This is a genomic window from Pseudomonas sp. XS1P51 (assembly GCF_054897845.1).
On record NZ_CM142707.1, the window covers coordinates 1,477,919 to 1,535,589 of the forward strand.

The 57,671-nt window shown below is 59.5% G+C and carries 46 protein-coding genes and 1 tRNA gene (2 of these 47 running past the window's edge); 21 read left to right on the top strand and 26 right to left on the bottom strand.

All coding sequences use genetic code 11. From position 1 onward, the window contains the following. Window positions 1–402, bottom strand: partial view of a PAS domain-containing sensor histidine kinase gene (locus ACYZUD_RS06800; RefSeq protein ID WP_462023228.1) — the 5' portion only. Its footprint begins 1,875 nt before the window's first position; 402 of the gene's 2,277 nt are visible here — the first part of the coding sequence; it begins with the start codon at window positions 400–402; its stop codon lies beyond the left edge, outside the window. Between the two features lie 230 nt (window positions 403–632). Here ACYZUD_RS06800 and ACYZUD_RS06805 point away from each other — a divergent pair, with 230 nt between their 5' ends. The 6 genes from ACYZUD_RS06805 (at window position 633) to phaR (ending at window position 8,377) form a co-directional block, all read left to right on the top strand. After that, window positions 633–2,255: an acyl-CoA synthetase gene (locus tag ACYZUD_RS06805; protein WP_462023229.1), complete on the top strand. Its 1,623-nt coding sequence runs from the start codon at window positions 633–635 to the stop codon at window positions 2,253–2,255. Between the two features lie 123 nt (window positions 2,256–2,378). Further along, window positions 2,379–2,705 (top strand): DUF485 domain-containing protein, encoded by a 327-nt coding sequence (locus tag ACYZUD_RS06810; protein ID WP_462023230.1) that lies wholly within the window; start codon window positions 2,379–2,381, stop codon window positions 2,703–2,705. Next, window positions 2,705–4,375: a cation acetate symporter gene (locus ACYZUD_RS06815; RefSeq protein WP_462023231.1), complete on the top strand. Its 1,671-nt coding sequence runs from the start codon at window positions 2,705–2,707 to the stop codon at window positions 4,373–4,375. The genes ACYZUD_RS06810 and ACYZUD_RS06815 overlap by 1 nt, the downstream gene beginning before the upstream one ends. Before the next feature lie 68 nt (window positions 4,376–4,443). Beyond that, window positions 4,444–6,216 carry an acyl-CoA dehydrogenase C-terminal domain-containing protein gene (locus ACYZUD_RS06820; protein WP_462023232.1) on the top strand — a complete coding sequence of 591 codons (1,773 nt, stop codon included), beginning with the start codon at window positions 4,444–4,446 and terminating at the stop codon, window positions 6,214–6,216. Window positions 6,217–6,344: 128 nt separating this feature from the next. Then, window positions 6,345–7,613 (top strand): OprD family porin, encoded by a 1,269-nt coding sequence (locus ACYZUD_RS06825; RefSeq protein WP_462023233.1) that lies wholly within the window; start codon window positions 6,345–6,347, stop codon window positions 7,611–7,613. 242 nt (window positions 7,614–7,855) lie between these two features. Then, window positions 7,856–8,377, top strand: a complete 522-nt coding sequence (gene phaR, locus ACYZUD_RS06830) for a polyhydroxyalkanoate synthesis repressor PhaR (RefSeq protein WP_462023234.1) — start codon at window positions 7,856–7,858, stop codon at window positions 8,375–8,377. Between the two features lie 35 nt (window positions 8,378–8,412). On the opposite strand, the gene phaP is transcribed toward phaR, so the two are convergent. Next, complete coding sequence (phaP, locus tag ACYZUD_RS06835) at window positions 8,413–8,982, bottom strand: TIGR01841 family phasin (protein ID WP_462023235.1); 570 nt, start codon at window positions 8,980–8,982, stop codon at window positions 8,413–8,415. A gap of 254 nt (window positions 8,983–9,236) precedes the next feature. On the opposite strand from phaP, the gene ACYZUD_RS06840 reads away from it, so the two are divergent. After that, entirely contained in the window at window positions 9,237–11,807 is a 2,571-nt protein-coding gene (locus ACYZUD_RS06840) for a DUF3141 domain-containing protein (protein WP_462023236.1), read from the top strand. A gap of 25 nt (window positions 11,808–11,832) precedes the next feature. On the opposite strand, the gene ACYZUD_RS06845 is transcribed toward ACYZUD_RS06840, so the two are convergent. Continuing rightward, window positions 11,833–12,870, bottom strand: coding sequence for an AraC family transcriptional regulator (locus ACYZUD_RS06845; protein ID WP_462023237.1), 1,038 nt, complete (start codon window positions 12,868–12,870; stop codon window positions 11,833–11,835). A 327-nt stretch (window positions 12,871–13,197) separates the two neighbouring features. Between ACYZUD_RS06845 and phbB the strand changes: the two genes are divergently transcribed. The 5 genes from phbB to ACYZUD_RS06870 all read left to right on the top strand — a co-directional run bounded on the left by phbB (window position 13,198) and on the right by ACYZUD_RS06870 (window position 19,190). After that, window positions 13,198–13,944, top strand: a complete 747-nt coding sequence (phbB, locus tag ACYZUD_RS06850; protein ID WP_462023238.1) for an acetoacetyl-CoA reductase — start codon at window positions 13,198–13,200, stop codon at window positions 13,942–13,944. 57 nt (window positions 13,945–14,001) lie between these two features. Then, on the top strand, window positions 14,002–15,180 hold the full coding sequence (locus tag ACYZUD_RS06855; RefSeq protein WP_462023239.1) for an acetyl-CoA C-acetyltransferase: 1,179 nt from the start codon (window positions 14,002–14,004) through the stop codon (window positions 15,178–15,180). 99 nt (window positions 15,181–15,279) lie between these two features. After that, a complete protein-coding gene (gene phaC / locus ACYZUD_RS06860; protein WP_462023240.1) occupies window positions 15,280–16,983 on the top strand; it encodes a class I poly(R)-hydroxyalkanoic acid synthase in 1,704 nt (567 codons plus the stop codon). A 149-nt stretch (window positions 16,984–17,132) separates the two neighbouring features. Continuing rightward, entirely contained in the window at window positions 17,133–17,786 is a 654-nt protein-coding gene (locus tag ACYZUD_RS06865; protein ID WP_462023241.1) for a hydrolase, read from the top strand. A 63-nt stretch (window positions 17,787–17,849) separates the two neighbouring features. Continuing rightward, window positions 17,850–19,190, top strand: coding sequence for an OprD family porin (locus tag ACYZUD_RS06870; protein ID WP_462023242.1), 1,341 nt, complete (start codon window positions 17,850–17,852; stop codon window positions 19,188–19,190). A 9-nt stretch (window positions 19,191–19,199) separates the two neighbouring features. Here ACYZUD_RS06870 and ACYZUD_RS06875 read toward each other — a convergent pair. The 7 genes from ACYZUD_RS06875 to fdnG all read right to left on the bottom strand — a co-directional run bounded on the left by ACYZUD_RS06875 (window position 19,200) and on the right by fdnG (window position 28,277). Next, a tRNA-Sec gene (locus ACYZUD_RS06875) sits at window positions 19,200–19,295 on the bottom strand. Between the two features lie 6 nt (window positions 19,296–19,301). Further along, window positions 19,302–21,209 (bottom strand): selenocysteine-specific translation elongation factor, encoded by a 1,908-nt coding sequence (gene selB, locus ACYZUD_RS06880; protein ID WP_462023243.1) that lies wholly within the window; start codon window positions 21,207–21,209, stop codon window positions 19,302–19,304. A 1-nt stretch (window position 21,210) separates the two neighbouring features. Beyond that, window positions 21,211–22,629, bottom strand: coding sequence for an L-seryl-tRNA(Sec) selenium transferase (gene selA, locus ACYZUD_RS06885; protein ID WP_462023244.1), 1,419 nt, complete (start codon window positions 22,627–22,629; stop codon window positions 21,211–21,213). A 64-nt stretch (window positions 22,630–22,693) separates the two neighbouring features. Then, window positions 22,694–23,620, bottom strand: a complete 927-nt coding sequence (fdhE, locus tag ACYZUD_RS06890; protein ID WP_462023245.1) for a formate dehydrogenase accessory protein FdhE — start codon at window positions 23,618–23,620, stop codon at window positions 22,694–22,696. A gap of 5 nt (window positions 23,621–23,625) precedes the next feature. After that, the gene (locus tag ACYZUD_RS06895; protein ID WP_462023246.1) at window positions 23,626–24,279 is read right to left on the bottom strand and encodes a formate dehydrogenase subunit gamma; all 654 of its coding nucleotides are present in this window, start codon (window positions 24,277–24,279) and stop codon (window positions 23,626–23,628) included. Continuing rightward, on the bottom strand, window positions 24,276–25,211 hold the full coding sequence (gene fdxH / locus ACYZUD_RS06900) for a formate dehydrogenase subunit beta (protein ID WP_462023247.1): 936 nt from the start codon (window positions 25,209–25,211) through the stop codon (window positions 24,276–24,278). The genes ACYZUD_RS06895 and fdxH overlap by 4 nt, the downstream gene beginning before the upstream one ends. Then, on the bottom strand, window positions 25,212–28,277 hold the full coding sequence (gene fdnG / locus ACYZUD_RS06905) for a formate dehydrogenase-N subunit alpha (protein WP_462023248.1): 3,066 nt from the start codon (window positions 28,275–28,277) through the stop codon (window positions 25,212–25,214). It abuts the gene before it with no gap. 311 nt (window positions 28,278–28,588) lie between these two features. On the opposite strand from fdnG, the gene ACYZUD_RS06910 reads away from it, so the two are divergent. The 6 genes from ACYZUD_RS06910 to ACYZUD_RS06935 all read left to right on the top strand — a co-directional run bounded on the left by ACYZUD_RS06910 (window position 28,589) and on the right by ACYZUD_RS06935 (window position 33,839). Next, on the top strand, window positions 28,589–29,743 hold the full coding sequence (locus tag ACYZUD_RS06910) for a MalY/PatB family protein (RefSeq protein WP_462023249.1): 1,155 nt from the start codon (window positions 28,589–28,591) through the stop codon (window positions 29,741–29,743). Window positions 29,744–29,921: 178 nt separating this feature from the next. Beyond that, a complete protein-coding gene (locus ACYZUD_RS06915; protein WP_462023250.1) occupies window positions 29,922–30,779 on the top strand; it encodes an SDR family oxidoreductase in 858 nt (285 codons plus the stop codon). A gap of 164 nt (window positions 30,780–30,943) precedes the next feature. Continuing rightward, complete coding sequence (locus ACYZUD_RS06920) at window positions 30,944–32,287, top strand: cation:proton antiporter (protein ID WP_462023251.1); 1,344 nt, start codon at window positions 30,944–30,946, stop codon at window positions 32,285–32,287. Between the two features lie 256 nt (window positions 32,288–32,543). Continuing rightward, window positions 32,544–32,771 carry a hypothetical protein gene (locus tag ACYZUD_RS06925; protein WP_462023252.1) on the top strand — a complete coding sequence of 76 codons (228 nt, stop codon included), beginning with the start codon at window positions 32,544–32,546 and terminating at the stop codon, window positions 32,769–32,771. A gap of 253 nt (window positions 32,772–33,024) precedes the next feature. Further along, window positions 33,025–33,501, top strand: a complete 477-nt coding sequence (locus tag ACYZUD_RS06930) for a hemerythrin domain-containing protein (RefSeq protein ID WP_462023253.1) — start codon at window positions 33,025–33,027, stop codon at window positions 33,499–33,501. Between the two features lie 92 nt (window positions 33,502–33,593). Then, window positions 33,594–33,839 (top strand): hypothetical protein, encoded by a 246-nt coding sequence (locus ACYZUD_RS06935; RefSeq protein ID WP_462023254.1) that lies wholly within the window; start codon window positions 33,594–33,596, stop codon window positions 33,837–33,839. Between the two features lie 9 nt (window positions 33,840–33,848). Here the strand turns inward: ACYZUD_RS06935 and ACYZUD_RS06940 are convergent, their stop codons facing one another. From ACYZUD_RS06940 to ACYZUD_RS06955, 4 genes are all read right to left on the bottom strand, one after another. After that, window positions 33,849–35,771, bottom strand: a complete 1,923-nt coding sequence (locus tag ACYZUD_RS06940; RefSeq protein WP_462023255.1) for a hybrid sensor histidine kinase/response regulator — start codon at window positions 35,769–35,771, stop codon at window positions 33,849–33,851. A gap of 86 nt (window positions 35,772–35,857) precedes the next feature. Further along, complete coding sequence (locus tag ACYZUD_RS06945) at window positions 35,858–36,766, bottom strand: zeta toxin family protein (protein ID WP_462023256.1); 909 nt, start codon at window positions 36,764–36,766, stop codon at window positions 35,858–35,860. Window positions 36,767–36,893: 127 nt separating this feature from the next. Then, window positions 36,894–39,173, bottom strand: a complete 2,280-nt coding sequence (locus tag ACYZUD_RS06950) for an ATP-dependent DNA helicase (RefSeq protein ID WP_462023257.1) — start codon at window positions 39,171–39,173, stop codon at window positions 36,894–36,896. Beyond that, entirely contained in the window at window positions 39,170–40,774 is a 1,605-nt protein-coding gene (locus ACYZUD_RS06955; RefSeq protein ID WP_462025195.1) for a VRR-NUC domain-containing protein, read from the bottom strand. Before ACYZUD_RS06955 ends, ACYZUD_RS06950 begins: the two co-directional genes overlap by 4 nt. A 272-nt stretch (window positions 40,775–41,046) precedes the next feature. Here ACYZUD_RS06955 and ACYZUD_RS06960 point away from each other — a divergent pair, with 272 nt between their 5' ends. Then, window positions 41,047–41,271 carry a YgdI/YgdR family lipoprotein gene (locus tag ACYZUD_RS06960; RefSeq protein WP_462023258.1) on the top strand — a complete coding sequence of 75 codons (225 nt, stop codon included), beginning with the start codon at window positions 41,047–41,049 and terminating at the stop codon, window positions 41,269–41,271. Between the two features lie 118 nt (window positions 41,272–41,389). Here the strand turns inward: ACYZUD_RS06960 and ACYZUD_RS06965 are convergent, their stop codons facing one another. The 11 genes from ACYZUD_RS06965 to ACYZUD_RS07015 form a co-directional block, all read right to left on the bottom strand. Then, window positions 41,390–43,243 (bottom strand): polyurethane esterase, encoded by a 1,854-nt coding sequence (locus tag ACYZUD_RS06965; RefSeq protein WP_462023259.1) that lies wholly within the window; start codon window positions 43,241–43,243, stop codon window positions 41,390–41,392. Between the two features lie 69 nt (window positions 43,244–43,312). Beyond that, the gene (locus ACYZUD_RS06970; RefSeq protein WP_462023261.1) at window positions 43,313–44,677 is read right to left on the bottom strand and encodes a TolC family outer membrane protein; all 1,365 of its coding nucleotides are present in this window, start codon (window positions 44,675–44,677) and stop codon (window positions 43,313–43,315) included. A 2-nt stretch (window positions 44,678–44,679) separates the two neighbouring features. Continuing rightward, window positions 44,680–46,014 (bottom strand): HlyD family type I secretion periplasmic adaptor subunit, encoded by a 1,335-nt coding sequence (locus ACYZUD_RS06975; protein ID WP_462025196.1) that lies wholly within the window; start codon window positions 46,012–46,014, stop codon window positions 44,680–44,682. Window positions 46,015–46,025: 11 nt separating this feature from the next. After that, window positions 46,026–47,780 (bottom strand): type I secretion system permease/ATPase, encoded by a 1,755-nt coding sequence (locus ACYZUD_RS06980; protein ID WP_462023262.1) that lies wholly within the window; start codon window positions 47,778–47,780, stop codon window positions 46,026–46,028. Between the two features lie 206 nt (window positions 47,781–47,986). Beyond that, the gene (locus ACYZUD_RS06985) at window positions 47,987–48,382 is read right to left on the bottom strand and encodes an AprI/Inh family metalloprotease inhibitor (RefSeq protein WP_462023263.1); all 396 of its coding nucleotides are present in this window, start codon (window positions 48,380–48,382) and stop codon (window positions 47,987–47,989) included. Between the two features lie 94 nt (window positions 48,383–48,476). After that, the gene (locus tag ACYZUD_RS06990; RefSeq protein ID WP_462023264.1) at window positions 48,477–49,934 is read right to left on the bottom strand and encodes a serralysin family metalloprotease; all 1,458 of its coding nucleotides are present in this window, start codon (window positions 49,932–49,934) and stop codon (window positions 48,477–48,479) included. Between the two features lie 480 nt (window positions 49,935–50,414). Next, complete coding sequence (locus ACYZUD_RS06995; protein ID WP_462023265.1) at window positions 50,415–50,879, bottom strand: REP-associated tyrosine transposase; 465 nt, start codon at window positions 50,877–50,879, stop codon at window positions 50,415–50,417. Between the two features lie 92 nt (window positions 50,880–50,971). Next, window positions 50,972–52,057: a polyamine ABC transporter substrate-binding protein gene (locus ACYZUD_RS07000; protein WP_462023266.1), complete on the bottom strand. Its 1,086-nt coding sequence runs from the start codon at window positions 52,055–52,057 to the stop codon at window positions 50,972–50,974. 47 nt (window positions 52,058–52,104) lie between these two features. Next, entirely contained in the window at window positions 52,105–52,446 is a 342-nt protein-coding gene (locus ACYZUD_RS07005) for a cupin domain-containing protein (protein WP_462023267.1), read from the bottom strand. 43 nt (window positions 52,447–52,489) lie between these two features. Continuing rightward, window positions 52,490–53,896 (bottom strand): NAD(P)/FAD-dependent oxidoreductase, encoded by a 1,407-nt coding sequence (locus ACYZUD_RS07010; protein WP_462023268.1) that lies wholly within the window; start codon window positions 53,894–53,896, stop codon window positions 52,490–52,492. 50 nt (window positions 53,897–53,946) lie between these two features. Beyond that, window positions 53,947–54,762 (bottom strand): helix-turn-helix domain-containing protein, encoded by an 816-nt coding sequence (locus ACYZUD_RS07015; protein ID WP_462023269.1) that lies wholly within the window; start codon window positions 54,760–54,762, stop codon window positions 53,947–53,949. Between ACYZUD_RS07015 and ACYZUD_RS07020 the strand changes: the two genes are divergently transcribed. Beyond that, window positions 54,733–54,993: a hypothetical protein gene (locus ACYZUD_RS07020; RefSeq protein WP_462023270.1), complete on the top strand. Its 261-nt coding sequence runs from the start codon at window positions 54,733–54,735 to the stop codon at window positions 54,991–54,993. The two genes, ACYZUD_RS07015 and ACYZUD_RS07020, sit on opposite strands and share 30 nt — an antisense overlap. A gap of 42 nt (window positions 54,994–55,035) precedes the next feature. Beyond that, entirely contained in the window at window positions 55,036–55,308 is a 273-nt protein-coding gene (locus ACYZUD_RS07025; protein WP_462023271.1) for a DUF1652 domain-containing protein, read from the top strand. A gap of 168 nt (window positions 55,309–55,476) precedes the next feature. Here ACYZUD_RS07025 and ACYZUD_RS07030 read toward each other — a convergent pair whose 3' ends face one another. Continuing rightward, window positions 55,477–57,671: the 3' portion of a UvrD-helicase domain-containing protein gene (locus ACYZUD_RS07030; protein WP_462023272.1), read on the bottom strand. Its footprint extends 280 nt past the window's final position; the window shows 2,195 of its 2,475 coding nt (coding positions 281–2,475); its start codon lies beyond the right edge, outside the window — the gene reads right to left on this strand; the stop codon is at window positions 55,477–55,479.

The window sequence follows — 57,671 nt, forward strand, 5'->3', positions numbered from 1 at the left end:
CACGCCGTCGCACACTTCCACCAGCAGCAGCCCTGCCTGCCCCGGCGTCAACTCCAGATCGAACACCTGGCCATGGCTGATGGCGGCCCGGCGCAGCCGGCCGGCCAACCAGCAGTCGAGTTGCCGCAGTTGTGCCAGATCCAGGCGCCCCGCCTCCGCCAGTTGGTCAAACAGCAACTGATCGCTGGCCAGTGAAGGGTCGCCCAGGCCCGGTGGAAAATGCTGGGCGGCGCCCTCGTGGCTGTAAATCCGTGCAGTGGGTTGCCAGCTCAGGTAAACCGCCCGGCGCACCTCGGGGCAATCCTGCAACGCACGACACAAGGCATCGGCCCGAGCGGCCAGGCAGACACCCTCGCGCTGCAGGCGCAGCCAGCTGTGCAATCGAACGGGAGTCAGGGTCATCACGGGTCCGCTTCGTTGGGGAAACCAAGGATATACCGGCCTCAGTGGTATGGCTGTATTCATTTGGATCAGTAAGAATCAACTATAGTAGTTATACTATATGACGTAGGTTGTACTTCCATATATGTAGCTGAATGTTATATAAAGCAGACCGGACATAAAAGGTGACCTCAGCGGCTACGCTGAAAGGCCACCTATAGAGCTAACAATCAGCCACCGAGTACCCGTACATGTCGATCTATGAACAAGGGCTAGGCCCTGCGGCTGTCAATCATATTGCCTTGTCGCCACTCAGCTTCATCGAGCGTACCGCCAGCGTTTATCCAAACTACCCCGCCGTCATCCATGGCTCCATTCGCCGTACCTGGGCGCAGACCTACACCCGTTGCCGACGACTGGCCTCGGCGCTGGCCGGTCGCGGCATCGGCAAGAACGACACCGTTGCAGTGATGCTGCCCAACATTCCCGAGATGCTTGAAGTGCACTTCGGCGTGCCGATGATTGGCGCCGTGCTCAACCCGCTCAACGTGCGTCTGGATGCCGAAGCCATTGCGTTCATGCTTCAGCATGGCGAGGCCAAGGTGCTGATCACCGATCGCGAGTTTCATGACGTGATTCACGCGGCGATCGGCATGCTGGACCACCCACCGCTGGTCATCGACGTCAATGATCCCGAGTACGGTGAAGGCCAGGCTGTCAGCGATCTGGACTATGAAGCGCTGTTGGCCGAAGGCGATCCGGCGTTCGCCTGGCAATGGCCGGTCAACGAATGGCAAGCCATCTCGCTGAACTACACCTCCGGCACCACCGGTAACCCGAAAGGCGTGGTGTATCACCATCGTGGCGCTTACCTGAACTCACTCGGCAACCAGATGACCTGGGCCATGGGCAACCATCCTGTGTACCTCTGGACGCTGCCGATGTTCCACTGCAACGGCTGGTGTTACCCGTGGATCATCACCTCCCTGGCCGGTGTGCATGTGTTCCTGCGTCGGGTCGATCCACAGAAAATCCTCACCCTGATTCGTGAACATCAGATCACTCACCTGTGCGCTGCGCCGATCGTGCTCAATGCCCTGGTCAACATGCCGGAGTCGGCGAAAGCGGCCATCGACCACCCGGTCAATGCCATGGTCGCCGGTGCCGCGCCGCCGGCCAAAGTGATCGGTGCCGTGGAAGAAATGGGTATCAAGGTCACGCACGTCTATGGCCTGACCGAAACCTATGGCCCGGTGACCCTCTGCGCCTGGCATGCCGAATGGGATGAGCTGCCACTGGAAGAACGGGCGCAAATCAAATCCCGTCAGGGTGTGCGTTACCCGACGCTCGAAGGCGTGATGGTCGCTGACTCGAAGACGCTGGAGCCAACCCCGCGAGATGGTCAGACCATCGGCGAGATCTTCATGCGCGGCAACACCGTCATGAAGGGCTACCTGAAGAACCCGACCGCCACCGCCGAAGCGTTTGAGGGCGGCTGGTTCCACACCGGCGACCTGGCGGTCTGTCATGCCGACGGTTATGTCGAGATCAAGGACCGGCTCAAGGACATCATCATCTCCGGCGGCGAGAACATTTCCACCATCGAACTCGAAGGTGTGCTCTATCGCCATCCGGGTGTGATGGAAGCCGCCGTGGTTGCCCGTCCCGACGAGAAGTGGGGCGAAACCCCCTGCGCCTTTGTCACGTTGAAGGCTGATCACCAGGATGTGCGCGAGGCCGACATCATCAGTTTCTGTCGCGAACACTTGGCCGGATTCAAAGTCCCGCGCACGGTGATTTTCACCCTGTTGCCGAAGACGTCCACCGGCAAGATCCAGAAGTACGTGCTGCGCGACAGGGCCAAGGCACTCTAACCGAACCAACGTCGTCCCCATCAAGCGGCAGGTGCTCTCGCCTGCCGCTTCGGGCTCGTGCAGGCTGAATTCGGCCCCGCCCTGCCCCCACACACCGATAACAAAAACAACGTGGAGCCACCCATGATCGACATCCATTCAACCGATACCCAACGCTGTGAACGTATTCGGACCAACCCGAAATTCCTTCAATTGGTGAGCAGCCGTTCGCGCCTGGCCTGGTCGCTGAGTGCTGCGGTGCTGGGCACTTACTACGCGTTCATGCTGGTGGTGGCGTTTGCCCCGCAGTGGTTGCATGCACCGCTCGCCGAACATCGGATGTTGACCCTGGGCATGCCGGTTGGCGCGGCGATCATCGTGTTTTCCTGGTTACTCACCGGGTGGTATGTCTACCGCGCCAACACGCGCTTCGACGCACTGGGTGCCGCCATTCTCGAGGAGAGCAAGTGATGACCCTGCTCCGTAAACTCGTCCTCGTGGCTGCAGGCCTGTTACCGGCCTCCATTGTGCTGGCCGCGCCCGCAGTGGGCGCAGTGGAAAAACAACCGCTCAACCTGCACGCCATCGGCATGTTCTTTGTGTTCGTGCTCGGCACGCTGGCAATCACCTGGTGGGCCGCGCGCCAGACCAAATCCACGTCAGACTTTTATACCGCTGGCGGTGGCATCACCGGGTTCCAGAATGGCCTGGCGATTGCTGGCGACTACATGTCCGCGGCCACACTGCTGGGGCTGTCCAGCCTGGTGTTCGCCAAGGGCTACGATGGCTTCATCTATACCATCGGCTTCTTCGTCGGCTGGCCGATCATCACCTTCCTGATGGCCGAGCGCCTGCGTAACCTGGGGCGCTACACCTTCGCCGACATCGTCTCCTATCGACTGGACCAGAACAAAGTGCGGATCTTCGCCGCGTTCGGCTCGTTGACGGTGGTGTGTTGCTACCTGATCGTGCAGATGGTCGGCGCCGGCCAGTTGATCAAGCTGCTGTTCGGTCTCGATTACCCAGTAGCCGTCGTGATCGTCGGCGCGTTGATGCTGGTGTATGTGATTTTCGGCGGCATGATCGCCACCACTTGGGTACAGATCATCAAGGCTGTGCTGCTGCTCGCCGGTGGCACGACCCTGGCATTCATGGCCATGTCGCAGTTCGGTTTCAGCTACGAAACCCTGGCCACCAAAGCCGTCGAGGCCCATGCCAGTGGCTGGAACATCATGGGCCCGGGCTCAATGCTCGCCGACCCGATCAACACCGCGTCGATGTCCCTCGGGCTGGTGTTCGGGATTGCCGGTCTGCCGCACATCCTGATGCGTTTCTTCACCGTGCCTAACGCCAAGGAAGCCCGTAAATCGGTGTTCTACGCCACCGGTTTCATCGGTTTCTTCTTCCTGGTGGTCTGCACCCTGGGCTTCGCCGCGATGGTGATCATCGGCACCGATCCGCAGTACTACGTCAATGGCGAGGTCGGCGGTGCCTTGATCGGCGGCGGCAACATGGTTGCGATGCACCTGGCAAAAGCGGTGGGCGGCAACCTGTTCTTCGGTTTCCTCTCGGCCGTGGCCTTCGCCACCATCCTCGCGGTGGTCTCCGGGCTGGCCCTGGCCGGTGCGTCGGCGATTTCCCACGACCTCTACGCCACCGTATTCAAGAAAGGCAAAGCCAGCCAGAAACAGGAAATGCGCGTGACCCGCATGGCCACCGTCGGCCTGGGCATCATCGCGATTCTGCTGGGCATTCTGTTCGAGAAGATGAACGTCGCATTCCTGGTGGGCCTGACTTTCGGCATCGCCGCGTCGACCAACTTCCCCGTGCTGATCATGGCCATGTACTGGAAAGGCCTGACCACTAAAGGCGCGATCATCGGCGGTTTCGCCGGCCTGATTTGTGCGCTGATGCTGGTGATCCTGTCGCCGGCCGTCTGGGTCACCGTGCTCGGCCACGCCCAGGCGATCTTCCCGTACGACCACCCGGCGCTGTTCTCCATGCCGCTGGCGTTCCTGGTGATCGTGGTGGTGTCCCGTCTCGATCGCAGCGTACGGGCCGACAAGGAACGTGACGCTTACGCCGACCAGTTCGTTCGCGCCCAGACCGGCCTCGGTGCTGCCAGCGCTTCCGCTCATTGATTGAAAGGGCACGGCCCGCCGTTGCGGCGCCGTGCCCACCGTACAACCGTCACTTTGAGGTTCACGTTATGCCCGAATTCAACGCCCCGCTGCGCGACATGCGCTTTGTCCTGCACGAAGTGTTCGACGCCCCGGCCCTGTGGGCGCGTCTGCCGGCCCTGGCCGACAGCGTCGACGCCGCCACCGCTGATGCCATTCTCGAGGAGGCGGCCAAAGTCACCTCGCACCTGATTGCGCCGTTGAATCGCAGCGGCGACGAGGAAGGCGCCCAGTGGGCCGACGGTCAGGTCAGCACGCCGATCGGTTTCAAACAGGCTTATGCCACCTACACCGAAGGTGGCTGGGTAGGCCTGTCCGGTAACGCCGATTTCGGCGGCATGGGCATGCCGAAGATGCTCGCCGTGCAGTTCGAAGAAATGCTCTACGGCGCCAATTCAAGCTTTGCCTTGTATTCGGCGTTGAGCTCCGGTGCCTGCCTGGCGCTGGATGCCCACGCCAGCGACACCCTGAAAAGCCTCTACCTGCCGCCCATGTATGAAGGCCGCTGGGCCGGGTCCATGTGCCTGACCGAAGCCCACGCCGGCACCGATCTGGGGATTATCCGCACCCGCGCCGAGCCTCAGGCCGACGGCAGCTACAGCATCACCGGCAGCAAGATTTTCATCACCGGTGGTGATCAAGACCTGACCGAAAACATCGTTCATCTGGTGCTGGCCAAATTGCCGGACGCGCCGGCGGGTCCAAAAGGTATCTCGCTGTTTGTGGTCCCCAAGGTGCTGGTCAATGCCGACGGTTCCCTCGGCAACGCCAACGCCGTGAGTTGCGGTTCGATCGAACACAAGATGGGCATCAAGGCCTCAGCCACCTGCGTGATGAATTTCGACGGTGCCAGCGGTTGGCTGGTTGGCGAAGCCAACAAGGGTTTGGCGGCGATGTTCACCATGATGAATTACGAACGCCTGTCCATCGGTATTCAGGGCATCGGCTGCGCCGAGGCGTCCTATCAGAGCGCCGTCGCCTATGCGCGCGAACGCGTTCAAAGCCGCGCACCGACCGGCGCCATCGCCCCGGACAAAGTGGCTGACCCGATCATCGTCCACCCCGATGTGCGACGCATGCTGCTCAGCATGAAAGCCATGACTGAAGGCGGCCGCGCGTTCGCCAGCTACGTCGGGCAACAACTGGACCTGGCGAAGTTTTCCGACGACGTCAAGGAACGGGACAACGCGCAAACCCTGGTCGCGCTGCTGACGCCGGTGGCCAAGGCCTTCTTTACCGACACCGGTCTGGAAAGCTGCATCAACGGCCAGCAAGTGTTCGGCGGCCATGGCTACATCCGCGAATGGGGCCAGGAGCAATTGGTCCGCGACGTGCGCATCGCACAGATCTACGAAGGCACCAACGGCATTCAGGCGCTGGACCTGCTCGGGCGCAAGGTGCTGGCCGATAACGGCGTCGCGCTGCGCCAGTTCACCGGTGAGATCCGCCATTTCGCCCATCAGCCTGACGCTCCGTACGCCGCACAACTGTTCGATGCCGTCCAGCGTCTGGAAGACCTGAGCGACTGGTTGCAGGATCGGGCCGCGACCGATCGCAACGAAGTCGGCGCCGCGTCGGTGGAGTATTTGCACCTGTTCGGTTACGTCGCCTACGCCTGGCTCTGGGCACGCATGGCCCGGGTTGCCCAGCAAAAGCTCGGTGACGATGAAGGGTTTTATGGCACGAAGATCGCCACCGCCGATTTCTACATCCACCGCTTGCTGCCACGCATTTTGAGTCTGGAGCAATCCATTCGCGCGGGCAGCGCCTCGTTGTTTGGCCTGCGCGCCGAACAGTTCTAACGATTGAACCGCACGCGGCGCCACGCTCCTCTCTATTCGGCGCTCGCGTTTTTTTATCGACAAGCCCTCGCCCACCTGGCGAGGGCGCGTGAACCGCTATTCCAAAATAATAACAAAGGGGCTTCACCATGGATCGCAACACCCGCACTCTCGCCACCCGACTGCTGCTGGCCGGCGGCGTCATCAGCCTCTCGGCCCCCGCCGCTGCTGACTTCATCAAGGACAGCAAGGCCAGCCTCGAGCTGCGTAACTTCTACTTCAACCGTGATTATCGCCAGGACAACGCCGCGCAATCCAAACAAGAGGAATGGGCCCAGGGTTTCCTGCTGCGTTATGAGTCGGGCTACACCGAGGGCTTGATCGGTGTCGGTTTCGATGCCATCGGCCTGGTCGGCGTCAAACTCGACTCCAGCCCCGATCGTGCGGGCTCCGGCCTGCTCCAGCGCCATCGCGACACCCGCAAAGGTGCCCAGGACGAGTACGGCGAACTGGGCCTGACCGCCAAAGTACGCGCCTCCAAAAGCACGCTGAAACTCGGCACGCTGCTGCCGAAACTGCCGACTTTGCTGGCCAACGATTCGCGGCTGTTGCCACAAACCTTCAAGGGCGGTCAGTTGACGTCGCTGGAAATCGAAGGCCTGACGGTGGATGCCGGGCGCCTGACGCAGGTCAACCAGCGCGACTCCTCGGACTACGAGGACATGGGCATTACCCGAACCGGCTCCAAGAACATCACGAGCCGCCATCTCGATAGCGACAGCTTCGACTTCGCCAGCCTGAACTACAAATGGACCAGCAACCTCGCCACCGGCTACAGCTACGGTCACCTCGACAATTTCTACAGCCAGCACCTGGTCAACCTGACCTACGTGTTGCCGGTCACAGCGGGGCAGTCGCTCAAGACGGACCTGCGCTTCGCCCGTTCCACGGACGATGGCGGCAGCAACGTCGACAACAATGCAATTGGCGCGATGTTCACCTACAACCTCGGCGGGCATGCGTTCGGCCTGGGTTATCAAGGCATGAGCGGCGACACCGGCTACGCCTACGTCAACGGTACCGATGCGTTCCTGGTGAACTTCGTGCAGATCGGCGACTTCGCCAACACCGACGAAAAATCCTGGCAGGCTCGCTACGACTACAACTTTGCTGCGATAGGTGTGCCTGGCCTGACCTTCATGACCCGCTACATCAGCGGTTCCGATATCGATCTGGGCAACAACCGCCCCGAAGGCAAGGAATGGGAGCGCGATACCGACATCGGTTATGTCGTGCAGAGCGGTCCGCTGAAGAATGTCGGGGTGAAATGGCGCAACGCGACCGTGCGCTCGACTCACTTTGGCAGCGACCTGGATGAAAACCGTTTGATCGTCAGCTACACCTTGCCGATCTGGTAAGTAGAGTCAGGTTTCACAAGGGGGACTCGCTTGGCGGCGCAGTCCCTCTTTTTTTGCTGCTGGACTTTCGCCCTGATGGCGGGCCTCTTCGCGAGCAGGCTCGCTCCCACATTAAACCGTGTCTATCTGAACAACTCGGACAACTGTGGGAGCGAGCCTGCTCGCGAAGGCGGCCTCAAAAGCACCAAAGATCAGAGTAGGATAAGATGCCTGCAAACTAGGCTCGCCACGAGACGCCCCGCATGCCAGATAACAGTCGGAACACTCCCCGCCTGATCAAGAAATACCCCAATCGCCGACTGTATGACACCCACACCAGCAGTCACCTGACCCTGGCGGACATACGCCAGCTGGTCGTCGATAAAATTGAATTTCAGGTGGTCGATGCCAAGAGTGGCGAGGATCTGACGCGCAGCATCCTGCTGCAGGTGATTCTGGAAGCGGAAAGCGGCGGTGAGCCGATCTTCACCAGCGAAATGCTGATGGGGATCATCCAGTTCTACGGCCCTTATCAGGGCGTTCTCGGCAGTTACCTGGACAAGAGCATTCAGACCGTGATCGACATCCAGTCCCAGACCGGCGCGCAGTCGTCCGAAGCCTGGAGCACCTTCATGCACCAGCAGGCACCGGTGATGCAGGACCTGATGCGTCAGTATGTCGACCAGTCAAAGGCGCTTTATCTCAATACCCAGAACATGTTTGGCCTGTTCGGCGGCAAGCCGGGTGCCGATGGCGGAACGAAAAAAAATGGCGATGGGGAATAAACCCATCGCCATTGGTGTAACGCTACCCATTTGACTTACTTGTTACCGCTGGTGGCCTTGGCGCCTGCTTCCGGGGCTGCCTTGGTGGCCGCGGCAGTCGCTGCATCGAAACCACTCTGAGCCACATCGGAAGCCTGTTTCACGGCTTTCTGTGCGCTTTCAAACACAGTACCGGCATTCGCCAGGCCCGACTTGAACGCAGCCACAACAGGCTCGGAACCGGCCGGTGCATTCTTGCTGATCTCTTCAACGAACGCCTGCACCTGCTGGGTGCCCGCCTCGACCTGACTCGACGTCAGTTGGGCGATGTCCGATTGCGTACCCACGATCAGCGCTTGAACCTGGCGGTTGAATTCGGCCAGACGTTCGGTTTGCGCGCTCGGCTGGGTGAAAGAAGCCTGCAGTTCAGCGAAGCCTTGTGGATCGCGGACGGCCAACAGCTTGCGAACGCCTTCGAAATGCTCTTCGGTGGAGTCGCGCAGTGCCTTGAACTGCAACTGGCTCAGCTGTTCAACACTGGCGAAGACTTTGCCGCTGATTTGCTGCAGCAGGTCGAGGTTGGCTTTCTGAGCGGATTGCAGTTTTTCCGAATTGAAAAAAGACATGCTTGAATCTCCTGGTACTGGAAGGCCCTGATGGACCTGAGGACGCGATAGCGATCCGGCCAGTCATCGCGTTAGCCTTGATATTGCAGTGCACAAAAAAATTTGGCAACGCCTATTTTTGTGCGGTGCAAAATAAACTTTGCTCACGCCCCCCCTCTTCGCTATAAACTCCAGCCTATCGAACAGCCAGCCTAACCTGTTAAGTCAAAGGGTTTAGATGGGCAGGTTCCCACGCATGGCGTCAGGAGTTCACGATGGGTCAGGAAGAAAATATTGCGCTGCAAGATGAAGAGCTTTCCGCACCCGCCAGTTTGTTCGAACACCTCAATCATCTGCAACGCCTCAATACCCGTAACGTCCTCGACGCCGTGCAGAAGCGCCAGGCAAAAACCTTCGCACCTTTGAGTCTTGGGCAACTCAGACAACCCACCCCCGCTGACTGGCAGGAATACTTCACCGACGTGGCCCAACGCAGCGTGCTGTTCTGGGACACCCTGCGTCAGCGCGGCGACAATACGCTGGCTCACGAACGCGCCGGGTATCCGTTGCTGCTCAAGTTCAACCATGAGTTGCTGGTCGAAGGCGCCGACCTGCCTCGCCCGGTCAATTACTCGCTGCTGCAGATTCTCGCGGGTCCCGGGCAACGGATCGACAACAAGAAACAACCGGTGGTCATCATCGACCCGCGTGGCGGCCACGGCTCGGGCATCGGCGGTTTCAAACAGGATTCGGTCATCGGTGAAAGTCTGCGAGCCGGTCACCCCACCTATTTCATCTCCTTCAGTCATTCGCCACGCCCCGGGCAAACCCTCGCGGACATCAGCGAGGCCCAGGCCCGGTTTATTGAAGTCGTCAGCGAACGACATCCCGACAGCGCCAAACCGGTGGTGATCGGCAACTGCCAGGCAGGCTGGGCATTGATGGGCCTTGCGGCCACACGCCCGGAACTGCCGGGGTTGATCATCGTCAACGGTGCGCCACTGTCGTACTGGGCCGGCGTCAATGGCCGTAACCCGATGCGCTACACCGGTGGTTTGCTGGGTGGCGGCTGGATGGCACGCCTGGGCAGTGACCTCGGTAACAGCCGCTTCGACGGCACCTGGCTGGTCAGCAATTTCGAAAACCTGGACCCGGCCAACACTTTTTGGGGCAAGTACTACCACCTGTTCAGTGAAGTCGACAGCGAGGCCGCGCGCTTTCTGGACTTCGAACGCTGGTGGGGCAGCCCGACCCTGCTCAATGGCGAAGAAATCGAGATGATTGTCGACGACCTGTTCATCGGCAATCAGTTGTCCGGCGGCCTGGGACGCAAAAGCAGCGGGCTTGACCTCAAACTGATCGAAGTCCCGGTGGTGGTCTTCTGCTCCTATGGCGACAACATCACCTCTCCACAACAGGCGCTGGACTGGATCACCGACGTTTATCCCAGCGATCTCGCCCTGCAAAGCGCCGGACGCACCATCGTTTACCTGCGACACGCCAGCATCGGTCACCTGGGCATCTTCGTTTCCGGTGAAGTGGCCAGGCGCGAACACCGTGAATTGCTCGGTGCGGTCGATGCGATCAATGCCCTGCCGGCCGGGCTGTACGAAATGCTGATCGACGATCTGCCGGAAAACTCACAGACACCGTACACCGTGCGCTTCGAACCCCGGCGTATCGCCGATATCCATGGCGATGCCAAACCACCCCGCGATGACGATCGTGAATTTGCCTTGGTCGAGCGCGCATCGGTCATCAACAACGGTCTCTATGACGGATTTGTACGCCCGTGGTTACGCCAGTTGGTCAACGAACCGAGCGCTGAATTGTTGCGCAAGGCACATCCTTTTCATCAGCAGCAAGTGATGTGGAGCAGCTTGAACCCGGCGCTGTGGTGGCTGGCGGACAGCGCCGCCAAGGTGAGCAAGGATCGTCATCGCGCAAGCCCGGACAACCCGCTGCTGGCCTGGCAGGAACTGTTTTCCAACCAGCTGCAGGATGCCTTGAACGGCTACCGGGATCTGCGTGATGCCGCTCAGGAAATGTGTTTCTACGGCGTGTATGGCGTACTCAATAACCTGGCCGGCAATGCAACGGGGCGAAATCTCCAGGAACACGCCGAGCTGCATGACAAGGTCCTGATCGAACGCCTGCAGGATGCCCTGCCCCTTGGCGGTCTGATGGAAGCCTTGATACGCATCCTGTTCCTGCTGGGCCGCGACAGCACCGAACCCGGCAAGGAAAGCGTCGAAAAATTGATCCAGCAAATGCAGGTATTGCTCAAGGACTACAGCGCGCAGCCGCTTGATCTTCGCGAAACCCTGAGCCTGCAAAAACTGCTGGTCGCCACCTACCCGCAAGAAAGCCTGCAAAGCCTGACCCTGATGCTTCCCGAGACCGAGGAACGCCAGCAGGTGCTGTCCGCCGTGGCCAATTTGCTGCCGGAACTGCTGACTGCCCAAGGAGCTGAAAACCCGTTCTGGTGTGAGCTGCACACACTGCTTGACGTCTCTCTGCCGGGTTTCAGCCTGACCCAACCGCCCAGTGAAGCCGATGCCGTCAAGGCGCCAGTCCCGGTCGTCACGCCTGAGCCGATCAAGCAGAAAGCCCCGCTGGTAGCGCCTAAGCCGAAAGCCCCAAAGGTGATTGAGCGAAAAGCTCCCGTGGTAACGCCTGAGCCCATCAAGCAGTTGGCCCCGGTCGTAACGCCGGAGCCGAAAACCCCTGAGCCGACCGAGCAGAAAGCCCCGGTGGTACCTCCTAAACCCATCGCCAAGGTTGCGAACCCAGCGCGCAAACCCGCCAAGGGCAAAAAAGGCGTGAAGACTCCACGGGTGAAATGACGCTGAATCGGTAACGAGAACCGCGTCAGACCGGCGCGGTTTCCTCGATTTCAAACGATTCATCGGACCGATACTGACCGGGTGTCATGCCAAACCAGCGACTGCACGCTTTGTTGAAGCTGCTGTGGTCATGAAAACCAAGGAGATACGCCACATGCTTCATGTTGAAGTGAGAATGGCGCAGGTAGAAATCGGCCAATTGCCGACGCACCGCGTTCTGCACGTCCTTGAATTGCGTCCCTTCCTTTTCCAGGGCGCGCTGCAACGTCCGCTTGCTCATGTTCAATGCCGCCGCGATCGCCTCCATGTCACATTGCCCCTGGCCCTGACTCAAGCGCTCGGTAATCAGCGCACGAACCCTGCCGACAATGCAGAAACCAAACAGCAGATCGAGTTGAGCCTCGGCAAAACTGTCATGCAGTACCGCCAACGCTTCGTTGGCCATGCTCAACGGACGCAGCAGCTCCTGCTCGTCAAACAAAATGCTGTCGTAAGCGGCGTCGAAATGCAGATCGCAACCAAACAATCGTCGATGCTCGGAGGTGTCTTCAGGTTCGGGATAGGTGAATCCCACGCTCAAGGGGTGCGGTGAGCTGCCGCCCGCCAGCTTACGGCAGAAACCCAGCAATGAAGCCAACCCGGCATCGGTGTATTGGCGGGGTTTGACCGATCCATTTTGTTGATGATCGAGCCCGGACAGTCGGTAACTCTGCTGTTCCGATGTAAAGAAAAGGCTGAATCCGGTGCCAATCAACGGACTGAAACGGACCAGGCGCTCAAGGGCTTTTTTCAGATTCAGACTGGACATCATGGTGTAGCCGACGATCTGAAAGCTGCCGGGGTGGAAACTGCCATAGGCCTTCAAGCCAATGTCCGGATCACCCGAGGTCTGAGCGGCCAGATCCCATAGTCGATAGATAAACCTTCGCTCGCAAAACGCTCCTGGTTTGTTCGCGAGATCAATGTCTAGTCCAGCCTCCCGACACAGACTGGCAACATCCAGTCCTTGAGCCGAGAGCGTATTTACCAGCACGCTGGCATAGCCTGAACTCATTCTATACATGGCGTCCTCAATGACCTGTGGAACCGAACATCCTGTCCGGAGCCATGACTGATCTGCAGTGAATCAAATGCTAACGGGTTCTTCAGTTGCCAATATTGATCCCAGTATAGGTACTCCTGGCTTTTAACCACTTTTTCAGACCGGTCGTCGCCCCGTAGCAACATCGACATGACGCAACGCGACGCCAAGAAGCAGTGAACAGTTCAGTTTCATTCCGGGCATGGCGCCGTTGGACACCAGACAGTCACCTCCCAACACTTCCGCACACCGCCCCGATACCGAACAATCCCCCATCTTGCAGCGCAAAATACAAAAAGGAAGAAGTGTATGAAGTCGCTTGGTCGTATTGCGTTGGTCACGGGTGGTATGGGTGGGATTGGTACTGCGATTAGCCAACGTCTGCACAAGGAAGGATTCAAGGTCATCGTCGGTTGCAGCTCCGATTCCGCCCGCAAGAACGACTGGATTGCCGCTCAACTGGCAGCGGGTTATCAGTTCGAATGCATCTACGGCGACATCACCGATTGGGAGTCGACCCGCAAGGCTTTCGAGATGGCCCGTGAACAATTCGGCCCCATCGATGTACTGGTCAACAACGCCGGCATCACTCGCGATGCCTCTTTCCGCAAACTCACCCCCGAAGACTGGAATGCCGTGATCGGCACCAACCTGACCGGCCTGTTCAACACCACCAAGCAGGTGATTGAAGGCATGTTGGCCAAGGGCTGGGGTCGGGTCATCAACATCTCCTCGATCAACGGTCAGCGCGGCCAGTTCGGCCAGACCAACTACAGCGCGGCCAAAGCCGGCATCCATGGCTTCACCATGGCACTGGCCCGGGAAGTGTCGGGCAAGGGCGTCACCGTCAATACCGTCTCGCCAGGCTATATCCAGACCAGCATGACCGCGGCCATCCGCCCGGACATTCTCGACACCATGATCGCGGCCACACCGGTCGGGCGCCTTGGCCAACCCGAAGAAATCGCCTCGATCGTGGCGTGGCTGGCTTCCGATGAATCGGGCTACAGCACCGGGGCCGATTTCTCGGTCAACGGCGGCATGAACATGCAATAGGCCTGTCAGGGCATGGAAGCCCTGATCCCGCTCGACAACATCTTAATGAGGTCACGCATGAACGAAGTCGTAATCGTTGCCGCTACACGTACCGCCATCGGCAGTTTCCAGGGTGCCTTGTCCGCGATTCCAGCCACCGAGCTGGGCGCAGCGGTGATTCGCCGCCTGCTTGAAGAGACCGGTCTCGACGGGGCCCAGATCGACGAAGTGATCCTCGGCCAGGTACTCACCGCAGGCTCCGGACAAAACCCGGCACGCCAGACGGCGATCAACGCCGGCCTGCCCCATACCACCCCTGCCCTGACCCTGAACAAAGTCTGCGGCTCGGGGCTCAAGGCTGTGCAACTCGCGGTCCAGGCGATCCGTTGCGGCGACGCTGAACTGGTGATTGCCGGCGGTCAGGAAAACATGAGCCTGGCGCCTTATGTGCTGCCCAAGGCACGCACCGGCCTGCGGCTAGGTCATGCGCAACTGCAAGACAGCGTGATTCAGGATGGACTGTGGGACGCCTTCAACGACTACCACATGGGCATCACCGCTGAGAACCTGGCCAGTCAGTACGAGCTCAGTCGCGAAGATCAGGATGCCTTCGCCGCGGCCTCGCAACAGAAAGCCGCCGCGGCCATCGAAGCCGGTTATTTCAAGCGTGAAATCACCCCGATCCTGATTCCTCAGCGCAAGGGCGATCCGCTGGTCTTCGACACCGATGAACAGCCGCGCCCGGGCAGCACGCTACAAGCCCTAGGCAACCTCAAACCGGCGTTCCAGAAAACCGGCAGCGTGACCGCCGGCAACTCGTCGACCCTCAACGACGGCGCCGCCGTGTTGTTGCTGGCGAGCGCCGCCAAGGCACTGGCCCTCGGTTTACCGGTGCTGGCACGCATCAAGGCCTATGCCAGCGCGGGCGTGGACCCGTCGATCATGGGCATCGGCCCGGTGCCGGCCACCCGCCTGGTCCTGGCGAAAGCCGGCTGGAGCCTGGACGACCTGGACCTGATCGAAGCCAATGAAGCGTTCGCCGCGCAGTCACTGGCGGTCGGCAAGGAACTGGGTTGGGACACCAGCAAGGTCAACGTCAATGGCGGCGCGATTGCGCTGGGTCATCCGATCGGCGCATCGGGGGCGCGGATTCTGGTGTCGCTGGTGCACGAGTTGATTCGTCGCGACGGCAAAAAAGGCCTGGCCACATTGTGCATCGGTGGCGGTCAGGGCGTCAGCCTGGTCATTGAACGATAGAAGAAACACAGGGCTGCTTGCTTGACTGCTGACGCGGTGCCGAAGTCCGGCGCCGCGGTTTTTTTTCTGCCCGGTTTATTTATGTGGGCAAGGAGTTCCATGGACAACAACGCGCATACCTTCAACACCTTCTGGTCAGGCCAGGTACCGTTCATTGCCTCCTTTGCAGTGCAACAATTACGTCTCTGGGTCAGCACCAATCCGTGGTTTACCGGGCAGGAATACAACGAGTGGTTTGACCTGCCGCGCGGCACCCTCGACAGCCTGCAATCGGACTATCAGCAACAATGGGGCGACCTCGGCCAGCGTCTGCTGACCGGCCAGCCCTTCAGCTTCGAAGATCGACGTTTCGCCAGCGGCAACTGGAGCCAGCCGCTGTTCGGTTCCCTCGCGGCGTTTTACCTGCTCAACGCAGGCTTTCTCCTGAAACTGCTCGACAAACTCCCGATCAAGGACAAAAAACCACGTCAGCGTTTGCTGTATCTGGTGGAGCAAGCCATTGCCGCCGGTGCGCCGAGCAATTTCCTCGCCAGTAACCCCGATGCCCTGCAGCGAGCCGCAGATACCCAGGGAGGCAGCCTGCTTTCAGGTCTGCTGCACCTGGCCAGCGACCTGCAGGAAGGCAAGATGCGCCAATGCGACAGCGGCGCGTTCAAGGTCGGCGTCGATCTGGCCAACACCCCCGGCGAAGTGGTCTTCGAAAATGAGCTGTTCCAGCTGATTCAGTACTACCCGCAAAGCGAAACCCAGTACCAGCGCCCGGTATTCGTCGTACCGCCGTCGATCAACAAGTACTACATCCTCGACCTGCGCCCGGACAACTCGATGGTTCGCCATCTGTTGCAGCAGGGTCATCCGGTGTTTCTGATGTCGTGGCGCAACTTCGACCCGGAACACGCCGGCACCACCTGGGATGACCTGATCGAAACCGGCATCATCAAAGGCCTGCAAGTGACCCGCGAGATCAGCGGCGAGCAACGCCCCAATTGCGTGGGTTTCTGCATCGGCGGCACGCTGTTGAGCTCGGCGCTGGCGGTATTGGCGGCGCGCGGCGACAAGGACATTGCCAGCGTCAGCCTGCTGACGACCTTCCTCGACTACCTCGATACCGGCCCCATCGACATCTTCGTCGACGAGCAACTGGTGGCCTACCGCGAGCGCACCATCGGTGGCCTGAACGGCCCCATCGGCTTGTTCAAGGGCGAGGACATGGGCAATACCTTCTCGTTGCTGCGCCCCAACGACTTGTGGTGGAACTACAACGTCGACAAGTACCTCAAGGGTCAGAAACCGAACGCCCTTGACCTGCTGTTCTGGAACAACGACAGCACCAACCTGCCGGGGCCGATGTACTGCTGGTACCTGCGCCACACCTATTTGCAGAACGACCTGAAATCCGGCGAGCTGGACTGCTGCGGAGTCAAGCTGGACCTGCGCGCCATCGACGCCCCGGCTTACATCCTCGCCACCCATGACGATCACATCGTGCCGTGGCGCAGCGCCTATGCCAGCACCGAGCTGCTGTCCGGGACCAAGCGCTTTGTGTTGGGCGCCTCGGGGCATATCGCCGGGGTGATCAATCCGCCCGCCAAGGAAAAACGTCACTACTGGACCAACAACCGAGTCACCAAGAACCCTGAAACCTGGTTCAAGAATGCCCAGCAACATCCCGGCAGCTGGTGGAACGACTGGTTCGTCTGGCTGGCTGACCACGCCGGCGAACGTCAGCCCTCGGTGCTGCACACCGGCAACGCCCAGTACCCGGCGATTGAGTCGGCGCCTGGGCGTTACGTGATGCAATGATCGACAACCCCGCGCGATAACCTCTATGGCGCGGGCTTCCCTCTCTTCACCCATCCCCGCAAAAATTCCAAACACAGCACATACACTCAATATCCTCGTGGCAATCCCGGCAACCATGTCCTCCTCACTCACCCCGTAAGGACATCGTCATGGCCATCGCAAAAGCTGTTCCTGGCAAAACCCTGCTGACCCCGACCGACCACACGCTGATCATGATCGATCACCAGTCACAAATGTCCTTTGCGACCAAGTCGATCGACGCCGTCACCTTGCGCAACAACGCTGCGCTCGTGGCCAAGGCTGCGCGCGGGTTCAAGGTATCGACCATCCTCACCACGGTGGCCGAGAAGAGTTTTTCCGGGCCGATCTTCGATGAAATCAAATCGGTGTTCCCGGAACACAACGTGATCGACCGTACCAGCATGAACACCTGGGAAGACGAGCGCATCGCCGTCGAGGTCAACAAGTTCGGCAAACAGAAAATCGTCCTGGCCGGCCTGTGGACCTCCGTGTGCATCGTCGGCCCGGCACTGTCGGCCATCGACCAGGGTTTTGAGGTGTATGTGATTGCCGATGCCTGCGGCGACGTCACCACCGAGGCTCATGAAATGGCGATGCAGCGCATGATCCAGATTGGCGCGCGGCCCATGACCTCGCTGCAATACCTGCTGGAACTGCAGCGTGACTGGGCTCGTAGCGAGACTTACGAGGAAACCGTGAAAACCTCGATTGCCAATGGCGGTGCCTACGGTCTGGGCCTGATCTATGCCAAAACCATGTTCGGTGCCTCGGAAGGCCATTAAGCGCCTTCTAAAAACAAGCGACTCCGGACATTCCGGAGTCGCTGTCCCCGTGGTGATTGATCCATGAAGTTTTCCTCGCAAGACCTGAAACCCGCGCTGCCGATCTGGTTGTCGCTGTTGTTCGCGGGCACGGTCGGGACAACCCTGGCTGACGAGTCGACGCAAATCCCCCAGGGTTTTCTGGACGGCGCATCGTTGTCGGTGCTCAGCCGAAATTTCTACCTCAACAGTGATTATCGATCGCCCTCACCCGCGAACAAAAACTATAAACAGGAATGGACTCAAGGCTTTATCAGCGCTTTTGAATCCGGTTTCACACCCGGAGCAATTGGTTTTGGCCTCGATGCGCACGCTTTTCTGGGATTGAAACTGGATGGCGGCAAGGGCCATTCCGGGACGGGACTGCTGCCGGTGGATGCGGACAGCCGCAGCGAAGACAACTACTCCAGCGGCGGTGCGGCGCTGAAAATCCGGACCTCTCGAACCACACTGGCCTTCGGTGAAATGACAGTGGAAACGCCGGTGTTCGACACCGCGGACAAACGCCTGCAACCGGAGTACGCCACCGGCTTTCTGTTCAACAGCCGCGAAATCGACGGTATGAATCTGGTGGCCGGTCACTTCACGGCGTTCAAGAGCCAGGACAGTTCTTCGAGCAAGGACGACTTTTACGGCTATGGCGCCAACACCGAAGCGGGCGGCATCTCGTTTCTCGGTGCTGACCTGTTCACCCAGAGTCCCGTTGGCGGAGCGCTCTATGCTTCCGAGCTGACCGACACCTGGCATCAGTACTACGGCAACCTGCACCTGAAACAATCCGGCGTGTTCCTCGACGCCAATGCTTATCACACGCGGGACACCGGCCAAGCGCAGGCCGGCGCCATCGCCAACACGGCGTTCAGCCTGTCGGGCAAATTCACCCTCGATGTGCACGCCTTTACGTTGGCCTGGCAAAAAATCAATGGCGACACACCGTTCGATTTCGTCGGTGGCGACTCCATCTACCTTGCCAATTCGATCAAATACGCCGACTTCAACGGCGCCCACGAACGCTCCTGGCAAGCACGCTACGACCTCGACCTGGGTCCCTACGGGATTCCCGGTCTGAACTTCATGACCCGTTATGTGAAAGGCAGCCAGGTCGACGGCACCCATGCGCCCAAGGGCGGGGCCTACAACCCATTCGACGCGACGCTCGGTGAGTACGTGCCTCAACAAGGCAACGGCGGGCGGCATTGGGAGCGGGACATAGACCTGCGCTACATCGTGCAATCCGGACCGGCCAAGGGGTTGTCTTTGCAACTGTCCCATGTCTCGCATCGGGCCAACAGCGCCCAGGCCGGCGATGACATCGACAGGATCTACGTCGTTATCCAGTACCCGCTGACCTTCGGGCACCTCTGACAAGAAAAATGGCGGAAGGCAGCCGGAGTCGAACCTGCCCGGGAACGGATGCCGTCCCCCACCGGGTTTGAAGCCCGGCCGCGCCACCGGGCGCGATTGCCTTCCTTGAAGTCAGTGATCTGGGCGTTGTGCCAGCGCATTGTCGAGACGTATCTGGCGCTTGTCGCCAATGCGTCGGGTCAGGCCGAGCCGGTCGAAGTATTCGAGAATCTGGATGCTGCGCTTGCGACCGAGGCCCACCGCATCGCGAAACGCCGAAACCTGAATCACCGGGTTCTCTGTGGCCAGTTGCACTAGCATAGCCGCCAATCGACGCAACATCGCGTCGGTATAAAACAGGTCGCGGACCACTTGGTGCAGCAGTCCCAACCGCGCCATCTTGCGCAACAGCAAGCGCACCGTCGTCTCGTTGTGGCCAAGGTCGCGCACCCACGGAGGATTGAAACCCGCCTGTTCGAACAACGGCTGCAATTGTTGCCACAGGGCTTCGTCCTCCTCGCTTAATCGCACCTGATGATCGGGCAAATGCAGCCACGGCCCGCTGGCGACCAGGGCGCCGCTTGCCAGTAATTCGTCGAGCAGGCTGATGAATGTCGGGCGGTCCAGCGCAGTACCGGCGAATCGGCGCAGGCGATCTCTATCCGGCCCCATTTGATCCGGTTCAAGTTGGTGAAAACGGGCGAGTTGCTCCAGCAGCGGTGCTTTCAGGGCTTCCCAACGAGCCGCGCTGAACAGCAACGACCCTTGGCGCGTATTGATCAACCGTACATCGTCGGGTAAAACCCAGCGCTCACGAGGACGGTTGAACTGACGCTCCAGTCGCTGCGGATCGAGGCCGGTGTCACTGTGGGCGAGCAGCGCGGGCAGGACCTCCTCCAGGTTGCCGGTGATGTTGAGTGCCTGTAGCTGCGCCAATCGCTCGGAACTTCGGCGCTGTCGGGTCGGCGCGAACGGGTCCAGCACCCGGCCACCGCCGAGGGTGCGTTGGGCGCTCTGGTCGCGCAGGATCAAGGGATCGCCCTTCACCGCCTGCACCGGCGCATTCAGCAGGAGTTGCGCGAACATCCGCTCACCCGGCGCCAGGCTGGAACCCTCCAGCAACGCCACCCGCCCCGTCACGTCCTGAGTCCCCAGGTGAACATGCACGGGCTGGAAGTGCTCGAAGGGCTTGGGTTCGCTGGCCAGCAATTGCATCGCGATGTCCACGCGCTGGGTGGGTGCATACAGCCATTCGGCCAACAGCCAGTGGCCACGGTGAATCTGCTCCAGTGCCAGGCGCTCGGCGCTCAGGTTCAACGCCACTCGCTGGCCTGCAAATGCGGCGTCGGCGGGCTGATTCTGCGCATGCAAGCCTCGCACCCTTACGGGCTTGCCCTGCGGACCGAGCAGCAGCGTATCGCCGACCGCAACCTGCCCGGACAACGCCGTGCCGGTCACCACGATACCGGCGCCGGCCACGCTGAAAGCCCGATCAATGGCCAGGCGAAAGCCGCCGGTTGTGCTGCGTTGAAGGACTTCTTTTTGTGCATCGAGCAGGGCCTGGCGCAGTGTCTCGACACCCTCCCCGGTCACACTCGACAGTGCGATCAGGGGCGCGCCAGCCAATGGTCCGTGCGCCAGTAACGTCTCAATCTGTTCGCGGACAGTCTGCACTCTGGCCGGATCAACCCGGTCGCATTTAGTGATTGCGATCAGTGCCCGAGGAATGCCCAGCAATTCGACAATGGCCAGGTGTTCGCGGGTCTGGGGCATGACGCCGTCATCCGCCGCTACCACCAGGAGCACCAGATCAATGCCCTGCGCCCCGGCCAGCATGTTGTGGGTGAAGCGTTCATGGCCGGGCACATCGATAAAACCGGTCAGGGCTGAGCCAGGTTCCAGCGCCGCGTAGAGGTAACCGAGGTCGATGGTCATGCCCCGTTCGCGTTCTTCGCGGCGACGATCACCGGTCTGGCCGGTCAACGCCTGGAGTAATAACGTCTTGCCGTGGTCGATGTGCCCTGCGGTGCCGACGATCACCCTACGGCTCCTGCAATCGATCGAGTTGTGCCAGCCATGCCGCCTCGTCGTCCAGTTGTCGCAGGTCCAGCCACAGCGCGTCGTCATCGATGCGCCCGAGTACCGGAATCGGCAAGGCACGCAGGGCGGCTTCCAGGCCGTGCAAGTGTCGTCCGCGAAGGCGTTTGGACGTGTGCGGTCGCAGGCACAAGGCAGCGCTCGGCAATCGAGCCACCGGCTGACTGCCGCTGCCGATCATGCCCAGCGCTGGCACTGCGCTGACCTGCCAGCCTTCGCCCAACACGTGGGCCAGTGACGGTTGCAGACGCTCAGCCTGGGCGAGGATATCGGCCTGCGGTCGGGTCAGCAGCCGCAGACTCGGCAAGCGCTCGGCCAGTCGATCCGGGTCGCGGTACAGGCCCAGCACGGCTTCGAGGGCGGCCAGGGTCAGTTTGTCGACGCGCAACGCACGCTTGAGCGGATTCTTCTTGATCTTCGCGATCAGGTCCTTGCGGCCGACAATCAGCCCGGCTTGCGGACCACCCAGCAATTTATCGCCGCTGAAGGTGATGATGTCCGCGCCATCGAGCAGTGCCTGGCGCACCGTCGGTTCGGCGGGCAAGCCCCAGCGGGTCAGGTCCAGCAGGCTGCCGCTGCCGAGGTCTTCGAGCAGCGGCAAGCCGTGTCGATGGGCCAGTTGCGCCAACTCGGCGGTCGGCACCCGGGCGGTGAAACCTTCGATGTTGTAATTGCTGGCATGCACCCGCATGACCAGGCCGCTGCGCGGACCGATGGCAGCTTCGTAGTCACGAGCATGCGTGCGATTGGTGGTCCCCACTTCATGCAGCCTGACGCCGGCCCGGGCCATGATGTCGGGTATCCGGAAAGCGCCGCCGATTTCGATCAGTTCGCCCCGGGAAATGATGCCTTCCTTGCGCGCGCCCAGGCTGTTGAGCGTCAGCAACACGGCGGCGGCGTTGTTGTTGACCACGGTCACCGCTTCGGCGCCGGTCAGCTCGCGGATCAGGCCTTCGATCAGATCGTCACGGTCGCCACGCTTGCCGCTGTGCAGATCGAATTCCAGATTGAGTGGATAACGGGCAGCGAGCTGCACCGCTTCGATGGCTTCGTCCGGCAGCAACGCCCGACCGAGGTTGGTGTGCAGCACGGTGCCAGTGAGGTTGAACACCCGGCGCACGTTACTGCGGTGCTGGATGGCCAAGCGTTCGCCGACCCGCCCGGCCAGGACTTGCGGCGTGACTTCTGCACCCTTGACCAACCCGTTATGAACCGGTTCGCGCAAGTCATCGAGCAATTGCCGCAGGCTGGCCAGCAGCGCGTCACGCCCATAGCGTTCAGCCAAGGGTTGGCAAGCGGGATGACGCAACAAACTGTCGATGGAAGGCAGCCGCAGGGGTTGGCTGGCGGAGGTGGAGGACATCAGGCGCTCCTGCAAACGTTGACCGTCGCGCCTGAGTGTAGCCGTTGAGCTCGAAGGGATAAGCTCAATCACCTGCGGGTGCGAGCAGAAGATTCGGCGCCGGGCGCAAGTAACCTTCCTGCTCCAGACGCATGTCCAGCATCAAGCTGGTCAGGTCCGTCGACAACGCCTCGGCTTCGGCATCGTTTTCCAAGTACAGCAATTTCAGGTAGCTGCGGCAGCCGGGGCAGACTTCCGCGCGCAATGGGGCCTGATTGGCAGCGTGGCGGCCGTCATCGAGGCTGACGTATTCAAGGCCTTTGCTTTGTTCGCAATACACGCATTTGACCCGCACCACATGCCATTCGCAGGCACACAGCGAACACACCAGATAGCGCAAGCCATTGTGCTTGCCACGGTGGCGAATCACCCCGGCCATGGCGGGCGAACCGCAGGCCGGACATTGGCTGAGGCTGTTGCCGGGCTTCAGCTCAAGATTCGGTGTGCTGAGTAACCAGTGACTCCAGGCGGCCTGCAACGCAGCGCCGAGAAACGGCACCAATGCGCTCGGCAACAGCGTGAACTGGCCGCAGACCAAGGCAATTGCCCAAGCCTTGCGCTGCCCGACGCTGGCACTGCGCAAGGTCGCCACGGCGTTTTCCACGGCGGGTTGCGGCGGTGCCTGATAACGCTGCAACAGCGCGTCGAGATAAGGCAACCAAGCCTCCTCGCGCACCAGACTGTCGGCGGCGAACGGTGGCAAGCCGTGCTGCTGGCAAACCTTCAGTCGTTCAGGGGCCGGCATCGTGGTCACGGGAGGATCATCCAGCAGACGTTGCTGCACGTGGCAGAGACCGGCCACCAGACGCAGGTAATCGGCCAGGGGATGTCCGTCAGCGAGTTTTTCCAGGCGCAGCGCCCGCAAGGTGAACAGGTTGTGCGGCGGCAGGTACAGAAACGGCGGTGAACTCGCCGCCGCTTCGATCTCTCCGGGCTCAAGAATTGTCGCCAAGGGGATTATCCTTTTTTGCTGATCGGGCGGTCAGGATGCTCGTCGCGGGTGACTTCCCGGTACCAGAGCGCATGATGCTTCCTCGCCCAGACACGGCTGACCCACCCATGCAACATGGCGCTGACCGAGCCCTTGATCCAGATACCGGCGTAGATGTGAACGATGATGCTCAGTACCAGCACAAATCCCGCCAACGCATGCAGCAGCATTGCCCAGCGAATGCTGGTGATGCCGAAGTACTCGCTGAAGTACGCGCGCCAGATCACCAGCCCGCTGAACAGCAGCACCAGCATGCAGGCCAGCAAGGTCCAGAACAGCAACTTCTGCCCGGGGTTGTACTTGCCGATCGGCGGCACGCCCTCCTCTTCGTTGCGCATCACCCGGTCGATGCGCCTGAGCCAGAGTCGGTCGTTGCTGATGAAGAAGTTTGCGCGCCAGAATTGAATCACCAGCCCGAGAAACAGCACAAACATCAGCACGCCCATGAACGGGTGCAGGATGCGCGTCCACGGTCCGCCGCCAAACAGATTGCTGAGCCAGAACAGCGCCGGATGGAACAACGCCAGCCCCGACAGCCCCGCCATGAAAAACAGAATCGCCACCAGCCAGTGATTGGTGCGCTGGTTTGAGGTGTAGCGCAGGATCGGTTTGTCGTTCATGGCTTGTCCTCGCCCTTCGGATCGTAAATGTGTACCGATGGATCGACTTCATGTACCGCGGGATCGACGGTGCCGGGAAGCTCATCCTCTTCGACCAACTGCGGTCCGACGCGCACGTAGTGGAAGAACCCGGCCAGCACCGCCAAGCCCATGGCCAGTAACCCCAAGGGTTTGCTCACGCCTTTCCACAGGTCCACCAACGGGCTGATCGCCGGGTGGTTCGGCAAACCGGCGTAGAGCACGGGCGTGTCCGCGTGGTGCAACACGTACATGACGTGCGTGCCGCCAACCCCCTCGGGGTCGTACAGACCGGCGTTTTCAAAGCCCCGGCTCTTGAGGTCGACGATGCGCTCGGCAGCGTGCACCTTCATATCGTCCTTGGTGCCGAACACAATCGCACCGGTCGGGCAGGTCTTCACGCAGGCCGGTTCCAGCCCCACGGCCACCCGGTCCGAACACAGCGTGCATTTGTAGGCTTTGTGATCCTTTTGCGAGATCCGCGGGATATTGAACGGACAACCGGTGATGCAATAACCGCAGCCGATGCAATGGTCCTGGTCGAAATCGACGATGCCATTGGCGTGCTTGATGATCGCCCCCGGACTCGGGCACGCTGCCAGGCAACCGGGCTCGGCGCAGTGCATGCAGCCGTCCTTGCGGATCAACCATTCCAGATTGCCGGCATCGGTTTCATGCTCGGTAAAACGCATCAAGGTCCAGGTTTCTGCCGTCAGGTCCTGGGGATTGTCGTAGGTGCCGAGGTTGTGACCGACGTCATCGCGCAGCTCGTTCCATTCCGAACAGGCGACCTGGCAGGCCTTGCAACCAATGCATTTGGTGGTGTCGATCAGTTTGGCCACTTCGTCCTGATTGCGCACCGAAGGCGAAACGGTGGTGGTGGCCGAACGGGCGATGATGTCTTGGCTGGCCATTTAGACTTTCTCCACGTTGACCAGGAATGACTTGGATTCCGGGGTCTGGGTGTTGCCATCGCCGAGGAACGGCACCAAGGTGTTGGTCAGGTAACCGTGACGCGTGAGGCCGGTAAAACCCCAGTGCAACGGGATGCCGATCTGGTGCACCACCTGATTGTTGACCTGCAGCGGACGGATCCGCTTGGTCACCACCGCCACTGCTTCGATATGCCCGCGCTTGCTACTGACCCGCACCCTGTCGCCTGCGACGATGCCTTTTTCTTTCGCCAGCACCTCGCCGATCTCGACGAACTGCTCAGGCTGGGAAATCGCGTTGAGCTTGCAATGCTTGCTCCAGAAGTGGAAATGCTCGGTCAGGCGGTAACTGGTGGCGGCGTACGGGTAATCCTTGGCCACGCCGAGGGAGTCCCACACCGAATCGAAGATCCGTGCCGCCGGGTTGCTGGTGGCGTTCTTGTTTTCGGGATGCAGCGGGTTGATGCCGATCGGCGTCTCGAACGGTTCGTAGTGCTCGGGGAATGGGCCTTCGTTCATCTTGTCGACGGCGAAGAAACGCGCCACGCCCTCGGGGTTCATGATGAACGGATTCATCCCGGCTTCCGGTGGCGAGTCGGCCTTGAAGTCCGGCACGTCGGTACCGCCCCAGACCTTGCCGTTCCACCACACCAGGCGTTTTTTCTCGTCCCACGGCTTGCCTTGCGGGTCGCAAGAGGCGCGGTTGTAGAGAATCCGTCGGTTTGCTGGCCAGGCCCAGGCCCAGCCCTGGTGTTGCTTCATGCCGTAGGGGTCGCTGTTGTCGCGCCGGGCCATCTGGTTGCCCGTCTCGGTCCAGCTGCCGCAGAAAATCCAGCATCCGGAAGCGGTGCTGCCGTCGTCCTTGAGCTGGCCGAAACCAGCGAGTTGCGCGCTGCTTTTGATGGCCGCACCGGTCGCATCGGTGAAGTCCGTCGTGGCATAGCCGTTGATTTCCCTGGCCAGCTCTTCCGGCGAAGGCTCATCGGCGATCTTGTACGGCCACGACAGCTTGAGGATCGGCTCGGCATACGCGCCGCCATTGGCCTGGTAGCGCTGACGCAGACGGATGAACAGCTCGCTCATGATCCGCACGTCGGTGCGCGACTCGCCAGGGCCGTCGGCGCCTTTCCAGTGCCATTGCAGCCAGCGGCTGCTGTTGACCAGCGAACCGTCCTCTTCGGCGAAACAGGTGGTGGGCAGGCGAATCACCTCGGTCTGGATACCCTCGGTTTGCACATCGTTGTACGGGCCGACATTGCGCCAGAACTCCGAGGTTTCGGTGGACAGCGGGTCCATCACCACCAGCCATTTCAGCTTGGCCAGCGCCGCCATGACGCGGTTCTTGTCGGGCAACGCGGCGATGGGGTTGAAGCCCTGGCACATATAGCCATTGACCTTGCCCTGGCCCATCAGGTCGAAGACTTTGAGGATGTCGTAGTTGGGGATGTCCAGTTTCGGCAAATAGTCGTAACACCACTGGTTGTCCGCCGTGGCATTGGCGCCGTACCAGGCTTTCATCAGGCTGACGTGGAATTTGCTGTAATTCTGCCAGTAGGACAGCTGCCCCGGACGCAACGGTTTTTGCGTGCGTTTGACGATATAGGCGGCGTAATCCTGCTCGGCGTCGCCCGGTAGCGTCAGGTAGCCCGGCAGCGCGTTGGACAACAGGCCCAGGTCGGTAAGCCCCTGGATGTTGGAGTGCCCACGCAACGCGTTGACGCCGCCGCCCGGCATGCCGACGTTGCCCAGCAACAGTTGCACCATGGCCGCACTGCGAATGATCTGCGAGCCGATCGAGTGCTGCGTCCAGCCCAGGGCATAGAGAATCGTCATGGTCTTGCCCGGTTGCGAGCACGTGGCGATTTCTTCCCAGATTTTCTGCATGGCATCGACCGGCATGCCGCAAATCTGGCTCGCCAGTTCGATGTTGTAGCGGCTGTAATGGTGCTTCATCAGTTGGTAGACGCAGCGCGGGTCTTGCAACGTCGGGTCGACTTTGACAAAGCCATCCTCACCGAGTTCATAGCCCCAGCCGGACTTGTCGGCGTAGATACGTTTGGCCGCGTCGTAGCCGCTGAAGATGCCGTCCTCGAAACCAAACCCTGCCTTGACGATGAACGACACGTCGGTGTAGTTGCGCACGTACTCGTGCTGGATCTTGTCTTCGGTCAGCAGGTAGTTGATCAGCCCGCCCATGAAGGCGATATCGGTGCCGGTGCGAATCGGCGCGTAATAATCGGCCACCGAGGCCGTCCGGGTAAATCGCGGGTCGACCACGATCAGCCGCGCCGCGTTGTGCGCCTTGGCTTCGGTCACCCATTTGAAGCCGCACGGGTGCGCTTCTGCTGCGTTGCCGCCCATCACCAGGATCAGGTTCGCGTTGGCGATATCGGTCCAGGTATTGGTCATGGCACCACGGCCGTACGTCGGGGCAAGACTTGCCACCGTCGGGCCGTGTCAGACACGCGCCTGGTTATCAAACCCCAGCATGCCGAGACTGCGAATGACCTTGTGGGTGATGTAACCCGCTTCATTGGACGCCGCGGACGCCGCGAGGAAACCGGTAGTCAACCAACGATTCACCGTTTGTCCCTGGGCGTTTTTCTCGATGAAGTTGGCGTCGCGGTCGGCCTTCATCAGGTCGGCGATGCGATCCAGCGCTTCATCCCAGGAGAGGCGCGTCCATTCGGTGCTGCCCGGCTTGCGCATTTGAGGGTATTGCAGGCGGCCAGGGCTGTGAATGAAGTCCAGCAGGCCGGCGCCTTTGGGGCACAGGGTGCCGCGATTGACCGGGTGGTCGGCGTCGCCCTCGATGTGGATGATGTTTTGCGCGACATTCTTGGCGGCATCGCCCTGGCTGTACATGATCACGCCACAGCCGACCGAGCAGTACGGACAGGTGTTGCGGGTTTCATGAGTGTGGGCAAGCTTGAAGTGGCGCACCTGCTCGGCGAAGGCCGGCGCCGGGGCCATGCCCAGCGTGCCCAGGCTCGAGCCCGCAAGGCCGATACCAGCGACCTTGAAGAACTGACGACGGTTGAGGTCCATCGTGCACTCCTGATCAGGTGGAGACCCGGTACTTTTGCCGGGGTTTTCTGGACGATCACGGTGACGGCAGCTTGGCTACCGACACTTGAAACTGTAGACAATGCTGTTACGGACTGTGTGAAAACCGACCGCCGGACAATCCCCGATACCCGCCAACGCACACACCCTGTGGGAGCGAGCCAGCTCGCGAACGCGGTGTATCAGGCGACATCAATCGCGACTGGAAAGCCGCTTTCGCGAGCAGGCTCGCTCCCACAGGGCTTGGCGCTTATCATGTCTGCCGAATTAATCCCGGCCTTTATGAGATGAGCATGACTTTCGATTTTGATCAGGTGTTCGACCGCCACAACACTGGCAGTACCAAGTGGAGCCGGTACCCGGCCGACGTGTTGCCGATGTGGGTCGCGGACATGGACTTCGCCGCGCCGCCGGTGATCATCCAGGCCCTGCAAAAACGTCTGGAACACCCGTTGCTCGGCTACAGCGTGGCTCAGGATGACTTGCGCAACGCCATCGTCGCCGATCTCTGGAACAAGTACGCCTGGCGCGTCGAACCTCAGGAACTGATCTTCCTGCCCGGCGTGGAGTCGGGTTTCAACATGGCGCTGCATGCACTGGTCCAGCCGCAACAGAACGTTGTGGTTCAGACACCCAACTACCCGCCGCTGCGCCATGCACCGGGTCATTGGGGGCTGAACAAGGTTGAACTGAATTTCGACACGATGACTGACGGTACGTATGCCACCCCGCTCGATGCCTTGCGCGAATCGCTGGCCGGCGGCGGCGCCCTGCTGCTGAGCAACCCGCACAACCCGCTGGGCAAGGTGTTCCCACGGGAAGAACTGCGAGCGGTGGCCGAAATCTGCCTGGAACAGGATGCCTGGATCGTCTCTGACGAGATCCACGCCGAACTGTGCTTCGACGGGCGCGTGCACGTGCCGGTCGCTTCGTTGAGCCCGCAGATCGCCAAACGCACCATCACGCTGATGTCGGCGAGCAAGGCCTACAACATCGCCGGCCTGAAAACGTCGTTCATGATCATTCAGGATCGGGCCGTGCGCGAGCGGGTCAACCATGCCCGCTGCGGTCTGGTCGACAGCGTCAACCCGCTGGGGCTGGAAGCCACCCGCGTTGCCTATAGCGAAGCCGGGCCGTGGCTGGTCGAACTCATGGCCTACCTGCAAGGCAACCGTGATTACCTGGTCGACGCGATTCGCACGCGGCTGCCGGGCGTCACCATGAACGTGCCGCAGAGCACTTATCTGGCCTGGCTCGATTGCTCGGCGCTGGGACTGGAGAATCCGCAGCAGTTCTTCCTGGAGCAGGCGAAGGTCGGGCTCAGCCCTGGCCTGGATTTCGGCGATGACAGCCAACAGTTCGTGCGCCTGAACTTCGGCTGCCCGCGATCGTTGCTTGAGGAAGGGATTGCGCGGATGGAGCGCAGTTTGCGTAATCGAAAAATCTGAATCCAGATCAAAAGATCGCAGCCTTCGGCAGCTCCTACAAGGTGTATGCAATTTTGTGTAGGAGCTGCCGAAGGCTGCGATCTTTTGATTTTTCGCGACATGAAATCCAACCGAACTCAAGGCAAAAGACCGGGGTCCACCCTTTTGACTCCTCTGCCTTGAGATCGGAGATTTCCCGATGACTGACTATCCGAAACCCCCCTTCAAGAAACAGAGCCAGCCAGTTCCCGGCTCTCAAAAGAAAATGGACCCCTACCCGGACTGCGGCGAACAAAGCTACAAAGGCTCGGGCCGGCTGGACGGCAAGATCGCCCTGATCACTGGCGCCGACAGCGGCATCGGTCGCGCGGTCGCCATTGCCTTCGCCCGCGAAGGCGCCGATGTCGTCGTTGCTTACCTCAATGAACACGAAGATGCACAGGAAACCGCGCGCTGGGTCGAACAGGCCGGCCGTCAGTGCCTGTTGCTGTCCGGTGACCTGGCGCAGAAAGCGCACTGCCAGGCCCTGGTGGACAAGACGGTCGAACGCTTCGGCCGGATCGATGTGCTGGTCAACAACGCCGCGTTCCAGATGACCCACGAAAACTTCGAAGACATCCCGGACGAAGAGTGGGTGATGACCTTCGATGTCAACATCACGGCCATTTTCAGGATCTGTCAGGCCGCGCTAAAGCACATGACACCCGGCAGTTCGATCATCAACACCAGTTCGGTCAATTCGGACACGCCCAAACCTACTCTCCTGCCTTACGCCACCACCAAAGGCGCGATCGCCAACTTCACCGCCGGCCTGGCGCAAATGCTGGGGCCGAAGAACATTCGGGTGAACTGCGTGGCGCCAGGGCCGATCTGGACGCCGCTGATCGTCTCGACCATGCCCGATGAGGAAGTGCAGAACTTTGGTGGACAGACCCCGCTCGGGCGGCCGGGGCAACCGGTAGAAGTGGCACCGATTTATGTGCTGTTGGCGTCGGATGAAGCCAGCTACATCACGGGTCAGCGGTATGGGATCACCGGCGGAAAACCGATGCTTTAAATTGAACCCAGCGCCAGTTCCAGAACTCCACATTTTATAGGCCCACTTGTGGCGGGCCTTTCGATATCTGGAGGTCAACGTGCGGCCCCCTGAATACCTGCGCGCGACCGTCGGTTGATCGCCAGAGGCCCTACATCGCGGCACCCACCCGGTGAGTACAGAGCATGAGTTTCATTTTATGGGTGGCTGTGTTGGGTGCGGTGCTGCTGACGCTGGCGCTGACCTCGTCGTACCTGCGCTGGATGCCGGTGACCACGTCGGCGGTGTGTCTGGTGCTGGGCGTCGCCATCGGGCCGGCGGGGCTTGGGCTGCTGAAACTGGACATGGCCGACGCCTCCACCTGGATGGAGCACCTGACAGAAGTCGCGGTGCTGTTTTCGCTGTTCGTCTGCGGTCTGAAACTGCGCTTGCCGCTCAGGGATAAAAACTGGCGTATCGCATTCGGCCTGGCCGGTCCGGTAATGGTGTTGACCATTGCTGGCGTCAGCCTGCTGTTGCACTACGGTTTCGAGTTGTCCTGGGGCGCCTCCGTGCTGATCGGTTCGATTCTGGCGCCCACCGACCCGGTACTGGCGGCCCTGGTGCAAGTCAACGACGCCCGGGATGACGACAGCGTGCGGTTTGGCCTCTCCGGTGAAGCCGGGCTCAATGACGGGATCGCCTTCCCGTTCGTGATCCTTGGGTTGCTCCTGCTGCAGCACGACGGCAATCCCGGCTGGCTGGGCGATTGGGCGCTGCGCAGCCTGCTGTGGGCCGTGCCCGCCGGTTTACTCACCGGCTACTGGATGGGGCGTGGCATTGGCCGCCTGACGTTGTCGCTGCGGATCAAAAATGATGACAGCACACTTTCTCCAAACGATTACCTCGCCCTCGCATTGATAGCCCTGGCGTATGTCGGCGCGGAGTCGATTCACGCCTACGGCTTCCTGTCGGTGTTCGCCGCCGGCCTCGGTTTGCGCCAGGAAGAGGCCAAATCCACCGGCCACGCGCAACCACCCGCCGAACACCTGGTTCAGCCGGTTGTCGGTCATCAGAACGTCGATCCGCAGCACGCCGTTCATGGTGATACCGACAACCTTGAAGACACTCAGGTCGCCGCGGGAATCATGATGGGCGACATGCTTGCCTTCGGCAGCCTCGTGGAACGGGCGATGGAGGTGTTTCTGGTGACGCTGCTCGGCGTGGTGCTGATCGCTCACTGGGACTGGCGAGCCCTGCCGATCGGTGGCGTGCTGTTTTGCCTGATCCGGCCGCTGAGCGTCATTGCCCTCCCGTGGGGTGGTTTGATGGATGGTCGGCAACGGATGTTGATCGGCTGGTTCGGCATTCGCGGTATAGGCAGCCTGTATTACCTGTTTTATGCCGTGAATCACGGCTTGGGTCAGTCAGTGGCAACCCTGTGTACCGACCTGACGCTGTCCGTGGTCGCGCTGAGCATCCTGCTCCACGGGATCAGTACGCAACCTGTTCTCGCCCGGTATGAGCGACGGAAGAAACAAAGTATTTGATTTTTAACCAGCGCTTTTAACGCTGGACCTATCGATTTTCCCCTCTCATAAATTTGAAATTCTTTGGCGATCCGGCCAGTCACACGCTTAATCCCACCCTGAATTTGCACGGTGGGACTCGCCAGGTTCGGTTCCCCTGCGGCGTCGATGCCTATGAAAAGGAACCTCGAAAAATAAGGCGCTGGTCATGATTCAATATTCCACTTCCGATGAAATCAAAGCCTGCCGGGCATTCGCCCTGGAAGGTAATCGTCGGATGTTCGAAGAAGCCCAGGCGCTGAGCCGCTGCGCTTTTGAGTTGCTCGAGAGCGGCGATATGGATGTGGAGCTGTTTGATCGCTATCAGGCGATGCGCAGGAAGGCCGATTTGAAGTTCGAGGAAGCGATCGAGCACTTGCGGCTGCTCAACGAGGATTTCCCACCGATCCCGATGTCCATCAACAACACACATCATTTGCGCGAGCCCGTCGAATCCAGGGCATGACCTTACAAGCCCGGCGCCAGTCGCCGGGCTTTTCATTGCCAGCCCCCTATAACGTCACTGCGAACTGCATGAGTCAAATTCCAGACTCATGCAGCCTGCACGACCGCAGTTCGCCATCAGCGAGTTCAACTCATTGATTTATATAGAGACCATCGGAGGGTTGAACCCGGCACGACAAATGCTCCAGGACCAGAAGCGACTTTCGGCCTTGAGACCGTTCGCGCTCACCCCTGACTAGTTGAGAGACTCGACCATGAACGCCATAGACCTGTTGAAAGCTGACCATGAACGTGTGAAAGGCATCCTGACCCAATTGAGCGAATCCACTGAGCGTGGTGTTAAAAAACGCGGGGAGTTGCTGGCCAAGCTGGAAATGGAGATCGCTATCCATACCCGTCTCGAAGAAGAAGTCTTGTACCCGGCGTATAAAAAGGCGGGGGGCAAGGAGCAGGACGTCATGTACTACGAAGCCAAGGAAGAACACCGCACCGTGGATTCGCTGGTGCTGCCAGACCTGAAAGTCACTGACCCGTCGACCCCGGAATTTGCCGGTCGCGTGAAAGTGGTCAAGGAACTGCTGGAGCACCATATCGAAGAGGAAGAAACGGAAATGTTTCCTCAGGCCAAAAAACGTCTGGGTAAAGCCACTCTGGACGAGTTGGGCGCGCAAATGGAAAGCTTGAAAGCCCGGTATAAAAAAGAAATGAGCGCGGCCAATCTGGCGGCTTAAGGCTGGATAGCAGAAGGCCCGGCATCTGCCGGGCCTTTTGGTATCTGGCGTACCGAAAACAACAACTGAATGGGCACTACAAGGAGTCTGCAATGGACTATCTGGATTGGGTGCAATGGCCGGCAATGCTGGTCACGGTGCTGGCGGCATGGTGGATTGGCTCGCAACAGCCGTCGCGCAGGGTATTGGGCTTCAGTTGTTTCATCGCCAGCAATATCTTGTGGGTGATCTGGGGTTACCACACGCACGCTTACGCGCTGATCGTCCTGCAGTTTTGCCTGTGTGCCATGAACTTACGCGGTTTCAAGAAGAATGCAGGGTCTGCGCCGGACCATTAAACGCATCGGTCATTTCATCGCCAACCCGATGATCTCCACCAGATTGAGTTGGGTAAAGGGTTTGGAAAGGCGCGGAAGTCTGGCAGCGAAGCCTTCCAGTCGCTCGGCATAACCGGTCGCCAGGATGATCGGCAAGTCCGGCTTCATGCTCCGGATAGCCTGCGCCAGTTGCGCGCCATCCATTTGCGGCATGGCCATGTCGGTGATGACCAGATCGATGGTTTGTCCGTCGTCGAGCGCTTCCAGCGCTTGCGCCCCGGACACTGCACTGATCACTCGATGGCCCAGGTCTTCGAGCAACAGGCAGGTACTGGTCAACACCAGGCTGTCGTCATCCACCACCAGCACGCACAGGCGAGGCACACGCGGTGCGGTGTCTTTCTCGGCAAGGGCCTTGGCAACCGAAGCCGACGTGGCGATGGGTATCCACAGCTCGGCGGTTGTGCCCTTGTCCTTCTGGCTCTTTAGAATGAATCTCCCGCCCAGTTGTTCGATATAGCCATGAACCATCGACAACCCCAGGCCCGTGCCTTTGCCAAGCCCCTTTGTGGTGAAGAACGGGTCCATCGCCGAGGCTAGCGTCGCCTCATCCATACCCTCCCCGGTATCGCTGACACTCAGGCAGACAAATTGGCCGGCCTTCAGGGTGGATCGGGGTTGCTCGCCGGCTTCTTCCGTCCGGGCACTGATAACGATTTTCCCGCCATGGGGCATTGCATCACGGGCGTTGGTCGCCAGGTTCAGTACCGCCAGCTCCAGCTGATTGATGTCGGCCAGGACCGGTTCAAGTGCGGGTGAAAAGCGGGTTTCGAGTACCACGGAAGGCCCAAGGGAGCTACGTAACAGACCGCTGATCCCTTGCACCAGCGACGGTATTTCAACGGATTCGGTCTTGAGCTCCTGACGCCTGGCAAAGGCTAGCATGCGCTGGGTGAGGGTTACGCCACGCAAGGCTCCCTGAGTGGCGTTGTCCACCAATCGGGTAATTTTCGAATCGTCCCCCACTCGCTTGCGGACGATTTCCAGATTGCCGAGGATGACCGTCAGCAAGTTGTTGAAGTCGTGGGCAATGCCTCCGCTGAGTTGACCGATGGCCTGCATTTTCTGCGCCTGGAACAGTGCTTCACGGGTTTGCTCCAGGGCCTGTTGGGCTTGTGTGACTTCGGTGATATCACGGGTGATTTTGGCAAAACCGAGCAACATGCCGGTGTCGCCCCAAATCGGGTCGACCACGACATGTGCCAGGAATCGCGTACCGTCCTTGCGGACTCGCCAGCCCTTGTTTTCGAATCGCCCCTCACGTACGGCAATGTCCAGCGTCCGTTGCGGCTCGCCGGCCTCGCGGTCTTCCGGGGTGTAAAACAGCGAAAAGTGTTGGCCGATGACTTCTTCGGGCAAGTAGCCCTTGATGCGCTGAGCCCCCGGATTCCAGTTGGTCAGGCGACCGTCCGGGGCAAGCATGTAGATCGCATAGTCCGTGACGCTTTGAACCAGTAGCCGGAATTGTTGCTCGCTTTGCTTGAGGGTTTCTTCAGCCATCTTGCGGTCGGTCAGGTCCCGGGTGATCTTGGCGAACCCCAGCAACGTGCCCGACGAATCGCGAATCGGATCGATCACCACATGGGACCAGAAATGCGTACCGTCCTTGCGGACCCGCCAGCCTTCACCCTCGAAACGCCCCTCCCGAATCGCCGTGTCCAGCGCCTTCTGGGGCAAACCGGCACGGCGATCGTCTTCGGTGTAAAAGCGCGAAAAGTGCTGACCGAGAATCTCGGCCTCCTCATACCCCTTGAAACGCCTGGCACCCGTGTTCCAGCTGGTGATGATGCCGTCGGGATCAATCATGTAGATCGCATAGTCAATCACTGCATCGATCAACAGGCGAAAACGACTGTCATCGATGGCGGTGGCTTTGCTTCGATCCTCGCTCATTGATCCCTCACGTCATGATTGTTTTTCTGGAGTATGCGACAAACCGGACTTTTGGAAAGTCGCAAAGCGCATCTCGATGCAAAGCGTTATCGGTTTACGTATTTGATGATATAGGCGTAAAGGTCGTTGTAGACAACGCCAGGGACATGCCGGGCGTGGGTCTGGGTTTTATGCAACGCCTGGTGGCATTCTTTTAAAACCTCGTCGCGGTCCCGAATTGCGAAGACATGATTATCGATAATGCTGGAGTAAACGTTGTACGCAAAATCTATCTTGGTTGTCGTTGTGGTGACGGAACCGTCGGCAGCTTTGGAGTAAGTGCTCTGGGCAAGCAAGGTTCGCTCGTTCAACGCGCCAAAGCCGCGTTCGTACAGGGTGATTTGCGAGCCACTGATTGCCTTTGCCGCCGTTTCGAAGGCCAGGATAATCGCTTGCGCATTACTCATGCTCGCATCCAGCTTCGATACCGTGACAAACCTTTCCATTTCCTGGTCTTCCAGGCTTTTGAGCGCTCGTTTGATGCTCGACACATGAGCAAACTCTTGAGTGCAGCCGACGATGTGGGTCTCGAACTGATAGCCCGCGGCGGTCGCCAACGGTGGAAAGGCTGCGAAATCGATACTGTCGAACGCACATTCCATGATGATGTTGTATTTGCCAGTGAATGCCTGCGCATGGATCTTCGTGCTGACTTCCCGAACAAAGGCTTCCGTATGCTCGTACGCATGCAAGACACCGAGCTTGATCATCTCTTCGTATTGGGGATGTTTTTTTCGGTATTCGGGCAGGTACAGACGAACATAATTGTCGTAGCTTTTCGAAGGCAAAAGCGCCTTTTCCAGCAGATAGGTTTTGCCTGAACCCTGTAATCCCGCAATGACCAGCATCTTGGGGATTGTCTCGGCAGTCTTGCCGCTGAACAGCGTCGCTGCTATTTCATCGAATGCGGCCGTGACCTGCTCAGGGGTGTACGAATATTTCGGTGCTTCTGACATACCTTGATTTCCTTATCAAAGAATCGAAAGAAAGTGATAACCAGCCCTTTGAATAAAGTGTGCTTTGGCGGTTTGTTCAAATGGCCGTATCTTTCAAGATATATCGATGTTTTTAAAGTAAAAAATCCTACTCAACGGAGTACAAAAACGTCGGAGCAACCGACCACCAGCGCGGTAGCAATTGCTTGACCTTGCTGTCGCCAAACCGGTCATCGATCAGCATCACCACCCCTTGATCCTGCTGGGTACGGATCACCCTTCCCGCCGCCTGAACCACTTTCTGCACGCCAGGAAACAGGTAGGTGTAGTCATAACCGGCACCGAAAATCGCTGCCATGCGATGTTTCAATTGCTCGTTGACCGGGTTGAGTTGAGCCAATCCCAAGGTCGCGATGAACGCACCGATCAGTCGTGCGCCGGGCAAGTCGATGCCTTCGCCAAACGCCCCGCCCAGCACTGCAAAACCGACCCCCTGACTGTCAGCGGTGAACTGATCGAGAAAGTCCTGACGCTGCCCTTCCCCCATGCCTCGGGACTGTGACCACAGATTGATGTGCGGATGCTTCTCGGCCAGCAACTGCGCCACTTGCTGCAAATAATCGAAACTGCTGAAAAACGCCAGGTAGTTACCGGGGCGCTGGCTGAACTGCCGGGCGATCAGCTCGACGATCGGCGCCAGGGACGACTGGCGATGGACAAACCGTGTAGAGATCTGGCTGACGATATGTACTTGCAGCTGGTCAGCGTGAAACGGCGATTCCACGTCAATCCACACCGTGTTCACCGGTGTCCCCAGCAGATCGGCGTAGTAATGGCGAGGGCTGAGCGTCGCGGAAAACAGCACGGTGCTGCGCGCAGCCGTCAGGCGCGGCCGGATGAAACCGGCGGGCACCACGTTGCGCAGGCACAGCTGCGACAGGTTGCGCTTGCGGTCGAGGTCGCGCTTGCTGATGTCGAACAGGAACTGCTCATCGAAGAGTTCGGCCACCCGGCAAAATTGCAGCATGTCGAAGTAGACGTTCTGTAGTGCGCTGTCCAGCCCCTGGGGATGATCGTTCAGGTAGTCGCCGATACTGGCGCTGCAAGACGACAATGCCTGAAGCAGTTTTTCCGGGGGGGTGTCGTAAGCCTGATAGGGACCCAGTTGCAGGTCATGCAGGGCGTTCCACTCACGATTGACCCGCTGCAAGGGTCTTTTCAATGCGTCAGGGGCGGTTTTTCGCACCCCGTTGAGGGTCGATTGGTCGAGGCTGGCGCTGTACATCTGCCGACCGCGCTCCACCAGATTGTGGGCTTCGTCCACCAGCACCGCGACTTTCCAGTTGTTGGCCTGAGCCAGCCCGAACAACAGCGCGCTGAAATCGAAATAATAGTTGTAATCGGCGACCACCACGTCTGCCCAGCGGGCCATTTCCTGGCTTAGGTAGTAAGGGCAGACGTCGTGTTTGAGGGCAACCTCGCGCAAGGCATTCTGGTTCAGCAACGTCAGCTCGCTGGCGGCCTGGCGAGCGGCGGGCAAGCGATAATAGAAACCCTGCGCCAACGGGCAGGACTCGCCGTGGCAGGCTTTGTCCGGATGCTCGCATGCCTTGTCCCGGGCAATCAGCTCCAGCACTCGCAGCGGTGGCGCATCGGCGCTGTCGAGGATCACTTGCGCCGCATCGAGCGCCAGTTTGCGCCCCGGGGTTTTCGCCGTGAGGAAAAACACCTTGTCCAGTTGCTGCGGCGCCAGGGCCTTGAGCATCGGAAACAGTGTGCCGACGGTCTTGCCGATACCGGTCGGCGCCTGTGCCATCAGGCAACGGCCGGTGCTGACGGCCTTGAACACCGATTCCGCCAAATGGCGCTGTCCCGGACGAAAGTTGGCATGGGGGAACGCCAATTGCTGCGCCGCCCGATTGCGTCCTTCGCGATGGGCCGTTTCCTGCTCGGCCCAGTACAGGAACAAACCGCAATGGAGTTCGAAGAACTGCCCCAGCTCCGCAGCGCTGAAGGCCTCGACCAGACAGGTTTCCTTTTCGCTGACGATGTCGAAGTACACCAACGCCAGATTGATCTGCGCCAGATTCAGCTTCTGACACATCAACCAGCCGTAGATCTTCGCCTGGGCCCAGTGCAACTGACGATGGTTGGCCGGTTGCTTGCCCAGGTCGCCGCGATAGGTTTTGACTTCTTCCAGGCAGTTTTGCGCAGGGTCGTAGCCGTCTGCCCTGCCCTTTACTTTCAACGTTTGATACAAGCCCTCAAGCGCGACTTCACTCTGGTAACCCTCACTGCGCCGGGACGCCACCGTGCGGTGCCCGACGATGCCTTCCAGCGCGGTCGGCGACGGGGTAAAGCGCAGGTCGAGGTCGCCGACCTTGGCGGTGAATTCACACAACGCCCGCACTGCGATGCTGTAGCTCAAGCGCTCTGCTCCGCCCATTGCACGTAACAGACGGCAATCGGCATCTGGTGCTCGTGGCAGAACTCCAGCCAGCGCAACTGGTTGTCCTGCAGCCGATCGCCGGGGCCTTTGACTTCGATCATGCGGTAGGTCTTGTGCTGCGGCCAGAACTGGATCAGGTCCGGCATGCCCGCGCGATTGGCCTTGATGTCCAGCAGCAGGCGGTTGAACCAGTGCTTGAGGTGTTCGGCGGGCAGGCAATCGAGCGCCTGATCCAGCAGCGCTTCACTCAGCACGCCCCAGAACACGAACGGTGATTGCACGCCCCACTTGGCGGCATAACGTTCACGGATCGTCTGGACATAACGCCCGTCATCGAGTTCGGCCAGGCAATCCCGGAACAGCTCGGCGCGGCGGGTATGGAAGTCTTCATTGAGCAGGTCCACCGGCCCCCGCTGAAACGGGTGAAAAAACGCTCCCGGCAAGGGCGCGAAGATCGCCGGCCAGCACAGCAGCCCGAACAGCGAGTTGATCAGACTGTTCTCGACGTAATGCACCGGCGCCGACTCTTCCGTCAGGTGTGCCTGCACGTAGAACTCCACGGACAGCGCCGGGTCGGTTCGAGGCAGTTGCAGGTCCAGGCGCAGCATTTCCCGAGGAGACGAACGCTTCATTGCCGGGCCGCCGAGTTTGCGCCGTAGCCTGGGCAGCACGCGCAGCAGTTGTTGCTGCTCGGCGGCGCTTTCCGGTGACTGCTCGGCATGGACGGCCAGGTCCAGGGCCAGTTGATACTCGCCGCAGCGCTCCAGCACGCGAATCAGCCGCGTCCGCGCACCGGGCCAGGCGCAATCGCGATAAAGGCTCAGGGCCGTGGAGAAGTCCGCCATGCGCTCGCAATATTGACCGATCTGGAACAGCAGCTTTGCGCGACGCTTTTGCAGCCAGGGATTGGTCAGCGCCAGCCCGTTGATCTGCTCGACAATGTCCGCCACCGCTTCGCCGGCCTCAAATAGTTGCTGACAGGTGTGAAGGAAGAGGCAGGCATCCACATCCTCGCGGCTGCGCAAGCCTCGGGAATCGGCGCAAAACTCGACTTTTTCATAGGTGAAGATGCCCAGATCGGCGAGCACGAACTCCGACCAGTCCTGATAAAGGTTGCCGAAAAACATCAACCGCAGGCGATCACACAGGCCCATGATGGTCAGGCTGAACAGCCGATCGGCCAACGCCGGGCACCAGTGGGCGAAACTGCAAGCCTCGGAAAACTGCTCGCTCAGCGCCGGCAGCCAATCGGTCTTTTTACCCTTGGGTTGATCGATGGCGTCGCCAAAGCACTGAAGCACTTCCGACTTGAGCAGTACCTCGAACACCGTTTCAAGCGACAGTGGCATTTGCTCGTCGATCCAGCCCAGCTCCAGCAAGGGAGCGGCGGCGATGGCGGTGTCACCGATCTCGACGTAATGCAGTTTGCTCGCCCTGAAATGAATCCCCTTGCGCATCACCATCCGGACCAGCAACGCCCTGGACTCCCGGGGCAGGCGATTGAATTCGCGGATGAAGCCTTGCTCTTCGACACTCAATACATCGGCATAGCGATGCTCATGCCAATCAAGCACTTGCATGAAGTTGTTCAAGTAATAGAACGGATCGTCGAGAGGATTAGCGGTCACAGGAAAACAGGGCCATGGCGAACGAATACTGGTTATGCGTACAGATACCAGCTACGACCCGTCCGGTGCAAACGGAAAAGGATAAGTGGCGAAGCTATTCGATCATTTTTCGGGTGACTGTCGAACTTTCTGCCATTCCATCGCACCAATCGCGTAAGACGTACAGTGACGATGGATTTAGTTCGAGGCTGTCGCGCTGTTTTTTTGAAGGATGAGAGGTGGTTATGAATATCAAGACTCTGGGCCTGCCCCTGGCGGTAGCGGCCTTCCTGGCCCTGGCCGGTTGCTCGACGCCAACGGTCGTGACGCTGCAGAACGGCACCCAGTATTTGACCAAGGACATGCCGAACACCAGGACCGATGACGGCTTTTTCGAGTTCGAAGATATTTCCGGGGCGAAAGTGAAGGTCAAGGCCGACGACGTGTCCACGATTCGCAAGGAGGACTGAGGACCGCGTTATCGTTCATCGCGAGCAGGCTCGCTCCCACACAGATCTGCGTTCACTGGAGATCCACTGTGGGAGCGAGCCTGCTCGCGATGAGGCCCTTACTGGCGCCACATCACCCTCAGGCAATAACAATCCCCGCACCCGACAAACTATCCAGCCCAACCCCGACCAACGTCACCGAGTCATTGCCAAACGTCAGCACCGTGTCCTGCCCTACCGCCGTGGCATGGGCCCGGTAGCCATCATTCGGCGTCACACCCTGAACCCCGATAAACACCAGTTTGTCGTTCGCCTGATAGCCCACCACCCGATCATGGCCAAACGCGCCACTGAACAGGAACGTATCGACCCCGCCCCCCGACTCCATCAGGTCATTACCTGCCCCGCCGACCAACACATCGTTACCCTTGCCACCAATCAAGTGATCGTTGCCGTCCAGGCCGAACAACCAATCGCCGCCGGCATGTGCCTTCAGCGTGTCGACGCCCGCACTGCCCTTCACCGTCGATGCGTACTGAGTCAGGTTGCCCCCGACCGCCAAACCATTCGCCATAACGCTGTGGGTCACGTCATCCTTGAACAGTCCCCAGAGAAATCCCGGTTCCCGGGTGACGATGCTACCGATGTCGCGGGTGATGCTGATGCCGCCATTGGCGTCGCGGACGTACAGGTTGCCGGCGCCGTCATTGGCGAAATCAAAGCTCTTCACCGACTGCTGCAAATCGAGCACGTTGCTGCCCTTGCCGCCCAACAGCAGGTTGTAACCGCCACCGTCACGGAAGGTGTCGTTGCCATCGCGACCTTCCAGGTAGTCATTGCCCTTGCCACCCTGGATCAGGTCGCTGCCGTCGCTGCCGATGATGAACGTGCTGCCCTTGTGGATTTCGGCGTTGCGATTGAGGTCCTGGACCCAAGTGTTGCTGCGGGCCGATTCCGAGAGGTTGGCGACGACGATGGTCGAGTCTTTGCGGGTGAGATCGTAGAACTTCGACTCCAGTACCCGCGTCATGCCATCGCCGTAACCGGTGGGCAGATGTGAGATCCAGGTCGGGATGTTGAGGATGGAAAACGGCAACACATTCCACGCCGTCGAAGCGTAGTGATCGTTGAAACTGACGATATTGTTGGTCGCCGACGCCTGATGGGCATCGTGCACACCCACCGACGACAGGTTGAACGAGGAACCGTCGAGCGCGCGGAACACCGGGTCGTTTTCGTAGCCGACGTTCAGCACTTTATCGGTGCCGCTTTGGGTCGGTGACGCGTAGGCAATGTAGTTGGAGTCCTGGTAGAACCCGGCCCACTGGTCGTTACTTAAATCCGCCAGACTGTTGACCGCCAACCCGCCGAGGCTGTGGCCGCTGACCAGCACATCCTTGCCCGACAGGCCATTGGCTTGGGCAAATGCAGCAACGTCGCCGAGCAAGTTACCGAAGGCTTCACCCACGTAGTTCTTCGCATAATCCTCAGGGCCCAACGCCGCCAACAGGTCGTTGATCACGTCGGCGATCGAATCGCTGATCAGCGTTTCCCGAGGGCCGCTGGTGCCACGAAAAGCAATGCCGATTTCGCTGAGATGGCCCTGGGCGTCGTACTTGCCGAGGATTTCCACCTGGGCGCTGGTGTAACCGTCCTTCTCGCCGAAGAACGTTCCGCGCGCGTCGACCTTGCCGTCATAGCCCAATTGCGAGGCGGTAATCGGCGTCCAGCCGGCCTTCTGTACGGCCTCCAGCGCGGCTTTTTCTGAATTCGGGTTCCATGGAATGCCGGGGATGACACCCTGGGAGTCGGCGCCGCCGATCAGTGCCGTCACCAGCGTCGCCAGCAAGCCCAGGCCAAAGCCGTTGTGCTGGTAACCGGTGGCAAAACCGTTGTCGAGGTTGTGATAGGAGTACAGCGTGATGGCCATGGCGTCGGTAAACAACGCTTTGGAATCTGCTGTGCCAAGGTTTTTGTAGTCATACACACCCATGGGTATTGCCTCTCTCTTTGTTGGAATTGTCAGAGATAGTCCGCGCTACAGGGCTGCGATGTTCAGGGGTTACGGCGTCCTAGGTCCCTGTCCGAACGCCTCGTCAATCTTGGCCAGATCCTGTTCACTCAAGGTCCCGGCGTAGTAGTGCAGCTTGGTCCACGCCATCAAATAGTCATAGCGGGTCTGGGCCAGATCCCGGCGGGTGGTAAAGAGTTGTTGTTCGGCGTTCAGCGCATCGAGGTTGACCCGTTCACCACCGAGGATGCTTTGCTTGGTCGAAACCACCAGGGCTTCGGCGGAACTCAGGGCTTTCTGATAGGCCCGCAGCTTGCTCACCCCCGACAGGCAGGCGCTGAACTGCCGGCGCAGCTCGATCAGGGTTTCCCGGGTCTTGCCGTCCAGCTCGTACTCGGCCTGCTCCATGGCGCGGCTGGCCTGACGGGTCGAGGCCGAAACCCCGCCGCCGGCATACAGCGGCACGTTGACTTCGATACCGATCGTGTTGGTGTCGTAGCGCTGGTTGTAGGTGTTGCCGCTCTCCGACTCGTTCTGCCGAACCGTGGCGTAGGCGCTGACTTTGGGCAGGTGCCCGGCACGATTGCGCTCAACCTCGTAGCGCGCCACTTCCAGCGCCTGACGCTGGGAAGCCAGGTTCGGGTTGTTGGCCACTGCGATCTCATGCCAGGTGTCGTAATTGGCTGGTTGCAGGGTGAAGGTCTGGAAGTTCTGATCGAGGGGCGCGAGGTCGGCAATGTCGATGGCCGGCACACCGATCAGCGCCCCCAGTTCCCGCAGGGAGGCATCCTGTTCGTTGCGCGCCTCGATTTCCTCGGCGGTCGCCAGTTCGTAGCGCGACTCGGCCTCGAGAATATCGGTGCGTGTGCCCTCGCCCTGACGAAACATCTGCTCGTTCTGCTGGAACTGTTGCTCGAAGGCTTTTTTCTTGGCCAGGGCAATGTCGATCTGATCCTGAGCGAACAGCGCCTTGGTGTAGTTCTCCAGCACCCGCACCAGCAATTCCTGACTCTTGCCGCGAAAGTTCTCATCGGCGAACAGTGATTGCGCCACGCCTTTGCGATACGCCGCGTACGCTTCGTAGTCGAGCAACGGTTGCTGCAAGGTCAATGACGAGCCGTAGCTGCTGTAGTTGCGATCATCGCTCTGGTTCTGCCCGCGCTCATTGAGGTAGGTGACCTTGGAGGTGTTGCGCCCCTTGTTGTAGTTGTAACCCAGTTTCGGCAACAGCCCGGCGCGGCCGATGGCGCGGTTTTCAAGGCCTGCGTCGCGTTCCTTGATGGCGCCGAGGAACACCGGATCATTGCGCAACGCTTGTTCGTAGATGTCGAACGGCCCCATGGCCAGCGCACTGTTGCAGGTCAGCAATACGACACTCGCCGCGAGCATGGAAAGCTTATTCATACAGCGGAACATCCTTATTCCTCGGTCAACGCGGAGCCTGCCCGGTCGAGCAGCGGCTTGAACAAATAGTTGAGGAGCGAACGCTCGCCGGTGCGCACGAACATTTCTGCCGGCATACCGGGCTTGATCACCAGGCCGTTGAGTTTTTCCATGGCCTGCTCGCTGACGCTGCTGCGCAGCACGTAATACGGCGCACCGGTTTTTTCGTCGACCATCTGGTCGGCGGAGATCAGGCTGACTTCACCCGGAACGCGCGGTGTGCGGCTCTGATTGAACGCAGTAAACAGGATGTCCACCGGCAGGTGCGTGCCGACCTTGTCGACCAGATTGATCGGCAGGTGCCCTTCCACCTCAAGACGGGTGCCTTGCGGAACGATCTCCAGCAGGGTTTCACCCTGGCGCACCACCGCGCCTTCGGTATGAACCCCGAGGTTGACCGCAATACCATCGGCCGTAGCGATGATTTCGCTGTGTTGCAGATCGAACCCGGCGGAGGTCAGTTGCTCTTCCAGGGTCACGCTTTTGAGCTGCGCGTCGGCCAGTTGAGTGCGGACTTCTTTCTGGTATTCCTCGATATGTTGTTGCAGTTTCAGACGCGATTCGAGGATGCCCTGCTCCACCCGGCCGCTTTCGCCGGTGTTTTCTGCCAATTGTTGCTGCACCTGCGACAGTTGACGCTGGTACTCCATCAGCCGGTTGCGCGGGATGTAGCCGTTGTCCGCCAGGGGCTGAAGATTACTCAGTTGTTGTTGCAGGGAACTGGCCTGGGCATCCAGGTCCGTGCGGGCACGGCGCATGCCGGCCAGTTGCGCGCCGGCGCCTTCGATGCTGGCGCGCAACGCGGCCTGTTCGCGGGAAAACGCTTCGCGGCGACTGCTGAACAATTGCCGTTGGCCTTCCAGCACCAACGCCAGACGCGGGTCGGGATCGTTGCTCAGCTCGGCGGGGAAATTGACTTGCTTGAGATTGTCCCGCTCGCTCTGCCACCGCGCCAGGCTGGCCCAGGCCATGCGGTATTGCGCTTGCAGGGATTGCACGTCGGCGGCGACTTGAGTCCGGTCGAGCTGAAACAGCGGCTGACCCTGTTTTACCACCTGACCTTCGCGTACCAGAATCCGGCTTACCACGCCGTTGCTCATCGACTGCACGGCTTTGCGCTTGCCCGACACCACCACCGTGCCTTGTACCGGGATGCCCTGGTCGAGCGGCGCCAGACTGGCCCAGGTGAAGAAACTTCCAGCGCCGACGATCGCCAGAATCCAGCCCATGCGGGCGAAATAACGTGCATCGCGCTCAGGGCGTTCGGCGATGTAGTCGTGTTCCATCGTCGCTTCGTTTTGACTGTTCATCTGTGCGCTACTCATACACCCGAACTCCTTGTCGACGGCTGAGACTGTCGGCTCATGCTCAGGCCCGCCGGTGCTTGCGCAGCAGCACCGGACAGCGCCTTGAGCACGTCCTGGCTCGGGCCGAAGGCCTGCAAACGTCCGTCGTTGAGGACCAGCAATTTGTCGGCCTGGGCCAACGCCGAGGAACGATGGGTGACCAGAATCACGCTGGTGCCCTGGGCCTTCATTTGCGCGATAGCGCTGGCCAGCGCCGCTTCACCCACGGTGTCGAGGTTGGAGTTCGGTTCATCCAGCACCACCAGGCTCGGCGCTCCGTACAGGGCGCGGGCCAGGGCCACACGCTGTTTCTGACCGCCGGATAAACCGCTGCCGTCTTCCCCGAGTACGGTGTCGTAGCCCTGGGGCATGCGCAGGATCAGTTCATGAACGCCGGCCTGTTGCGCGGCTTCCACCACTTTTTGCGGATCGGCCTCACGGAATCGGGCGATGTTTTGCGCGATGCTGCCGCTGAACAGTTCGATGTCCTGCGGCAGATAACCGATGTAGGGGCCGAGGTCATCACGATTCCAGCGATGGATGTCCGCGCCGTCGAGCCGCACGGTGCCGCCGAGGGTCGGCCACACGCCGACCAGCACTCGGGCCAACGTCGATTTACCCGAACCCGAAGCGCCGAGTACCCCCATCACCTCCCCCGCACCAAGGCTGAAGTTGACCATGTGCAGAGTCGCCGCACGTTGCCCCGGAGGACCGGCACTGACTTGTTCGAACGTGATCTGCCCCTTCGGCGCCGGCAACGCCATGGCCTCGTCACTCGGTGGAAAGGCTTGCAGCAACGCATCGAGACGCCGGTAGGCGAGTTTGGCGCCGCTCCATTGCTTCCACACGGCAATCAATTGATCGATGGGGCTCAGTACGCGGCCCATCAGGATGGAACCGGCGATCATCATCCCGGCCGTCATGTCACCCTTGATCACCAGCAAGGCACCAAGGCCCAGCACCAGGGATTGCAGGCACAGCCGCAGGGTTTTGCTCAGGGAGCTTATGACTGCGCCGGTATCACTGGCCTGGTTCTGCAAGCCGAGGAACCGCGAATGGACCTGGAACCAGCGTTTGCGCAAGGCACCGAGCATGCCCATGGCTTGAATGGTTTCAGCGTTATGCAGATGACTGGTGGCCAGTTGGCTGGATTTCTGGGAAAAAAGCGCGGCTTCGCCCAAAGGCTTTTTGGTCATGGCCTCATTGAGGCAGGCCAGCCCGATCAGCAGCAGCGCACCGGCAGTGGCAAACACCCCGAGCCAGACGTTGAACAGATAAATCACAAACAGGTAAACCGGAAACCACGGTGCATCGAAGAACGCAAACAACGCAGGGCCCGTGACGAATTGGCGAATGTGGGTCAGGTCTGCGAGGGACTGGCCGGCGTTGCCCTCCCTCTTGAACAAATTGCGCTCAAACGCCGCCTGATAGACCCGCAGGTTGAAGCGACGCTCCAGTTGGCTGCCGATACGGATGACAATAAAGCTGCGAACAATCTCCAGCAAACCGATAAAGGCAAAGAACCCGACGACCATCAGCGACAACATGGCCAATGTGGTTTCGTTTTGCGAGGACAGCACCCGGTCATAGACCTGGAGCATATAAATCGACGGGACCAGCATCAGAACGTTGATCAGTGCGGTAAAACAACCGACGCTGATCAAGATGCTTTTATAGTCACCCAGTGCCTTGATTAACGGTGCGGTGACTGGGGCCTTCGCCATCTTCATTGGTTTTTCCTGAACTGATATTACTCGCCATACTTTGGCGAGATTCCAATTAACTACCCGCACACGGGCCGATACAGTCTTAGTTGCTTATCGCTTACACATTAATAACAACTTTTTTTCAACAAAGAGCCCGACTATTGATCCGCCGCTTATAACTGCGATCAAGGGATTTATATTCGGCCCTGTAAGAGGCTGTCATTTTCCGCTTATTGCGCAGCGCGCTGGAGCGTAATGATCAGCCCTGACCTCAAAGTGCTTTTATAAAGCCCCTCATGCTCTCGGCTGAAGAACACGATTCTTGAGCCTTCTTTACCGGTGATCGCGATGCCGTCCGGTTCAGGGAACCAACCGATGGCCTGCTCGCCCAGCCAGGCTGCAAGGCAATCGGCACCTTCGCCCAGAGACTGGTTCGGTTGAAGCTTGATCATGCAAACATTTGAGGGTTGGTCCGGCGCGGAATTCAAGGTGGCCTGCCACTTGCCGGCCAGTTCCGAGGGGTCTGCTAATTTCAGGCTGCTTGCCATGGCTACGTCTCCAAGAAACATCATCAGCGTCGCCAACAGCCACGCAGTCGTTCTGTAGGTAAAGGTATTTTGGGTCATAGGGCGTTGAGCTCCGGTAAGTAGCCTTACTCGCAGCGTGCGGCGATGCAAGGAAAGAGAGCGGCGCATCAAGCGCCGCCCTCCTTTTTTCACATCACGCCGCGATGTCGGTGAACGCCGCCTGGCCCACGGTGCTGACCAGGAAATCAGCCACGCCGTGTCCGGAGAAGTCCACCGACAACAGGCTGTTGCCGCCGGAGTTGCTCAACACCGCCTCGCCCGCAGCACCGGAGAACACGCTGACGAAGTGCAGCCCTGAGCCGTTGGTGATGCCGGTCAGGTCGATCTTGTCCAGGCCGCTGACAAAATCGAGGATCTGGTCGATTGCACCGGGTCTGGAGTCACTGCTGGCCGCGAACACGAACGTGTCCGAGCCTGCGCCGCCCCACAACTTGTCCGCACCGCCCGCGCCGTAGAGGATGTCGTTGCCGGCACCGCCTTTCAGCTCGTTGGACACGTTGTTACCGATCAACAAATCGTTGCCCGAACCACCGATGGCGTTTTCGACGGTGACACCCTTGGCGATGGACACGTTGCCCACCAGGCCACCAACGTCGGAGAACGAGGCTTCATTGAGGTTGATCTTCTGGTTTTGAGTAAACCCGGAAAAATCCAGGGTATCCTTGCCGCCCGCATCCCAGACCGAGAACACGACCTTGTCCGACGAAGAAGACGCGCCCAGGAAGTCACGACCGGCGTTGGAATTGAAGCCGTAAGTGGTGTCACCGGTACGGGTGGTGGTGTTGGCACCGTAGAGTTTCTGGATGGCCGCGATATCGTCCATCAGCGGGCCCGACGAATAGGCTTCGACGCCCCCCTTGCTGAAGTTCTGGCTGGTGTTGCTTTCACTCCAGTAACTCATGACGCTGTAACCGCGGGTGTCTTGCCCGTAGGACGCGTCGCTGTAGGTCGGAGCGCCCTCGCCGGCGTTGTAGTCACCAGGATGAGCCAGGCCCAGAGAGTGGCCGATTTCGTGGGTCAGGGTTTGACGGCCGTAGTTGTTCAGCTCCGGCGTCTTGTTGGGTGTGTAGCTGCTATTGGTCAGGTACCAGGAAGTACCGTCATAACCCGCGCCCGTCCCCGGCAGGTAAGCAAATGCCGCCGCGCCATCCTGGCCGCCGCTGTAGTTGCCGAAGGTCATGTGACCGTCGCCACCACTGGCCTTATCCGTGAAGGTGACCTTGGCCACATCGGCCCAGGATTGCATGGCAAGCACGGCCTGGGCTTTCTGTTGGGCGCTGAACTGGCTGAACCCGGTAATCCCGTGTTTGTTCATGGTGCTCGACGATGCCGAGGTCAGGAACGTGTAGGTCAGTTCGATTTTGCCGCTGCCGTCCTTGTCCTGGTAGGCAGCGCCGTCGCGCAGCAATTGGGTCGCTGCCTGGTCGACGGAGAAGGAGGCTTTGCCATTGACTGTGAGATTACCGCCACGGTCATACTGATGGCTGAAGCTATTGATCTGGTTGAACGCGGAACTGGGGGCTGCCAGTGCTTGCAACGGCTGGAATGCCTGTTCGGCGGAATCAATAGCGCTGTCTTTTACTTTCGACATAAACACACTTCCTTGTTTGGCTATGGAACAGTTTTTTTAATAGCAACAATCTCTGGCGAGATCGTCCTATCACTCGCCCAATGAAGGCGAAAGAAAACTGACACAATTTGAAATCAAACGTCTAGTGTTTTTTTGACGTCAAATTGGGTTGTTCCAGCATGTGCCCGAAAACAATGCGTGCGCTGTCGAAAATATTATTTACAGTTCGAAGGAGTCCGCCTAATTGTCTGACAATTGGCAATTTAAATATTAAATAAGAGTAAGTATTTGCTGTTGAAGGTGCCGCCCTCTCGCGGGCTTACTCATGTAAGTGCCATTGAATTGGCATCACTGTTAAATCTATCAAATACCAGGTTGCAGGGTTTACGACTGCTGCGCAGCCGAACGCAGCCTTCGGCAGCTGCTACAGGTTTCGCGAACGCCGCAATTTTTGTAGCAGCTGGCGCAGCCTGCGTTCGGCTGCGCAGCAGTCGTCAACAATCACAGCCAACACGCATCCCACAGCGGATAATCATGAACGCGTGTAACCAGTCCAGCTCGAATCGGATTGGCCACTACATATCGGGCAAGATTCTTCACGTCTTCCTCCCGTCGGACCGCACGATCGTGATAGCCCTTCTGCCACAGTCGCCCTCGCCGTCCTAATGCTTGATTCACCACCAGACTGCTCCGGGATTTGATTCGGCACATCACCTCGGCCAACGTTTTCTCGTGTAGCTGCACCAGACACTGCATATGGTCTGGCATCACAACCCACGTCAAGAACTCGACCCAGCCCTCTGCCTCTGCCTCTGCCTGACGTAATTGCTGCACGACCAACCTCCCCAGTCGCCAATCAGAAAAAAACGGTTGCCGTTGGTCAACGACAGCCGTTAGCAGATAAATACGTCCTGACTCAGAGACGCGACCAATTCGCAGGTGACCCGCATTTGAACAAACCGGCATTCCATTGCCTCCTGATCCATCGAACGGAGGCCTGGAATCTACAGCGTTACTAGCCAGTCTGACGGGGACCAATGGCTACAGAATATGACCCATCAACTCCCCGTCCGAATCTTGTTCCACACCCGCGTCCGAATCCGGTCAATGTTCAACGGCATCGCCTCCAGTGCGAACAATTTCCCCATCATTTCCGGGCTCGGATAGACCTTGGTGTCGTTCTTGATCGCCGGGTCGATCAGGCTGTCAGCCTGTTCATTGCCGTTGGCGTAGTGCACGTAGTTGCTGATGCTGGCCATGACGTCGGGGCGCAGCAGGTAGTTTATGAACGCGTAGCCGGCCTTTTCGTCCGGGGCATCGGCGGGCATGGCGACCATGTCGAACCAGATGGCGGCGCCTTCCTTGGGAATCGAGTAGCCGATGTCGACGCCGTTCTTGGCTTCTTTGGCGCGGTTTTCGGCTTGCAGGATGTCGCCGGAGAAACCAACTGCAACGCAGATATCGCCGTTGGCCAGGTCGCTGGTGTACTTGGACGAGTGGAAATAGCTGACATACGGCCGGACTTTCATCAGCAGCGCTTCGGCTTTTTTATAGTCTTCCGGGTTTTTACTGTGATGCGGCAGCCCCAGGTAGTTCAGCGCTGCGGGCAACAGTTCCGGGCCGTTGTCGAGGATGGCTACGCCGCACTTCTGCAGTTTTGCCATGTTCTCGGGTTTGAAGATCAGGTCCCAGGAATCCACCGGAGCGTTGTCGCCCAACACGGCTTTGACCTTGGCGATGTTGTAGCCGATGCCGGTGCTGCCCCACAGGTACGGGAAGCCGTGTTCATTACCCGGATCGTTGGTTTGCAGGGCTTTGAGCAGCACCGGATTAAGGTTTTTCCAGTTCGGCAATTGGCTTTTGTCGAGTTTCTTCAGGGCTCCGCCCTGAATCTGTCGCGCCATGAAGTGGTTGGACGGGAATACCACGTCGTACCCGGATTTACCGGTCATCAACTTGCCATCGAGGGTTTCGTTGCTGTCGTAGACGTCGTAGCTGAAAGCGATGCCGGTTTCTTTCTGGAAGTTTTGGGTGGTGTCCGGCGCGATGTAGTCCGACCAGTTGTAGATCTTGACGGTCTCGGCCGCCTGACTGAGTGAAGCGACGAGCATCAACGGTGCCAGAGTCAGTGTCTTTCGGATCATGAGTCGATTCCTGGATGGGTTGTTTTTGTTGGCAGGCAATCAGAGGATCAAAAAATCAAAACGTAGGTCTTGCGCACGGTTTCCTGGATGTCCCAGATACCGAGGCTGTTGGCTGGCAACATCAGTGCATCGCCGGCTTCTATGTGCAGGGTTTCCCCGTCGTCCGGGGTGAAGGTGCAGCGCCCCTGGACGAAGTGACAGAATTCCTGGGCAACGATCTGCCGGCGCCAGCGGCCGGGGGTGCATTCCCAGACGCCGGTTTCGACGCCGTCGTCGCGTTCGACGCTGGTGGTCGAAGCCACCGCCACCGGCGTACCCAACGGCACGGCGACCGGGTTCGACTCTTCCAGTTTCAGGGCTGCAGTGTTCTTGAATTGGGTGATGCTCATGGGATTACCTGTCGATGAAGCCTGTCGATGAAGAGTGCGCGGTTTACTGCATGAAACCTTCCATGAACCCCGCCACACCGCTGGCCAGTTTGCGGCGCCACGGCGCGGTGGCCGGGTTGGCCAGGGTCTGGTCTTCGTGGACGAAGCTGCGGATGATCGCGTTGTAGCCGAGCCAGCGGCAGGGTTCCGGCTCCCAGGCCCTGAGGGCGTCGAGACCACCTTGGGGAATGACCCACGGCTGGCGCACCAGCTCGGTGTCGCGCTGCAGAATCAGGTCCGCCAGGGTCCGTCCGCCCAGATTGCTGGCACCGACGCCCTCCCCGCCATAGCCGCCGGACAAGGCGATGCCGCTGGCGTGATCACAGAGCATGTGCGGTTTGAATCGCCGGGACATGCCCAGGTTTCCGCCCCAGGCATGGGTGATCCGTACGCTCTTGAGTTGCGGGAAGAGCTCACCAAACAGATAGCGTCGCAGTTCCACTTCGCTGGTGGTCAAGTCGAAGTCATGGCGCAGCTTGCCGGCGAACTGATAACCGCCCCGTGCGCCGAACACCAAGCGATTGTCAGCGGTGCGCTGGCCATAAGTGACCTGGCGACTGCTTTCGCTGAATGCCTGGCCGCGATTCAGACCGATTTCGTCCCAGGTCGCAGCGGACAGAGGTTCTGTGGCCACGATCAGGCTCTGCACCGGCAACTGATAACGCCCCAACGGCGGCAAGGTGACCGCGTAACCTTCTACCGCCGGTACGATCCAGCGGCTGCGTACCTCGGCTTTCGCCGTGCGCAGACTGCCCGACTGCCAGTGGGTGACCGGGCTGTTCTCGTAAATCCTGACGCCCATGCGCTCCACCGTCCGGGCCAGACCTCGTACCAACTTTGCCGGGTGAATGGTTGCGACGTGCGGTGCATAGATACCGCCATAAGGTTTGACCACTCTGATCTGTTGCGCCAACTGCTCGGGGCTGAGCCAGCGGTAATCGCTTTCGGTCAGGCCCTGGCGGTAGAGCTTGTCCAGGTAGTGCCGCAGGCTGGCTTCCTGTTCTGGATAACGCGCGGCGCAATACAACGCCCCGCCTTTGCGGTAATCGCAGTCGATGCCTTCACGTTCGAGGACAATTTCGACTTCATCAGGAATGCCGTGCAGCAGATCGAAAGAAGCCCGGCGCTGCTCGGGTGGCAAATCGGCAAGCAGGCGATCTTCGCCCAGTATGTTCCCCATCAGCCAGCCGCCATTGCGCCCGGAGGCACCAAAACCGGCGGTCTGCGCTTCTACGATAGCGATGTTCAGGCCGGGGGCCAGGCGTTTGAGGTAGTACGCGGTCCAGAGCCCGGTGTACCCCGCGCCAATAATGGCGACGTCGATATCCAGATCCTGTTCCAGCGCCGGACGCGCCAGCAAGGGCTCGTCGAGCTGATCCATCCACAAACTGATCGTGCGCCACGCCGGCATGCAAGACTCCGCCACTCAAACTTCGATGGCGTTGATCCTAGTGCGCGGCCTCAGCGGCTGTCTTGCGCGCGTGCACGCAAAGAAATTTGTTTGGCGTAGGCCTTCGGTGACAGGCCCGTATGCTGGCGGAAACAGCTGTAGAACGCCGAAAGCGAGTTGAAGCCGGCGGCAAAGGCCAGTTCATCGATGCGCAACGGCAGCGTGGCGCTGTCCAGCGCGGCGAGCAAATGCTGCAACCGCGCCTGGTTAACGTAGCGGTAGAAGCTCTGACCGAGCACCTGATTGAGCAGATAGGAAATCTGATTGCGGCTGTACCCGCACTCCTTCGCCACCCGTTGCAGGTCGAGCTCAGGGTCCAGATAAGGTTGCTGACGCTGAAAATACTGCTGCAAGTCTTCAGCCATGAAACTCAGCTGACGCGGCGACAACCCAAGCCGACTGACTGCCGGGCGTTGGTTGCTGGCGGTTTTGCGGGGGGGCTGCTCATGCATAAGCGAGGCGTATTCGTTGACCCGCCAGATCAGGCCATCACGTACGGTTATCGCCTCGCTGGCCCGGAACGACACCAGCCCTTCGCCGCCGCGCAGGGTGATGCGGTATTGAATGAACGCGGTGTTGCCGTCCAGACGAATACGGTCCGAGTGCTCCAGGGCTTCATCCGGGTCGCGGGGCATGCTGCTGCGCACGTACTCACGCAATTCATCCAGCCCCATCACACGGTTCTGGAAGAAGTCGTTGTATTGAACGTCGGGGTGATACAACGCCATGACACCGTCCAGATCCCGGTGTTTCCAGCGCAAGTGGTAGCGCATGACCGTCTCGCCCGTGGCCTGGGCTTGCAGCGGACCATCATCATCGGCGTGCATAAAGGACTCGACGAGAAAAAGCCGAGCTTGCCGAAGTTCTGCCTCGGCTTCAATGGCGAAAGAATGGCCAAGCAGTACTGGCCATTTGCCGAAAAACCGCCTCGCGGTGACTTGCATCAAAAAAAACTGAACCAATCGCTAAACGGACTGAAAAAAAAACAAGATTTTCACATCTGGATGCTACTTTTAAAGCAGTCACCGGTTGAGCCATTGAAGGCTCTTCCCTCCTAACATGAGCTAACGGAAGCGCTCGATGAAGAAGGCGGGCTACACATGAATAAAGGGTTTAGCAAGGTCACCTTTCCAAACGCCTGCCAGCTGATGCGCTGGCATTTTCATCCCATGGGTTTTGAGGCGAGCATGGACGCCCCGGGCAGCATGATTGCCCGTCTGTTTGACCGTGCCAGTGGCGAGACCATGATCGCCATCGCCGGTATTCCTTGCGCGACGGTCATGAATGCCGCGGATGTGGAGCGAATAATCGAAGCGGTGGAGGATGAGCTTGAGGCTTTTATTCCGCCAGTGGCCCTCAGGAGTTTTGCCTGAAGGCGCAACACTCAACAAAAAGCCCACTTATGTGGGCTTTTTTATGGGCAAGTGTCTCGTCCTGAAGATCGAAAGATCGCAGCCTCGTTTCACTCGACAGCTCCTACATGGGTTTGGCGCTTCCCTGTAGGAGCTGTCGAGTGAAACGAGGCTGCGATCCTTTAAGGTTCACGCCAACGTTTTCCCCTGTCGATGATCGGCAAAAAACGCCTTGCCCTTGCCAATGCGGTCAGACGCCTTGGGCATGTTGGCCGCCTGGGTGTCCTGGCCATCGACATACCAGTAGCAATGACTGACTGCCCGGGTAATACCAACGTACGCCAGTCGCAGAATCTCGTCTTTCTGTGCGCTGTCGTAAGCTTCGCTGTCGCCAGCCTTGCCCAGTCCCGCCATGCGGTAAACCTGATTCTTGTAAGGTGAACTGGTCAGGTGCTGACAATCACCCAGCAGAAACACGGCGTCGGCCTGAAGGCCTTTTGCGCTGTGATAGGTCAGTTGTTTCAACCGCCGGGCGTCGTACGGCAAACTAGAATCAACATTAACTACAGACTTAATATGATCTTCTATCAATAACTTATCGCTACTTTTTCGATAAAGCATCAAGATTGAATCACCCCGTCTGTAATGCTCCATCAAGCGATTCGCCATGCCCTGGTCGTCCCGATCGAGCACATTCACAGGCAGCAACGCCTTCGGCTCGCCACTGGCCTTGGCTTTCTTGCCGGCAATCGCCGGCGCCGCCCGAACGATATGTTCGGCAGCATCGATGATGTGCTGATGGCTGCGATAGTTGTCGCTGAGCATGACTTTGGTCGTGCTCGGCGATGGGAACTCCTTGTTGAACTCCATGAAATACGTCGGCGAACTACCCCGCCAGCCGTAGATCGATTGCCAGTCATCACCCACGCAGAGCAATGACGAACGCTGGGCGGCGCGCCCGACGTGCATGGCGGGGCCGCGACGGCGAATCTCGGCCAGGCTGGCACGAATCCAGGAAACGATTTGCGGTGATACGTCCTGAAATTCGTCGATCATCAGGTGCGACAACGGCCGCAGCAGTTCATCGCTCAGCAGTTTCAGGTTTTCCGGGGAATGCTCGCTGAACAGGGCGAACATCCGGTTGTAGGTCATCACTGGCGGCTTCTGGTCAAGCAGATGATCTTCCAGTGCTCGCCAGAACAGGCTCAAGGCCTCGAAGAAAAACCGGTCCGGATCATCCTTGGCAAAGCTCATCTGGCCCACGGCATTCGGAACATCCAGGCCAAGGTTCTCGATAAACCCCGCTGCGGCGACAAAACAATCCAGCAGCGGCGCGGAAGCAAGCTCGCCCTTGACCTTGTAATCGAAGCCCGGACCCGCGCTGGCATCGCCTGCCAGAGACGCCAATACACGCTTTGACGACTCATAACTATCAAGCCATATCAGTGACTTACGACAGAAAGCTTGAAACAGGGTGCGCTTTACCGCCCACTCCGCGCGCACGCTCAACTTGGCGTTGGGGCGGCTGAGCTGGGGGTTTTCCCGCGGATCGAAACCCAGCACCACCCAGGCATCCAGAGTCGGAATATAGCCATGACAATGAAAGGTGGAACCGTTGATATCGAATGACTGGCGATTGGGCTCGATGCCTTTGATGGGCCAGGCCCCTGCGCGAAACCACAAATCCTCGATGGTGTCGCAGAGTTCTTCATCGCGTTTGGCCGCCAGTTCGGTCACGGCCATACGTTTCTGCACGTCCGGGTGATCGCGCTCCAGCTCCTTGAGTTGCAAGGCGTGGCGGGACAAAGGCTTGATCAGTTCGCGAAAACGCTCATCACGCGTGTGCAGGCTGTGATAACAGGCATTGAGTTGCTGACGCTGCGTGTCGTTGATTCGCAGGTCGAACGGATTGCTGTCGACCTCCTCGTCGCTGCCTTGCACCCGGTTACTGAGGTTTTCAAAGGCTTGCAGGCGCTCAAAACCCGGCAGGCTGCGGACCATCGGCAGGATTCGCGAATGAAAGGTGCGCACCAGATCCCGCGCCTCCTTAAAGCTGAGCGCCCGACCCCAGAGTGCAAACAACTCGATCAACTTATTGATGAAGTCCTTGCGCGACTCCCTGGTAAACGTCACCACGGTCATCGAACTCAACTCAAAGCCCAGATAATGAGTCAGCAGCAAAATGCGCAGCACCAACGTGGTTGATTTGCCGGCACCTGCGCCGGCAATCACCGAAGTCGACGGCGTATCGCTGAAGATCATTTTCCATTGTGCGGCGCTGGGCTGGGCGTGAGGCGCCAACAACCGGGCGACATCGGCCTTCATGCGCTTCTTCACCTCGGCGCTCAAGGGCAGGCGCCAGTCGTCGAACAGATGATCGTCGA

Bases quoted from the DNA above. Each gene is read 5' to 3' on its own strand.
- ACYZUD_RS06995 (WP_462023265.1), bottom strand. From the start codon at position 50,879: ATGCCGGTTTGTTCAAATGCGGGTCACCTGCGAATTGGTCGCGTCTCT.
- ACYZUD_RS06970 (WP_462023261.1), bottom strand. From the start codon at position 44,677: ATGTTCCGCTGTATGAATAAGCTTTCCATGCTCGCGGCGAGTGTCGTA.
- ACYZUD_RS06930 (WP_462023253.1), top strand. From the start codon at position 33,025: ATGAACGCCATAGACCTGTTGAAAGCTGACCATGAACGTGTGAAAGGC.
- ACYZUD_RS06870 (WP_462023242.1), top strand. From the start codon at position 17,850: ATGAAGTTTTCCTCGCAAGACCTGAAACCCGCGCTGCCGATCTGGTTG.
- ACYZUD_RS07000 (WP_462023266.1), bottom strand. From the start codon at position 52,057: ATGATCCGAAAGACACTGACTCTGGCACCGTTGATGCTCGTCGCTTCA.
- ACYZUD_RS06910 (WP_462023249.1), top strand. From the start codon at position 28,589: ATGACTTTCGATTTTGATCAGGTGTTCGACCGCCACAACACTGGCAGT.
- ACYZUD_RS06920 (WP_462023251.1), top strand. From the start codon at position 30,944: ATGAGTTTCATTTTATGGGTGGCTGTGTTGGGTGCGGTGCTGCTGACG.
- selA (WP_462023244.1), bottom strand. From the start codon at position 22,629: ATGTCCTCCACCTCCGCCAGCCAACCCCTGCGGCTGCCTTCCATCGAC.
- ACYZUD_RS06935 (WP_462023254.1), top strand. From the start codon at position 33,594: ATGGACTATCTGGATTGGGTGCAATGGCCGGCAATGCTGGTCACGGTG.
- ACYZUD_RS06990 (WP_462023264.1), bottom strand. From the start codon at position 49,934: ATGTCGAAAGTAAAAGACAGCGCTATTGATTCCGCCGAACAGGCATTC.
- phaP (WP_462023235.1), bottom strand. From the start codon at position 8,982: ATGTCTTTTTTCAATTCGGAAAAACTGCAATCCGCTCAGAAAGCCAAC.
- fdxH (WP_462023247.1), bottom strand. From the start codon at position 25,211: ATGGCCAGCCAAGACATCATCGCCCGTTCGGCCACCACCACCGTTTCG.
- ACYZUD_RS06865 (WP_462023241.1), top strand. From the start codon at position 17,133: ATGGCCATCGCAAAAGCTGTTCCTGGCAAAACCCTGCTGACCCCGACC.
- ACYZUD_RS06960 (WP_462023258.1), top strand. From the start codon at position 41,047: ATGAATATCAAGACTCTGGGCCTGCCCCTGGCGGTAGCGGCCTTCCTG.
- ACYZUD_RS06825 (WP_462023233.1), top strand. From the start codon at position 6,345: ATGGATCGCAACACCCGCACTCTCGCCACCCGACTGCTGCTGGCCGGC.
- ACYZUD_RS06925 (WP_462023252.1), top strand. From the start codon at position 32,544: ATGTTCGAAGAAGCCCAGGCGCTGAGCCGCTGCGCTTTTGAGTTGCTC.
- ACYZUD_RS06820 (WP_462023232.1), top strand. From the start codon at position 4,444: ATGCCCGAATTCAACGCCCCGCTGCGCGACATGCGCTTTGTCCTGCAC.
- ACYZUD_RS06955 (WP_462025195.1), bottom strand. From the start codon at position 40,774: ATGCAAGTGCTTGATTGGCATGAGCATCGCTATGCCGATGTATTGAGT.
- ACYZUD_RS06915 (WP_462023250.1), top strand. From the start codon at position 29,922: ATGACTGACTATCCGAAACCCCCCTTCAAGAAACAGAGCCAGCCAGTT.
- ACYZUD_RS06985 (WP_462023263.1), bottom strand. From the start codon at position 48,382: ATGACCCAAAATACCTTTACCTACAGAACGACTGCGTGGCTGTTGGCG.
- phaR (WP_462023234.1), top strand. From the start codon at position 7,856: ATGCCAGATAACAGTCGGAACACTCCCCGCCTGATCAAGAAATACCCC.
- ACYZUD_RS06855 (WP_462023239.1), top strand. From the start codon at position 14,002: ATGAACGAAGTCGTAATCGTTGCCGCTACACGTACCGCCATCGGCAGT.
- phbB (WP_462023238.1), top strand. From the start codon at position 13,198: ATGAAGTCGCTTGGTCGTATTGCGTTGGTCACGGGTGGTATGGGTGGG.
- ACYZUD_RS06945 (WP_462023256.1), bottom strand. From the start codon at position 36,766: ATGTCAGAAGCACCGAAATATTCGTACACCCCTGAGCAGGTCACGGCC.
- ACYZUD_RS07015 (WP_462023269.1), bottom strand. From the start codon at position 54,762: ATGCACGCCGATGATGATGGTCCGCTGCAAGCCCAGGCCACGGGCGAG.
- ACYZUD_RS06980 (WP_462023262.1), bottom strand. From the start codon at position 47,780: ATGAAGATGGCGAAGGCCCCAGTCACCGCACCGTTAATCAAGGCACTG.
- ACYZUD_RS06810 (WP_462023230.1), top strand. From the start codon at position 2,379: ATGATCGACATCCATTCAACCGATACCCAACGCTGTGAACGTATTCGG.
- phaC (WP_462023240.1), top strand. From the start codon at position 15,280: ATGGACAACAACGCGCATACCTTCAACACCTTCTGGTCAGGCCAGGTA.
- ACYZUD_RS06965 (WP_462023259.1), bottom strand. From the start codon at position 43,243: ATGGGTGTGTATGACTACAAAAACCTTGGCACAGCAGATTCCAAAGCG.
- ACYZUD_RS07010 (WP_462023268.1), bottom strand. From the start codon at position 53,896: ATGCCGGCGTGGCGCACGATCAGTTTGTGGATGGATCAGCTCGACGAG.
- ACYZUD_RS06845 (WP_462023237.1), bottom strand. From the start codon at position 12,870: ATGTATAGAATGAGTTCAGGCTATGCCAGCGTGCTGGTAAATACGCTC.
- ACYZUD_RS06840 (WP_462023236.1), top strand. From the start codon at position 9,237: ATGGGTCAGGAAGAAAATATTGCGCTGCAAGATGAAGAGCTTTCCGCA.
- ACYZUD_RS07025 (WP_462023271.1), top strand. From the start codon at position 55,036: ATGAATAAAGGGTTTAGCAAGGTCACCTTTCCAAACGCCTGCCAGCTG.
- ACYZUD_RS07005 (WP_462023267.1), bottom strand. From the start codon at position 52,446: ATGAGCATCACCCAATTCAAGAACACTGCAGCCCTGAAACTGGAAGAG.
- ACYZUD_RS06815 (WP_462023231.1), top strand. From the start codon at position 2,705: ATGACCCTGCTCCGTAAACTCGTCCTCGTGGCTGCAGGCCTGTTACCG.
- ACYZUD_RS06940 (WP_462023255.1), bottom strand. From the start codon at position 35,771: ATGAGCGAGGATCGAAGCAAAGCCACCGCCATCGATGACAGTCGTTTT.
- ACYZUD_RS06975 (WP_462025196.1), bottom strand. From the start codon at position 46,014: ATGAACAGTCAAAACGAAGCGACGATGGAACACGACTACATCGCCGAA.
- ACYZUD_RS06895 (WP_462023246.1), bottom strand. From the start codon at position 24,279: ATGAACGACAAACCGATCCTGCGCTACACCTCAAACCAGCGCACCAAT.
- ACYZUD_RS06805 (WP_462023229.1), top strand. From the start codon at position 633: ATGTCGATCTATGAACAAGGGCTAGGCCCTGCGGCTGTCAATCATATT.